This is a genomic window from Mycobacterium sp. 236(2023) (assembly GCF_029623955.1).
In the GTDB taxonomy this organism is placed as follows: Bacteria; Actinomycetota; Actinomycetes; order Mycobacteriales; family Mycobacteriaceae; genus Mycobacterium.
The window spans coordinates 1-56,984 of record NZ_JARSBP010000002.1 but is presented as its reverse complement, the minus strand read 5'-3'; the positions used below and the strand labels follow the sequence as shown (position 1 = coordinate 56,984).

Sequence of the window (56,984 nt, the reverse complement as noted above, 5' to 3'; positions counted from 1 at the left end):
GGTCGTCGGGGTGCGGGCCCAGCACACAGTCCTCGAAGTAGCCGGTGTCCAGTCCCGATACTTGGTGCCCGGCCGCCTGCAGGATCGGCACCATGACGGTCCCGAGATAACCCAGGTGGCCGGTGACCAGAATTCGTTGTGTCATGCGGCACCTCGCTGCGGGAAGGTCAACAGGGCTTTCTCGGCGATGAAGGCTTCAGCGTGCTGACTTCTGCACTGCACGCCCCGCAGCCGCGACAGCCCCAGGAACGAAGCTTCGTCGAACCAGTCCCGGCCCACCTGGGACGGGTAATGCTTGTGCAGCAACCTGACCTTCTCCTCGGCCGTCGCGGTATCGATCGGATGGAAGACGTTGGGCGACGGCGTGTCCGACTCCCACTTCAGGATCTCGTAGCCCAGCACCAGATGGTCGCGGAACTCCGTCGGCGTCAGTTCGGCGAGCAGCCGGTGATCCTGGTGCGCGTCGTGTCGCTGCGTGGTGAACACCAGCTGCGGGCTACAGCTGCGGCTGAACGCGTGTAGCCCGTCCTTGACCTCGTCCCAGTGCGCCGGCGTCCGCCCGTCCGGCACGCCCAGCAGCGTCACGTGCACCTGAGCATCGGGGCAGAACGCGGCCAGTGCCGCCCGCTCCTCGACCTCGCGCTCCGTGCCCGCCCCTGAGAGCACCAGCGCGTGTACCGACACTCCCGGGTTCGCCCGGCACAGCGTGAGAAGTGTTGCGCCCATGCCGATGGCGATGTCATCGCAATGGGCGCCGAGGACGGCGACTTCGGCGACGGGCGCCGTCAGAAGGCTCATCACGGGCGCGTGCCCTTCACGAGAGGGAAGCCTTCGTCCGCTCCCACAGCGCCCACGGTCGATCGCCGTTGCGGTAGGCGGCTTCGAGTTCGGCGCGCTCCTTGAACGTGTCGGCCGGCTTCCAGAACCCGAGGTGCTTGTACCCGTACAGCGTCCCGTCCTGGGCGAGGCGCCCGCATACGTCCTCGACGAGATCGCAGTTCTCGGTCAACAGGCTCAGCGCCTTCGACGACAGGACGAAGTAGCCGCCGTTCTCCCAGATCGGCAAACGCGACACCGGTGTGATGCCGGTGATCTTCGCCGCGCCTTCGCCGGGGTCGATGTCGACGCAATGGAACGACGACTGCGGCGGGACGATCAGCATCGAGGCCAGCGCCCCGGCGGCCCTGACCTCGTCGATGATGTCGTTCATCGGCGCGTCGGTGAGCACGTCGGCGTAATTGGCCAGGAAGTACTCGTCGTCCTCGACGAAGTGGCGGACGCGGCGAAGGCGTTCTCCGATAGGCGATTCGCTGCCGGTGTCGACGAAAGTGATGGTCCAGTCGCTGATGTCGGTCTGCAGCATCTCGACCTTGCCGCCACGGATGACGAAATCGTTGGATGTCGACTCGTGGTAGGTCAGGAAATAATTCTTGATGTGCTCGGCGCCGTAGCCGAGGCACAGGATGAACTCGGTGTGGCCGAAGTGCGCGTAGTAGCGCATGACGTGCCAGATCAGCGGCCGCGGTCCCAGCATCTGCATGGGCTTGGGGACGGTGTCGTCGGTCCCGTTGCGCATCCGCATTCCGTAGCCGCCGCAGAACAGCACGACCTTCATTTCGGGGTTCCTTCCGCCAGGTTGACCACGGTCAGAGTGGGAAGTGGAAACACCAGTCGCGCACCCCATTCGGCGGCGTAGGCGAGTTGCTCGGTGATCTCGGCAGCCAGATTCCACGGCAGCACCACGATCACGTCCGGCCGGTCCTTGTCGATCTGTGCGGGATCGAGGACCGGGATCCGGGTCCCCGGGGTATACCGTCCGTGCTTGTACGGGTTGCGGTCGACGGTGTACTCGATCAGGTCGGGCCGGATGCCGCAGTAGTTCAGCAGGGTGCTGCCTTTCCCGGGGGCGCCGTAGCCGACCACGCGTTCATTCCGGGCCCGGCACTCCAGCAGGAACCGCAGCAGCTCCTGCCGGATGGACTCGGTGCGCGGCCGCAACCCCAGGTATCCGGAGAGGTCGTGCAGGCCCGCGTCCGCCTCGGCCTGCAGCGCGTCGGCGACGGCCGCCGAAGGGGCGCCGGCACTTTCGGCGGGACGCGCCCACAACCGGATCGATCCGCCGTGCGTCGGAAGCATCTCGACGTCGACCACCGACAACCCGCCAGAAGCGAGTGCTCTGATCGCCGAGAGGACGGTGTAGTACTGGAAGTGTTCGTGATAGATCGTGTCGAACTGGCCCAGCGCAACGAGATTCATCGCGTGGTGCACCTCGATGCTCAGCCATCCATCGTCGGCGAGCAGGGTGCGCAGCGCGCGGGTGAAGCCCACCAGATCCGGGATGTGTGCGTAGACGTTGTTGGCGACCACGAGGTCGGCCGGCCCGTGCTGGGCGCGCACATCGGCGGCCACCTGCTCGTCCAGGAACGATGTCAGCGTCGGCACGCCTCGCTCGCGGGCTGCCTCGCCGACATTGACCGACGGCTCTATCCCGAGGCAGCGGATGCCTGCGCCGACGACGTGCTGCAGCAGGTAACCGTCGTTGCTCGCGACCTCGACGACGAACGAATCCTGGTGCAGGCCCGCACGTTCGGTCGCACCGTCGACGTAGCGCCGCGCATGTTCGACCCAGCTGCCCGAGTACGACGAGAAGTACGAATAGTCGGTGAAGTTGTCTTCCGGCGTGATCAGCGCCGGGATCTGCAGCAGCAGGCAGTCCTGGCACAGCCGCAGATGCAGGGGGTAGGTCTGCTCCGGTGTGTCGAGTTCGCCCGCGGTGAGGAACTTCGCGCACGGCGGGGTTGCGCCCAGGTCGAGGACACTGTGCAACTGACCGGACCCACACAATCGGCAGTTCATTGCGTGTACCCCTCCTGGATTCGGTCGATCGTGGGCGTGGCGTCGTCGACGTCGGGCGGCGGCACCGCCGCAGGGTCCCGTCCCACCCTGCGCAGCCACGCGACGGCCGGACCGATCAGAATCACCGCCGACAGTCCTTCGGCGGCCAGGTACGCCCAGCCGACGCCCGTCACGCCGAGTTCACGTGTCCCGAACCATGACCCGATCACGATCACCGCTGTCACCAGAGCCTGCACCGACAGGTAGAGCGCCAACTTGCGTTGCACGCGGGCGAAGCCTTCGAACGCAGCGGCGACAGCCGAGAGCGGCAGGAATGCCGCCGCCAGGAACAGCAGATCCACACCCTCGGCGCGGTACTCGTCACCGGCGAGGCTGAGCATGAACGGCCCCACCAGGAGCAGACCGGCCGACGCGGCGACCGCCACCGCACCGAGCATGCCGACCATGCGCCACGTCAGGTTGCGGACCTGTCCGGGATGGGCGGCCACCTCCGCCACGTAGGGGCTGACGACCAGATGCATCATCAGATACAGCGCGCTGACCATCGCCCAGGTGACCGCGAAGTGCGCGTTGGCCACGGGACCGATCTGAGTCACGACGATCAGCGGAACGACCAGCGGTCCGATGGACCACAGCGACGCGATGCCGAACGACGATCCGAAGTAGGACCACAACTGCCGGGTCGGTGGCAGATCCGCCTCCTGTTGCCAGCGGGGGTGGCTCCGGATGCGGCGGTGCAGCACGACGTAGGTGCACAACGCCGCGACGGCTGCGGTCAGCGTCCAGCACAGCACGATCGTGACGGCTTGTTCCCAGATCGCCAGCGCCGCAACCGCCCCGAGTTTCGCAGCGGCATGGGCCAGGTTCTTCACCGCGGCCCAGCGCGCCACGCCGAGGCCCGCTGCCGTCTTGTCGAGCAGCGCGAACACCGCCAACGTCAGCACCATCAGCGGGAAAGTGGCCATGGCCCAGCTGGATTGGAACATCGGGTCTCTGGGGCCGACGGCCACCAGGACCGTTCCGACGAGAATGCCTGCCCCGGCGACGAGCAGGAATCCCCGGCGCAGCAGAAACGGCGCGCGGGTTCCCGCGACCGGGAGGAAGCGTTCGTAGAGCACATCGATGCCGAGGGTCGACATCGTCGAGAGCAGCACCGCCGATGTGATGAGCGCCGAGGCGAGCCCCACTTCCTGAGCGGGGAACAGCCGCGCGACGACGGCCCAGAAGGCCAGTCCCAGAACACCTGTCGAAGCGGTGGACACGATGAGTGCCAGGGTGTTGACCCGCATGTTGCGTTCGGCGCGCTCGATCATGTCACCTGCGCGCTCGTCCGCCTGCGGGCGCTGCGCAACGTGCTCAGCGCGTACAGGCCGGTGCGCCGCGCCTGCATGTCGTAGGCGCACAGCCGACCCCACAACCGGTCGGCGGCGGTCACGTTCCAGGCTGGGTCGGCGGCGACCTTGTCGGCGAAGCCCAGTATCTGCCCGAGTTGGGACCGGGCCGAGGTGAGCGCCGTCGTGGATTCACTGGCGATCCGGAAGGCCGCCAACGTCTTCGGCACACCATGGAACTCCCCGAGGGCGAGCAGCCGCACCCACAGGTCGAGCTCGCTCAGGAATGAGGTGACGGGCTGGAATCCGCCGCAGCGGTCGAAGTCGGAGCGCCGGAACATCGCCGCAACGGGCGGCCCGATCGGGTTGGTGCCGCTGCGGATGATGCGGCGCACCACGTGGTTGGCGGGTTGCCTGCCCACGATCTTGCGAAGCCCGCGGGCGGGCCTCATCATCCTGCCGTCGTCGTCGATGAAGTCCGTGCGCGCGGACACGAGCGTCACCTCGGCTGCCGCGTCGAGCGCCGCCGCCTGGACCTGTGCGCAGTCCGGCATCAGGGTGTCGTCGGCGCACACGAGCTTGACGTAGTCACCCCGGCTTTCGCGGATCGCGATGTTGAAGTTGTCCACCATCGACACCGTGGTGGCGTTCCTGACCACCCGGAGGCGCGGATCGTCGAGCCGGCCGAGAATGTCGGCGGTGCCGTCCGTGCTGTTGTTGTCGACCACGAGGATCTCGAGATTCGGATGGGTTTGGGCCAACACGCTGTCCAGCGTGACCTTGAGATGTTTCTCGGCCTGGTATGCGGGGATGCAGACCGACACGAGGGTGGCCGACCGGGAGGCGCCCTGAGCCGTTGCTTCGGCCACGCTCAGCTCCCCTCTGACGGACATCTCGTCGAATCGCCGCGATCGCAAATTGCCATTCATTCGCTCAATGGCGATCCGCCGGTTTGCGCGCGCGGGACCGAGGTGTGACTTTATCACCGTCTCGAAATGACAGGCGTAGACAATATTTGCGATCAGCAAAGGCTACCGGCCATGCAGGAAGGGCAACAACACGAACAGCCAAATCAACACGTCTGTACTGCATAATTCGCAACAAGATCTGCCGTAAGGCAAGTCCAACCGCCTCTATGGCGAGAGCAGCGAAGCACCCCTCCGGCTAACACTATTCGAGCGCATTCCAACCTCGGCGGTGTGATCAAGATCACAGGCATCATCGTGCCATCGCGGATGCCATCCTGGATCGCTGTCTGCTTTACAGCAAAGAATCGTGACGGGTGGCCGTCGGTGGGAAACGCAGATGAGCGGCAGCCGTCATCGACGACTGCCGCTCACAGCGACATCTGAGCAGAAACTCAGCCTTCGAGCTTGTACCCCAGCCCGCGGACGGTGACCAGGTGGACCGGGTTTGCCGGGTCGGCCTCGATCTTGCTACGCAACCGCTTCACGTGCACGTCGAGCGTTTTGGTGTCCCCGACGTAGTCGGCGCCCCACACCCGGTCGATGAGCTGGCCGCGCGTCAGCACCCGGCCGCTGTTGCGCATCAGGTATTCGAGTAGGTCGAACTCTTTCAGAGGCAGGGTGACCGGCCTGCCGTTGACGCTGACCACGTGACGCTCGACGTCCATGCGCACCGGCCCGGCCTCCAGCACGCCGTCGGCGATCCCGGTGTCCTCGGCGTCGGAGCCGCGACGCAGCACGGCGCGGATCCGGGCGATGAGCTCGCGCGCCGAGTACGGCTTCGTGACGTAGTCATCAGCGCCGAGTTCCAGCCCGACGACCTTGTCGATCTCGCTGTCGCGCGCGGTCACCATGATCACCGGGACGCTGGAGCGGGACCGCAGCTGTTTGCAGACGTCGGTACCGCTCATCCCGGGCAGCATGAGATCGAGCAGCACGATGTCGGCGCCGGCACGTTCGAACTCGGCAAGGGCCGAAGGCCCGTCGGCCACCACCGTGGCTTCGAAACCTTCTTTACGGAGGAGGAAGGCCAGGGGATCCGCCAAGGACTCCTCGTCCTCCACGATCAGCACGCTGGTCATCGATGTATCAGTCCTCTCGGTCGGCAAGATCGTCGGCATCGTCGGCATCGTCGCCGCGCAGATGTTGCGGGATGGCAGCAGGAATCGACATGGTGAAGGTCGACCCCGTCCCCGGTTGGCTCCACAGCCTGATGGAGCCGTTGTGATTGGCCGCGACGTGTTTGACGATCGCCAGCCCCAACCCGGTGCCGCCAGTGGCCCGGGACCGCGCCTTGTCGACGCGGAAGAATCGTTCGAATACCCGCTCCTGGTCGGCGGGTGCGATGCCGATACCGCGGTCGGTGACCGCGATCTCGATGTTCTCGCCGCGACGGCGGCGGCTGATCGACACCGCAGATCCGTTGGGCGAGTAAGCAATTGCGTTGGAAACCAAATTGGCGATCGCGGTCACCAGCAGCGTCTGATCACCCATCACCCGGTAGCCGGTGGGTGCGTCGGTGGTGATGGCGATGTCGGCGTTGTCGGCGGCGACCTTGTGCCGGGACAGCGCTTCGGAGACGACGGTGTCGACGTCGACCTCGCCGAGGTCGGGCAGTCGCTCCCCGCCCTGCAGCCGGGACAGCTCGATCAATTCACCCACCATGTTGGCCAGACGGTTGGATTCGGTGACCATCTTCTCGGCGAAGTGCTTGACGGTCTCGGGGTCATCGGCAGACGCGAGCACCGCTTCGGCGAGCACCCCCACCGCGCCGACGGGCGTCTTGAGCTCGTGGCTGACGTTGGCCACGAAGTCGCGCCGGGTCGCCTCCATCCGGGCGTGCTCGGACTGGTCGTCGACGTAGACGACGGCGAACCTGCGGTCCTCTTCTGTCAGCAGGCTGACGCGTCCGCGCACCGAAAGCCCGGACCGCCCGGACCTGGTGGGTTTGCGGGGCGACAGGTCGAACCCGCCCGACTCACCGGTCGCGAGGGTGCGCTCTGCGGCCGCCCAGGCCCGGTCGTCGAGCAGGCGCTCACGCACCAGGCCCAGCTCCTGGGCACGTTCGTTGATGTAGACCACGTCACGGAAGGTGTCGACGACCACGATCCCGACCGGTGACTGCGAGACGATGTGCTCGAGCATCCGCGAGACCGTGATACCCGACTGTTCGGCGGAACGCCGCTGCTGGCGTTCCAGAAGTCGGGGCGCCACCCGGACTCCGATCGCCGCACCGATCGACAACGCGAGCAGTGCCACCACCGCTGCGAGAAGCAGCGCCGATACGACACTCACGCGCAAAGCGTACGCATTGGGTGAACGTCATCCCAGCAGCGTGCGGCCAAAACGGGACAAGTCACAAAGCCAAAGACGGATGTTCGGGAGCTCGCCCCCCGCTGTTCACCCGCCGTTTGCCGCACGCGAGGGCGACGCGTTACTTGGCGCCCTGCGCGGCCACCGCCGCCGCCCCGGCCGCCGCCGCATGCGGATCGAGGTAGCTGCCACCGGCCACCGTCGGCTTGAGATCCGCGTCGAGGTCGTAGCGCAGCGGGATACCGGTAGGAATGTTGAGGCCGACGACATCCTCGTCGGACATCCCGTCCAGATACTTGACCAGAGCCCTCAGCGAATTGCCGTGCGCCGCGATCAGCACGGTCTTACCGGCTTTCAGGTCAGGGACGATGACTTCAGTGAAATACGGCACGAACCGGTCGACGACGTCCTTGAGGCACTCGGTCAGCGGTGCGCCGCCCTCGATGTCGGCGTAGCGCGGGTCACCGTCCTGGCTGAACTCCGAACCGGGCTCGATCGGCGGCGGCGGGGTGTCGTAGCTGCGCCGCCACGCCATGAACTGTTCGTCGCCGTACTTCGCCTTCGTCTCGGCCTTGTTCAGGCCCTGCAGTGCGCCGTAGTGCCGTTCGTTGAGACGCCAGTCGCGATGCACCGGGATCCAGTGGCGGTCGGCCGTGTCGAGCGCGACGTTGGCCGTCGTGATCGCGCGCCTCAGCAGCGACGTGTAGAGGACGTCGGGCAGACGGTCCTGCGTCTTGATGAGCTCCCCCGCTCGCACGGCTTCGGCCCGACCCCTGTCGGTGAGGTCCACGTCGACCCATCCGGTGAACTGGTTCGACGCGTTCCACTGGCTTTCGCCGTGGCGGAGCAGGATCAGAGTCGCGGTATCTGCCATGGGAGAAATCCTCTCACGCGAGGTGTTCAGTCGTCGCCGTCGTCGATGAGATGTGTGAACGCCTGCAGGTTCTTCAGCGACTCGCCGCGGGAGACCCGCCACTCCCATTCCTTCTGGATGGACGTACGAAAACCCAACTCCAGCAACGTATTGAAGTCCGCGTCGACCGCTTCGAGCACCTGGCCGAGCACCCGGTCGATTTCGTCGGATGTCACCGATTCCAACGCCATCCGGCCCACCAGGTAGATGTCGCCGACGTTGTCGAGCGTGTAGGCGACGCCGTAGAGCCTGCGGTTGCGTTTGAGCAGGAACTTGTAGACGCCTTCGAAATTCTCGTCAGGCCTGCGGCAGACAAAGGCCTCCACCCGCACCGAGTGCTCGCCGATGGACATGATGGTGTTGGTCGTGAGCCTGCGCTCGCCGGGCAGCGCGACGACGACACCGGGCAGCCCGCCCGCCGCACCCTCGTGGCGGCTGAACTCGAGGTCGTTGTCCAACAGAGTCGCCTCGATGACGTCCTGGACGCTCAAGCCCGGACCCCCCTGCGCATCGAGAACCGGCGCCCGCTGCGCTGCGCGGAGAGCGCGGGCTGATGGTCGGCGCGGTAGTCGGTGATGGCGCGGCCGTAGCCGGCCAGCAGGGCGTCGACGGTGTGCGCCCACGAGAACGTCGCGGCATGCTCGACAGCGGCCGCGCCCAGCTTCTGCGGACCTGCGGCGAAGACCGTATCCAGCGTCTTGGCCCACGCGTCGGGCTCGTGACCGTCGACCAGCGCCCCCGTGACCCCGTCGCGTACGGCGACCGGGAGGCCGCCGACGGCGGCGGCGACGACCGGGGTGCCGCACGCCTGCGCTTCCACGGCGACCAGACCGAACGATTCGTTGTGGCTGGGCACCGCGACGATGTCGGCGGCCCGGTAGACACGGACCAGGTCGTCGCGGGACTGAGGCGGCAGGAACGTCACGCGGTCGGTGATACCCAGCTCGGTGGCCAGGCGAACGAGGTTGTCCGGCGTCGCCATTCCGGAGCCGGACGGCCCGCCCGCGACGACCACCTGCACGTCGGGCAGCAGCGCGGCGGCGCGCAACAGCACATCCGGAGCTTTCAGCGGCTGGATCCGCCCCACGAACGCGACGATCCGGGCGTCGGCGTCCAGCCCGAGCGCCGCGCGGGCGGCGTTGCGGTCACCGGGGGTGAACGTCGACAGATCCACACCCGGATGGACGACGTCGATCCGGGCTGGATCGGCCTGGTGAAGCGAAACCAGTTGCTGCGCTTCGTGTTCGGTGTTGACGATGAGCCGGTCGGCTTCGTCGACCACCTGCTGCTCACCGATCGCGCGCATCGGCGGCTCCGGGGTGTCCCCGACGGCCAGGGACGCATTCTTGACGGCGGCCAGAGTGTGCGCGGTGTGCACCAGCGGCACCGCCCAGCGGTCGGCGGCCAGCCAGCCGACCTGCCCCGACAGCCAGTAGTGGGAGTGCACGATGTCGTAGTAGCCCGGCTCGTGGGTGGCCTCGGCGCGCAACACGCCCGCCGTGAATGCGCACAGCTGGGTGGGCAGGTCGTTCTTGTCGAGCCCCTCGAACGGCCCTGCCACCACATTGCGCACCACGACGCCGGGGGCGACGGGCACCACCGGCTGATCGGCCGACGAGGTGGCCCGGGTGAAGATCTCGACCTCGACGCCGCGGCGGGCCAGTTCGAGGGAGGTTTGCAGGACGTAGACGTTCATGCCGCCCGCATCGCCCGTACCCGGCTGGGCGAGAGGGGACGTGTGCACGGACAACACCGCCACCCGACGAGGGTTGGGCAGCCCGGACTGATCGGTCGCTAGACGCACACTGACATGTCTACACCGCCGGAACCCGGCCCAAACTCAGGCGCTCACTTCGGGCCTGCGGGATGCCCGACGCATCGCGCCGATCGGGTCGGCGTACAGCCCGCCGAGGGACACGATGCCCGCGCCCGCCTCCTGGACCCGGTTACCGAAGGCCGTCACCCGGATGTCGCGGTGCCCCAGCACCGAGCGCTCGGCGAATGCCGACTCGACGATGCTCATGCCCTCGGGGTGCTCGGTGAAGGCCTGGCCACCCACCACGAGGTCGTCGGGGTTGAGCATGTCGCGCAGCAGGGCAACCGCCTCGCCGAGCACCCGTGCACGCTCGGCGAGCAGGGCGGCGGCGTGCTCGTTGCCCTGCCTGGCGGCCCGCAACACGGCCGTGACGGTCGAGGACGGACCGTCGGCCGGGACGATACGCGCCTTGCGCGCCGCGACCAGCACCGCCTCGTCGCTCACCGTGGACTCCAATTGCCCTGTGCCGCCGAGGAGTTCGGATCGCACCGGCAGTGTGGCGATTGTTCCGGGGCCGCTGGAGGGTGAATGCACCTGCCCCCCGATCGACAGCGCGTAGCCGACAGTCTCGCGGGCGTAGATGTACAGGCTCGTCGCCGATTTGGTGGGTTGGCGACGCATGCCGAGCAGCAGTTCGGCTCCCGCCATCGCGTCGACGTGCGAAGCCACCGACACGGGCAGGCCGAGGGATTCGGCGAGCACCGGCCCGACGGGTGCGTCAGACCAACCCAGCCGGGGATGGTCGAGGTATCCGGTGGAGCTGTCGACGACGCCGCCTGTCGCGACGCCGACCCACAGCGGGCGGCGCCGGTGCCAGCGGCTCAGGTAGCGGCGTGCGCTGCCCGCGACCGCGGCCAGCGCAGCGGCCTGAGGCCCGCGCGGCGTCGGCGTCTCGACGACGTCGAGCGTGCGGCCGAACAGGTCGGCGGCGACGATGCTCGTGGTGCGGGCGCCGATGTGGATGCCGAGGGTGAGGAACGGTTCGTGGTTGACCTCGACGGGCACCCGGGGCCTGCCGATGGCTCCCGACACCGCCAGATCGGCCCGCTCGCGGAGCAGGCCCGCATCCAACAGGGCCGTTACCTGCCGGTTCACGGTAGCGATGCTCAGCCCGGTGACCTGCGCGATCACGTCGCGGGCGATGGGGCCGCGCTGCCTGGCGGCAGCGAACACCGCGGCGGCGGCGGCCTCAGGGACGCGCAGCGCAGGCGCGACGATGTGGTGCAGCAGAGCTTGCGGGTAGCGACCACTGCCGGTGGTGGACTTCGCGCGCTTCGCCGACGAGGTGCGGGGGCGCTGAGGAAGGGTGGTGGTCACAGGATCGTCCTTTATTCGAGTCGGATGGTGGGTCGGGCCACACCTTGCGACTCAGCAGGACTGGAATCAGTCCGGGCGCAGTCAGGCGCGGCGGGGTGCGCAACAACAACACGCACGCCGCGCGGCAGCGAGAACTGCCTGACTATTCCGGTACACGCGGTCAACGTAGCACGCCGGTTAGGGTTACGTACATGACGACGCCAACAGACGCCCGCAGAGTCGCAGTGGTCACCGGAGCCAGTGCCGGCATCGGGGAAGCCACCGCGAGAACTCTTGCAGCGCTGGGCTTTCACGTGATCTGCGTGGCCCGGCGGGAGGAGCCGATCAAGGCCTTGGCGGCTGAGATCGACGGTACCGCGATTGTGGCGGACGTCACTGATACGGCGGCAGTGGCGGCGATGGCCGGCCGGCTGGACCGGGTGGATGTGCTCGTCAACAACGCCGGCGGTGCCCGTGGGCTGGAGTCGATCTCCGACGCGGACGTCGAGAACTGGCGCTGGATGTGGGAGGCAAACGTGCTCGGCACGCTGCACGTGACCCGTGCGCTGCTGCCCAAGCTGATCGACTCGGGCGACGGTCTGATCGTCACGATCACGTCGATCGCCGCCGTCGAAATCTACGACAACGGTGGCGGTTACACGTCCGCCAAGCACGCCCAGGGCGTGCTGCATCGCACCCTGCGCAGTGAGCTGCTCGGAAAACCGGTGCGGCTCACCGAAGTTGCGCCCGGAATGGTGAAGACCGACTTCTCGCTGAATCGGTTCGACGGCGACCGGGAGCGCGCCGACAAGGTCTACCAGGGCGTGACGCCATTGGTTGCCGAGGACATCGCCGAGGTCGTCGGGTTCGTGGCGAGCCGGCCGTCGCACGTCGATCTCGATCTGATCGTCGTACGACCGCGCGATCAGGTCACCGGCGCGACGGGTTCACGCTTCAACCGCACCTGAGACGGGCGTTCTCAGCAGATTGTCAGCGCTTTCACCGTCAATTTCTTGGGTAAATCCGCAGGAAGTTCTTCGGAACCGCGGTGAAGCTGGGTAGCGTCCACCGAAGGCGCACCCACAGGCGAGGACTGCGATGGCTACTCTGGCTCTGACCACTGAAGAGATCGACTTCACGCTGGAAGCGATGCTGGAGAGCAGCGCACTCGAAGCGATGATTCTCGAAGCGTTCTGGACGGGCGACGAGAACTAACCGCCGGGGCGACCGCCCACCGGCTGCGGCGCACCGGACGGAGTCGCCGGGGCGGTGCTCGGGATCTGATCCGGCGCCTTGGCGTCCGAGAGCGCAGACATCGCCTTCCACTCTTCCCACGGCACAACCCAATCCCAGATGTCGCCGTCGGCGTAGGACAAGTCGATGCGGGTGCCCGTCACCTCGACGGGGTCGCCGTACATCGCGCTGTTGAAGTACTGCTCGGAGTTCTCGAGGTTCAGGTTGATGCAGCCGTTGGTGACGTTGGTGTTGCCCTGCGACCCGATGCTGTTCGGGTTGCAGTGGATGAACTCGCCGTTGTTGGAGATGCGGACCGCGAAGCGTTCGTGGACATTGGCGTAACCCGCGGCGGGGTTGGTCATGTAGAAGTCCTCGTACTTCTCGGTGACCACGTGGATGCCGCTGCGGGTGACGTTGCGGTCCAGGTCGCCCTCCCCGTAGCTGCACGGGAAATCCATGATGACGCCTGCGTCGGTGATGACCTGGATGCGATGCGACGAGGCCTCGGCCTTGACCACCTGGAAGCGGCCGATCGTGAAATCCAGTGTCGAGTCGGCCGCGCCGTAGGCGCCTCCGCCGAACGGCACGCCGTACAGGTCGGCGTCGACGTGCACCGTGGTGCCCGGGGGGTAGTACTCCTTGGTCCGCCAGTGCGCCCGCGATCCGCCGACTTCGTCGGGAAGCCACGCCCAGCTGCCCTCGACCGGCGGCGTCGTTGTCACCTTGAGCGCCTTCTCGACCTCCGCGCGGTCGTCCTCGGCGATCGAGGCATCGAACTGCAGGATGATCGGCGCGGCGACCCCGACGGTCTGCCCGTCCGACAGCTGGAACTGGCCGTTGACCTCGGTCTCCGGGGTGACGGTGGTGAACGAACCTTCGAGCGACACCGCCTTGCCGTCCTGGCCGACGGCCGAACCCGCCCACTCGTAGGACGCGCCGTAGCCGAGTGACTCGGTGACCGTGAATGCGGTGCGGTCCTTGTTCAGCGCGCCCGCGACGACCTTGCCGCTGCTCACGTTGGTCAGCGCGACCTTCTGGAACCATCCGTCTTCGACCTTGACGCCGACGTCGCCGGTGGGCGCCACGTCGGCCGACGCATCGGCCGGTTCGTAGGTGATGGTCGGCGCCTTGGCGGCCTCTTCGGCCGCCTCCTCCGCTGCCGGCTTGGTACCGGGCACCGTGCAGGCTGCCAGAGCGCCGGGCGCCACGATGCCGACCGCAAAGGCGGTCAGCGCTCGCCGTCTCGTGATCGACGGCAGCGGTTCAGCGGGGCTCACGTGAACCAACGGTACCTAGAAAGAGCAGCCGATCAGAACTGGCTCGGGTGTGAGCTCGATCCCGAAAGCCGCGGCGACCCCGTCGCGAACCGTCCTGGCCAGCGCAATGAGGTCGGCGGTGGTGGCCGTACCGCGGTTGGTCAGCGCCAGCGCATGCTTGGTGGACAGCCGCGCGGGCGCTTCGTGGCCCGGATAACCCTTCGTGAACCCGGCGTGCTCGACGAGCCAGCCGGCAGCAAGCTTCACACCGTCACCTGCCGGGTAGTTCGGCACGGGTCCCTCGACCGACGCCGCGATCCGTTCGTACTCGGCGCGCGTCACGACGGGGTTGGTGAAGAAGGATCCGACGCTCCAGGTGTCGCGGTCGTCCTCGTCGAGCACCATGCCTTTGCGGGCGCGCAGCGCGAGCACCGCCGAACGCACATCCGCCGGGTCGGCGCGCTCCCCCGCGTCGGCGCCCAGCGTCGCGGCCAGCTCGCCGTAACGCAGCGGCGCGCTGCACCCCGACGCGTCGAGCCCGAACTCCACCTCGAGCACCAGCAAAGCGTTGGAGTGCTTCAGAATACTTGTGCGATAACCGAACTGGAGCACATCGGGGGTCACCCAGCGGTCCTCACCGCTGGCCCGGTCCAGCAGCCTGACGCGTCGGATCGTGTCGGCGACCTCGGCCCCGTACGCGCCGACGTTCTGCACCGGCGTCGCCCCCGCGGAACCCGGAATGCCCGACAGACATTCCAGCCCGCCGAGACCGTGCCCGAGCGATGCGACGACGACGTCGTCCCACAACGCACCCGCCTCGGCGCGCAACACATCGCCCTCGACGGTGATCTCGGTGTTGGCCAGGTGCACGACGGTCAGGCCGGCCAGGTCGTCTGCCAGCACCACGTTGGAGCCGCCCGCGAGGATCAGCGCATCGGGTCCCGCCGCCAAGACCGCGTCGATGACCTGGTCAGTGGTGACACAGGTGGCCAAGCGCTCGGCGACCGGTCCGACGCGCAGGGTGGTCAACGGCGCCAGCGGCACATTCTCCGCAAACGGCACGCCGCCCAACAACGAAGTGCCCACGGGCGGTAACGGTAGCGTGGCCAGCTATGCCGCGTTCATTCGACGTCGCCGCCGAATACGAGGGCACGGTCGAGCAGGTACACACGGCGTTCAGCGACGAGGAGTACTGGCTGGTCCGCCTCGAGGACTCCGGATCCGACCACGCCACGCTCGACGAGATGGTGATCGACGACGCGGGCGGCATCCGCGTCAAGACCACGCAGACGCTGCGCGCCGACCGGCTGCCCGCGGTGGTCACGCAGTTCCATCGCGGTGACCTCAGCTTCGTCCGCGAAGAGATCTGGACTCCCGTCGCGGGTAAGCGCGCGACGGCGGTGGTGCGCGGTTCCATCCCGGGGGCGCCCGCCACGCTCACCGGGGAGGCGGTGCTGTCCTCGGTGGTCGGCGCCACCGGCGCGATCGGCTCCCGGCTGACGTTCGCGGCCACCGTAGAGGTCCGCGTGCCGCTGGTCGGCGGCAAGATCGAGAACTTCATCGGCAGCCAGTTGCTCCACCTGCTGACCGCCGAACAACGGTTCACCACGGTGTGGATCACGCAGAACTGCTGATCGGGTCTCTACCATCGACCCATGGCGCAGGGCACCCCATGCTCCTCACGTGCGCAGCCCATCGGACAGGTGACACGCGGCACCACTGGCCATAACCGGCTGCGCCGAAGCGACCGCTGGCTGGTCCACTCGTCCCGGGTCCGCACCGCACTGCAGGCATCGCCCGACCCGCTGGTCGTCGACCTCGGCTACGGCGCCAAACCCGTGACGACACTGGAATTGGCGGTGCGCCTTCGCGAAGTCCGCCGCGACGTCCGCGTCGTCGGCCTGGAGATCGAACCCGAACGGGTGCGTGCCGGACAGGCCGCGGCGCGCGACGGAGCCACCCCCGGCGTCGAATTCGCCCTCGGCGGTTTCGAATTGGCGGGTCACCGCCCAGTCCTGGTGCGCGCCTTCAACGTTCTGCGCCAGTACCCGGAGGAGGCGGTGCACGACGCCTGGGCGTCGATGCGCCGGGGGGTGGCGGCGGGCGGGCTGATCGTCGACGGCACCTGCGACGAGCTGGGCCGGCTGTGCTGCTGGGTGCTGTTGGATTCGGCCGGCCCTGTGAGCCTGACGCTGGCCTGCGACCCGTTCGCCATCGAACGCCCCTCCGACCTCGCCGAACGCCTGCCGAAGGCGCTCATCCACCACAACGTGGAAGGCCAGCCGATTCACACCCTGCTGCGCGCCGCAGACCGGGCCTGGGCCAGCGTGGCCGGGCACGGCGTCTTCGGACCCCGGATCCGCTGGCGGGCAATGATGGATTTGCTTGTCGCCGAAGGGTTTCCCGTCACCATGCCGCGAAAGAGCCTGCGCGACGGCGTCCTCACCGTGCCGTGGTCCGCCGTCGCGCCGCTGTCGTGATTCACGTCGCCTCGGCAGGCACCTTCGCCAGAACGGGCTCACCCTCGAACCGGCCGGGATCGTCGAGTGCGTCGTCGACGTCCTGAGCCACCTGGATGTCGAGCCCGCGCAACTGCGCAGGCTTCGTCAGCAGCGACACCACGAGGTAGGTGGTCAGTCCCGCCGCGAACGCGATGAACGTCGGCCACCCGTCGAACGACGCCCCGACGATGTCGTTCGGGATGTAGAGGATCGTGTTCTCGACGCCGAACATCGTCGGCGTCATCACGAACAGCACGATCCGGACGACGAATCCGACCGCGATCGACGCCATCGCGGCCGTCGTCGTTCCTCGGCGCCACACCAAGCCGAGGATGAACGGAACCACCAGGCAGGCCAGCATCAGGTCGAACGCGAGGGTGAGCAGGATGCCGGTCTGCTGCACGTAGATCGCGAACAGGATCGAGAACAGCGTCATCGGGACCATCGCGATGCGGGTCGCCTTCAACAGCGGGTCCCGCTGGCCCGGCTCGTGCACGCGGCGCACCCCACCGAGGTTGCGGACGCACACATTGGAGATCGCGAGGATGGCGCCGTTGGCGGTCGACATCGACGCACCGACAAGGCCGCACAGCACCAGCACGGTCAATCCGACGGGCGCGAACTGGTCCAGCAGCACGAACAGCACCGGACCGTCGAGCTCTTCCGGCATGAACGAATGCGCGGCCAGCACAACGAGTCCGAACGGCACGCAGATCGCGACGGTGCCCGCCGACGCGGAGAAGCATGCCCTGCGGGCAGCCTCGGGCGACTTGGCCGAGAACACGCGGGCCATGAAGTCGATCGCGACGATGTCACCGATGCCGAGCGCGATCAACGTCGCCCAGTTGATGACGGCGCCCTGCGCCGGGTCGGACAGCTGCCCGAGCGCGAAAGGCCCTGTGCCTTCGGCGATGTTGATGCCGTGCGTGCTCGACATCCAGATGAACAGGCCGACCGCGCCGACCAGGATCAGCGTCATCTGGATGATCGCGGTGTACGCGTCGGCGATCAGACCGCCGGTTCCGGTGTAGGCCACCGCGATTGCCGCGATCAGCACGACACCGAGCCAGTACGGCATCCCGAGGAAGTAGTTGAACAGCAGGCCGCCCGCGACCAGGTTGCCCGCGACCAGCATGCAGAACGCGATCGCCAGCAGGATCGACGAGCTGACCTCGACCGAGCGGCCGAACCGCAGCCGGTAGTAGTCGGGGAACGACGTGAGCCCCATCCGGTTCATCGGCTTGGCGAAGAAGATGCCGGTGATGAGAAGGCACAGAGCAAGACCCAGCGGCAGGCACGCGCCGGCCCAGAAGCCGAATTCGAAGGCCAGGTCGGTGTTTCCGAGGGTGGCGTTGGTGTCGACCGCAGCGCCCATCAGCGCACCGCCGACGAGCCAGAACGGCAGCATGCGGCCGCCGACGAGGAAGTTGGAACTGTCGCCTTCGATGCGTTTCGACACGTAGAAGCCGACAGCGACGACAACGGCGATGCTGATCGCCACGCCGAGAAGGATCATGGGAGTCTCCGTATGGAACTGTGGAGTCTCCCGGGCTTTTGTCCCGCCGTGGAGCGACCGAGCTTCGGTGCCGGCCGCCTGCACCTCTCGGACCAGACCCGACCATCGCGATGAACTCAGCCGGCGGAACCCTAGGCGCGCCCCACACATGCGTGTGAGTCCCAGCCAGAAAAGACCTCGCGCATTACGTGACATCGCACCGTGTGTTAACGATGCGTTTCCTTCACCGCTGGACAGGCCTGCGCGGCCGTGTTGAGGTGATCGGAGGTGCCGTGCGACCCGGCGCCCCGGACGAGGTGCGTCGTACCCGGTCAGCGACAAGACGACGCGTGAGGAGAACTCCCGTGTCCGATTACCCGGAACGTCCGGACCCGTCCGTGATCAACGCGGAGGGGGCCTGGGCGCAGCAGGTCGAGGAGAAGCTGGGCGACCGGCGCCTCCGCGAGGAGATCGACCGCGGCCTCAGCTTCGGGCTGGAGGCTGCGCCGTCCATCAACGACCGCACCATCTCGACGTTCGTGCGCGGCGAGAAGCCGCACTTCGCCGGCGAGCGCGGCACGTTCCTCAAGTGCCCGTTCATCGAGGACGTCAACGAGGTCGACGATGCCGAGGTCGCCATCTTCGGCGTCCCACTCGACGCCGGAGCCACCTACCGCCCGGGCACCCGTTTCGGGCCGCAGGGCATCCGCCGCTCCACGAACCTGTTCGGCACCTACAACTACGAGTCCGGTGTCGATCTGCGCGAGCAACTCAACATGGTCGACATCGGCGACGTGTTCACGATCCCGGGCAACCTGGAGAAGTCGTTCGACCAGATCAGCCAGGCCATGGCGCATGTGGTGCAGAAGGGCGTCATGCCGATCGTGCTCGGCGGCGATCACTCGATCGGCTTCCCGACGATCCGCGGCATGGCGCCGTACATGGACGGCAACATCGGCATCATCCACTTCGACCGCCACGTCGACACCCAGGAAACCGATCTCGACGAGCGGATGCACACCACGCCGTGGTTCCACGCCACCAACATCAAGAACGCCCCCGCGACCAACCTCGTCCAGATCGGTATCGGCGGCTGGCAGAGCCCACGTGAGGGTGTCCAGGTCGGCCGTCAGCGCAAATCGACGGTGATGACCGTCGGTGACGTCGAGCGCGTCGGCATCGAGAAGATCGCCGAAATGGCCCTGGAGATCGCGTGGAAGGGCGCCAAGGCCGTCTACCTGTCGTTCGACATCGACGTCATCGATGCGGGCTTCGTGCCGGGCACCGGTTGGCCCGAGCCGGGCGGCCTGCTGCCGCGCGAGGCGCTGAACCTGGTCAAGATGATCTCCGAGCCCGGCCTGGCGGGCATCGAGGTCGTCGAATGCTCACCGCCGTATGACTGGGCCGAGCAGACCGCGCTGATGAGCTCGCGGGTGATCCTCGACAGCCTGGCCGCGCAGGTCAGATCCGGCAAGCTCGGCAAGAAGTCGGCCAAGGCCAACCGTCCGGCCTGGGGCCCGTAACTACTCTGGGCGCATGCGCTCCGAAATGCGTGTGGCGTTAGCCCAGATCCGCAGCAGCACCGACCCGGCGGTCAACCTCGCCCTCGTCGAGGAGTACACGAACAAGGCCGCCGAGGCCGGGGCGTCGCTCGTGCTGTTCCCCGAAGCGACGATGGTGCGCTTCGGGGTTCCGCTCGGCGATGTCGCCGAGCCGTTCGACGGGCCGTGGGCCAACGCGGTCCGCGATATCGCGACACGGGCTGGCATCGTCGTTGTCGCGGGCATGTTCGTGCCCTCCCAGGAAGAACCTGCCGGCCGGGTCACTAACTCATTGCTCGCCACGGGTCCAGGGGTGGAGGCGCGCTACGACAAGATCCACCTCTACGACGCGTTCGGCTTCAAGGAGTCCAAGACCGTCGCTCCCGGCCACGATCCCGTCGTCATCGAGGTCGACGGGATCAAAGTCGGCTTGACGCTCTGCTACGACATCCGCTTCCCGGAGCTCTACGTCGCGCTCGCCGAGCAGGGCGCCGAGCTGATCACCGCGCACGCGTCCTGGGGCACCGGCCCGGGCAAGCTCGACCAGTGGACGCTGCTCGCGCGGGCCCGCGCGATCGACACGAACAGTGTCGTCGCCGCCGTCGGCCAGGCGTATCCCGGCGACGAGATCGCGGCGCTGGGACCGACCGGTGTCGGAGGCAGCGTGGTGGCCTCGGCGCTCGGGGAAGTGCTGGTCGCCGCGGGTGACGATCCCGAGCTCCTGGTGTGCGATGTGGACCTCGATGCGGTCCGCAAGGCGCGCACGACGGTGGCGGTCATGGACAACCGCTCAGGTCTGGCTCATCGGCGTAGGGCAGAATCGCGGGGGTGACTGACCCCTGGTCCCAACCGCCACAGCAGCCCGGACCGCCGTCGTTCCCCCAGGAGCCCGGCTATCCGCCTGCTCAGCCGCCATCAGCGCCCTCGGGCGAGGACGTCTCGACGGGCGCGAAGGTCAAGCGGATCTTCAGCGACCCGGTCTCGATCGTTCTGGTCGTCGTCATCGCGCTGGCCCTCGTGTTCGCCGGCCTCCTCGGCGGCGAACTCTATGCGCGCAACCGTGCCGACACCGTCGTCGCCGGAACGATCGAGTGCGTCGTCCAGGACGACGCCACCGTCTCGTTCGGGGTCATGCCCCCGTTCCTGCTGCAGCACATGTCGGGGCACTACACCAACATCCAAATTGAGACCGCGGGCAATCAGATCCGCGACGCCAAGGGCATGAAGGTCAACATCGACATCAACGATGTCCGCATCGAGGACACCCAGACCTCCAGCGGTTCCATCGGTTCACTGGTGGCCAACATCAGCTGGACCGCCGAAGGCATCAAGCAGACCATCCAGGGAGCGATCCCACTGGTGGGTAGCTTCGTCACCGGCGTGACCACCAACGAAAACGACGGCACCATCGAACTCGAGGGCGCGCTGGGCAGCATCACCGCCAAGCCCGAGGTCGTCAACGGAGGACTCTCGCTGCAGGTGCAGCAGGTCACCGGGCTGGGCTTCACGCTGCCCCGGGAGGCAGTGCAGCCGGCGCTGGACGCGTTCACCGACCAGCTGACCCAGGACTACCCGATGAACATCAAGGCCGATTCGGTCGAGGTCACCGAATCCGGTGTGGTGAGCCAGTTCTCGACACGCAACGCGACGATCCCCAAGGGCGAGCAGGACCCCTGCTTCGCAGGGCTCTAACCGTCGAAGCCGTCCAGCACCGCCCGGCTGCCGGACAACCCGAGCCGGGTGGCCCCGGCGTCGAGCATCGCGATTGCTGCTGCCGCAGTACGGATTCCGCCGCTGGCCTTGACCCCGAGGCGGCCGTCGACGGCGCCGGCCATCAGCTCGACCGCCCGCGGTGACGCTCCTCCGCTGGGGTGAAAACCCGTGGAGGTCTTGACGAAATCCGCGCCCGCATCCTCGGCGACTCGGCACACGTCGACGAGAATAGGGTCGCCGCTGAATTCCAGCAGCGCGGCCGACTCGACGATCACCTTGAGCAGCGCCTGGGGAACCCCTGCGCGCACCGCGGCGATGTCGGCGTGGACAGCGTCGAGTTCACCCGCCAGAGTGGCGCCGACGTCGATGACCATGTCGATCTCGGCAGCACCCGCCTGCACCGCCGCTCGCGCTTCTTGGGCCTTGACCACCGAAAGGTGCTTGCCCGAAGGGAATCCGACGACCGACGCGATCGCGCGCCCGCTCGTGTCAAAAGCGGCGGCGGCGGCCACCAAGGTCGGCGACACGCAGACCGCGAACACGTCGAGGTCGGCGGCTTCCCTGACCAGCACCGCGATGTCCGCTTCGGACGCTTCGGGTTTGAGCAACGTGTGATCGACGAGCGCCGCGACGTGGGCGCGGGTGTAGGAACCCATCAGAAGGGCTCTTCGGTACCGCCAGGGTTGCACCGGTTGGCGATCATCTCGTCATAGCTGACCTCAGGCCGCCACGGTTCGAGATTCCAGCTCACCTTGCCGGGCTCCACGAACTCGGCGAAGTTCCAGTGGCACATGAACTGTTCCTCCATGCCGGGGATCGCGGCATCCGGAGACAGTGCCAGCACCTCCGACCACGCCTGTGCGGCCATGGGCTGCGTGCCCGCATGGCCCGAGGACGCGCGTGCCGACGGGGTCGGGTACACCCGCAGACTCGAAAGGTCGCCCCATTTCGCCCATTCGACGTGGTCGACGTACGGCGGTCCCGTCGGCGAGGCCGCGGCGGAGGGAGCCAGAGCAAGGCCACCGGCGACCAGCGCGCCGGCCAGAGCGAAGACTGTGCGCACTAGCGCGACTTCCCTTGGATCTCCAGGATCTTGGGCCGGACGTCGACGAGGTAGACGCCGGATGCGACGGCGGCGATGGCGACTCCGGTGATGCCGAAAACAAAACTGAGGATGGACGCGCAAGCGACAGCGCCACCGAGGATCAACAGCCACACCGGCTTGGTCAGCTTCTCAGCGGCGGTGTACGCGTCGGGCCGCTGCATCGCCGCGTGCACGAAGGCGTAGACCGACGCCACCAATACAGCGACCTGCAACGCCGAGAGGACGTAATCCGTCAGGTTGAGGAGCTCCACGCTCCACAGCCTAGGCGGATTACGTCCCCTTTTCGACTTCCACCGCCGAAGCGGTGCGGTGCTTTACTTCTGGGTGACCTTCTTGGCCGGCGCCTTCTTGGCGGGAGCCTTCTTCGCCGGGGTCGCGCTGGCCGTCTTCGCCGGAGCAGCCTTCTTGGCCGGAGCCTTCTTGGCGGCCTTCTTCACCGGCGCGGCAGCCGACTCGGTCTTCTTCGGCAGCTCGACGCCCACCAGCTTGGCGGCACGCTCGCCGACCGCGCGGGTCTGCGACGCCACGTTGCCCAGCGCCTCCTGGGTCAGCTCGACGGCCTGGTCGGTGTACTCCTCGACCCGGCTGGCGGCCTCTTCCAGAGCCGGCTGGCTGCGCAACCGCTCGAGGGCGGCCTCGCCACGCTCGATCAGCTTGGTGTAGGCGGTCTGGGCCGACTCGGCGTAGCCCTCGGCGAACTTGCGCAGCTCGTCGGAGGTCAGCTTGCCCTTGATGTCGTCGAACTGGGAAGGCAGATCTTCCTGCAGCTTGGCAACACGGGCGCGGCTCTCCTCGACGCGGGTCTCCGCGTCGGTGCGGGCCTCACCGGCACGCTCACGAAGGGTGGCGACGATCTCGTTGACGCGCTCCAGCGCGAGGTCGGCAGCACCCACAGCGGCGAGCAGCGGAGCCTTCAGATCATCGATGTCGAGCTGGTTCTTGGCCTCAGCCATGGTTGTTTCCTTCCTTCTCAGGATTGAATTCTGTGATTGATTGCGGAGTCTGGGGGAGCTCTAGAGGGCTCTTGTCTTGTTCAGTCGTGGGCTCCTCGTCGGGGTCGCTGACACTGTCGCCGGAGGCGTTCGCCGCGTCTTCTGCGGAGGCCGCCTCGGCGAGGGCGGCTTCGTTCTGCGCGCAGAACGACGTGTAGATGTCGAGCAGCACCTGCTTCTGCCGCTCGGTGATCGCCATGTCGGTGACGATGGCGTCGCGCACCTCATTGGTGTCGCTCGGTTCGAGGATCCCCGCCTGGATGTAGAGAACCTCGGCGGAAACCCGGAGCGCCTTGGCGATCTGGTTGAGCACGTCCGCGGACGGCTTCCGCAGACCCCGCTCGATCTGGCTGAGGTAGGGGTTGGAAACGCCCGCCTTCTCCGCCAGCTGCCTCACCGATACCTGCGCCGCTTCGCGCTGGGACCGGATGAACGAGCCGATGTCCTGCGCAGCGCTGGACACGACAGCGGCAAGATTCTCATCCTGCGGCATGGGGGTTGCCCCTTCGCTCGGTTGGGTATCCGATTACCGACACCATCAACCGTACGACGGGGTGCTAACTTTTGCAAGCACCCGTTAGCGCAGGTCAGAAGAGCAGCTGCGCCACGGTGTAGATGATCAGTCCAGCCAAAGAACCCACCACGGTCCCGTTGATGCGGATGAACTGCAGGTCACGGCCCACATGAAGTTCGATCCGGCGACTCGCCTCGTCGGCATCCCAGCGTTCGATCGTGTCGGTGATGATCGTTGTGATCTCCGCCCCATATTCACCGACGAGATGATTGGCGCCGCGCACGATCCAGTTGTCCACCTTTTCCCGTAGTTCGACGTCGTCGCGCAACGATTCGCCGATCCGCACCACGGAATCCGCAATCCTGCCCCGCAGGGTCGATGACGGGTCGTCGACGCTCTCCAGAATCATCCGCTTGGCCGCGCTCCACGCCGTCTCCGCAGCCCTGGCGACCTCGTCACGGGCCATGACCTGCTCTTTGACGTTCTCGGCCTTCTGGATCGTCGCGTCGTCGTTCTGCAGGTCGTCGGCGAACTCGAACAGGAACCGGGTGGCCGAGCGGCGCAGTTCGTGGTCGGGGTTGCGGCGCACCTTGTCGGTGAAGTCCATCAGCTCGCGATGGATGCGGTCGCCGACGAGATGGTCGACCCAGCGCGGCGACCACGTCGGCGAATCTCGCTCGATGACACGCTCGATGACCTCGTCGGCGTTGAGCGTCCACTGGAAAGCCCGGTCGGCGAGCAACTGCAGCAGCGCCTCCTGCCGCCCCTCTGCAAGCAGGCTGGCGAGCACACGGCCTATGGGCGGGCCCCATTGGGGTTCGGCGACCCGCTTGATGATCGTTCGGTCGAGCACCTGCTGAACGTCCTCGTCGCGCAGCATCTCGACGAGCACACGCAGCACGGTCGAGACCTCGGCCGCCACCCGCTCCGCGTTGACCGGCTCCGCCAGCCACTTACCCGTGCGGCTGGCGACGTCGGCATCGCGCAGCTTCGTCTCGACGTTCTCCGGTGACAGGAAGTTCTCCCGGACGAAACTGCCCAGACCCTCGCCGAGCTGGTCCTTCTTGCGCTTGATGATCGCGGTGTGCGGGATCGGGATGCCCAGCGGATGCTTGAACAGCGCCGTCACGGCGAACCAGTCCGCGAGCGCGCCGACCATTCCGGCTTCGGCCGCCGCGCGCACGTAACCGACCCAGGGGGGCGCCCCTTGCGACTGCCACCACGTGCAGAACAGGAAGATGACGGTCGCTCCGAGCAGGAAGCTCAGCGCCACCACCTTCATGCGGCGGAGCCCGCGCCGCCGCTCGGCATCGGCGGCGGAGTCGACCCCGGCGAGCTTCTCGGCGAAACTCCGGCGCTCCCTGGTGCCGGTCAGCGGGGCCTCCGCGCCGTCAGATCGATGTGCCACTTCTCCATCATCCTGCATGCCGTCCGAACCGCCCCGCTGCGGAGGTCGCCGTATTATTGACCGGGACTTAGGGAACGGATCTCCGGGAACGTGGCACAACACTCCCCGCCGGCGGCGGTCAAGACGGATGGACGCAAACGGCGCTGGCACCAGCACAAGGTCGAGCGCCGCAATGAGCTGGTGGACGGCACGCTCGATGCCATCCGCCGCCTCGGCAGCGGCGTCAGCATGGATGAGATCGCCGCGGAGATCGGCGTTTCCAAGACCGTGCTCTACCGCTACTTCGTCGACAAGAACGACCTCACCACCGCGGTGATGATGCGTTTCGCCCAGACCACCCTGATCCCGAACATGGCCGCCGCGCTGTCGTCGAACCTGGACGGTTACGACCTGACCCGCGAAGTCATCCGCGTGTACGTGGAGACCGTTGCCAATGAACCGGAGCCCTACCAGTTCGTCATGGCCAACAACTCGGCCAGCAAGAGCAAGGCCGTGGCGGACTCCGAGGCGATCATCGCCCGCATGCTCGCGGTGATGCTGCGCAGGAGGATGCTGTCGAACGGCATGGATGCCAGCGGCGCGGAACCGTGGGCATTCCACACCGTCGGTGGCGTGCAGCTCGCCACGCACTCGTGGATGTCGAATCCGCGGATGACCGCCGACGAACTGATCGACTACCTGACGATGCTGTCGTGGAGCGCGCTGTGCGGGATCGTCGAGGTGAACGGATCCCTGGACAGGTTCCGGCGAAGCCCGCATCCTTCCCCGGTCCTGCCGTCGCAGCTGCTTGACTAGGGCGTATGACCGAGCCAGACGACCTGCCGTCGCTGTGGACCCATGAGCCGCACACCGAACTGATGTTCCGCCCCGGCGACAAGGTGGCCGACATCGACGCCGAGGCGACGCCGGGCTTTCGCGGCAAGAAGGCCGACGCGCCCACCCTGCAGGCCGAACGCAACATCCGGTTCGCCGAACTGCAGGAGATGCTCTACGCCAACAGCCGCTCCGGCGACACCCGCTCGGTGCTCCTGGTACTGCAGGGTATGGATACCGCCGGCAAGGGCGGGATCGTCAAACATGTTGTGGGAGCGTGCAATCCGCAGGGTGTTCAGTATCGAAGCTTCGGTAAGCCGACTGCCGAGGAGCTGTCGCACCACTACCTGTGGCGGATCCGCAACGCACTGCCGTCGCCCGGCCACATCGGGGTGTTCGACCGGTCACACTACGAGGACGTGCTGATCGTCCGGGTGCACAACCTGGTACCGCCCGATGTGTGGGAACCGCGCTACGACGAGATCAACGCCTTCGAACGCGAACTCGTCGACGGCGGAACGACATTGGTGAAGGTCGCGATGTTCGTCTCACTTGATGAGCAGAAGAAGCGACTCTCCGAACGTCTGGAGCGGCCCGACAAGTTCTGGAAATACAACCCCGCCGACATCGACGAACGCCTGAAGTGGCCCGCCTATCAGCAGGCCTACCAGGCGATGCTGGACCGGACGTCGACGGAATACGCGCCGTGGCACATCGTGCCGTGCAATCGGAAGTGGTACAGCCGCCTGGCGATCACCGAGCTGCTGATCGAAGCCCTCAAGGGCCTCAACATGTCGTGGCCGCCCGCAGATTTCGACGTCGAGGCCGAGAAGAAGCGGCTCGCGTCAGCCTGAGGCCTCCGCGCGCGCCGGTCAGTAGGTGTAGAAACCCTTACCGGACTTCTTGCCGAGCTGCCCCGCCTCGACCATGCGCTGCAGCAGTGGCGGCGGTGCGAAGTTCGGATCCTTGTACTCGTCGTACATCGAGTCGGCGATCAGCTTCATCGTGTCCAGACCGATGAGGTCGGACAGCCGCAGCGGGCCCATCGGGTGCGACAGCCCGGCGACGACGGCCGTGTCGATGTCCTCGACGGTGGCCACGCCGGCTTCGGCCATCCGGATCGCCGACAGCAGATACGGCACCAGCAGCGCATTGACGATGAAGCCGGAGCGGTCGCCGCAGCGCACGACCTTCTTGCCGAGCACCTCACCGGCGAACTGCTCCACCCGTGCGATCGCCTCGTCGGAGGTGACCAGCGTGTTGATCAGCTCGACCAACGGCAGCACCGGCACCGGGTTGAAGAAGTGCAGCCCGAGAACGCGACTCGGATTCTTCGTCGCCGCAGCGATCTTCATGATGGGGATGCTGGAGGTGTTCGACGCCAGCACGGCGTCCGGGTCGGTGACGATCTCGTCGAGTTGGGCGAAGACCTTGGCCTTGACGGCCTCGTTCTCGACGATCGCCTCGATCACGAGCTGACGGTCGGCCAGGTCGGCGAGGTTCGTCGTGAACGTCAGCCGCGCCAGCGTCGTCTCGAAGTCGTCGGCGGACAGCTTGCCCTTGGCTTTCGCCCGTTCCAGGGATGCGGTGACGCGATCCCGGCCGGCGTTGGCCAGCTCCTCGGTCGGCTCGAAGGCGATGACGTTCGCGCCCGCCTTCGCACACACCTCGGCGATGCCGCCGCCCATCTGCCCGGCGCCCACGACGCCGACTCGTTCAATACCCATCAATGACTCCCTCGACATGCATCAGGCCCCGGCCGCATGACACGGACGGGGCCTGACGCTATCAACCCTTAGTGGAACTGACCTTCCTCGGTCGAGCCCGCGAGCGCGGTGGTCGACGAGGTCGGATCCACGGTGGTGGCGATCCGGTCGAAGTAGCCGGCGCCGACTTCGCGCTGGTGCTTCGTCGCGGTGTAACCACGCTCCTCGGCGGCGAACTCGCGCTCCTGCAGCTCGACGTAGGCGCTCATCTGGTTGCGGGCGTAGCCGTGCGCCAGATCGAACATCGAGTAGTTGAGGGCGTGGAAGCCGGCGAGGGTGATGAACTGGAACTTGAAGCCCATCGCGCCTAGCTCGTTCTGGAACTTGGCGATGGTCGCATCGTCGAGGTGCTGCTTCCAGTTGAACGACGGCGAGCAGTTGTAGGCCAGCATCTGGTCGGGGAAGTCGGCCTTGACCGCTTCGGCGAACTTCTTGGCGAGCTCCAGGTCCGGGGTGCCGGTCTCCATCCAGATCAGGTCGGAGTACGGCGCGTAGGCCTTGGCGCGGGCGATGCACGGCTCGACGCCGTTCTTGACGTGGTAGAAGCCCTCGTTGGTCCGCTCGCCGGTGATGAACGGCTGATCGCGCTCGTCGACGTCGGAGGTGATCAGCGTGGCCGCCTCGGCATCGGTGCGGGCAATGACCAGGGTGGGCACGTCGGCGACGTCGGCCGCCAGACGGGCCGAGGTCAGGGTGCGGATGTGCTGCTGGGTCGGGATCAGCACCTTGCCACCGAGGTGGCCGCACTTCTTCTCCGAGGCGAGCTGGTCCTCCCAGTGCGAACCGGCGACGCCGGCGGCGATCATGGCCTTCTGCAGCTCGTAGACGTTCAGCGCGCCACCGAAGCCGGCTTCACCGTCGGCGACGATCGGGGCGAGCCAGTTCTCGACGGAGCGGTCGCCTTCGACCTTGGCGATCTGGTCGGCGCGCAGCAGTGCGTTGTTGATGCGGCGGATGACCTGGGGCACCGAGTTGGCCGGGTACAGGCTCTGGTCGGGGTAGGTGTGGCCGGAGAGGTTGGCGTCACCGGCAACCTGCCAGCCGGACAGGTAGATGGCCTTGAGGCCCGCGCGCACCTGCTGGACGGCCTGGTTGCCGGTCAGCGCGCCGAGCGAGTTGACGTAGTCCATGGTGTGGAGCTGCTCCCACAGCACCTCGGCGCCGCGGCGGGCCAGCGTCGACTCCTCGACGACGGTGCCCTGCAGGGCGACGACGTCTTTGGGGGTGTAGGTACGGGTGATGCCCTTCCAGCGGGGATTGTGGTCCCAATCGTGCTGGATCTGCTCCGGGCTCTTCGGCGTGCCAACGGTCGACATGGCTGCTCCTTCATTCTTTGCAAAGCACTCGCGGCTGCGGGAGTCGATGCGGTGTTAATGCTCCAGCTCATTCACTGGCTTGCTAAGTCGAGGATGCATCACGCCATAACTGCAGGTCCACCTGTTTCGATTGCCAATTTTCGCCAACACCCCAACCAAGTTTGCGAATATTGCGAAGGCCGCAAAACCTGAACCGGTTCAGAAGCTACTCGCGAGTAGCGAATCTTCGCAGGTCAGTACGCTCGTACTGTTTGGGTGAAGCGATTCAGAGGGCGAAGATCGAGGCGACCGCTTTGACCTCGTCGCCGACCACATATGTGAGCGTTGTAACAGTGCGATCGGAGAGCTCCGCACCGAATCTGTCGGTCGAACCCGCCGGATGGACGCGCCGGATGATCTCCAACTTGTCCCCGAGCGCCACCGGTGCGTCGTGTTCGATGGTCACGCGCAACGGAGCCGCCATCAATTCGGGCTGCGAGTAGAGATAGTCCTCGACGACGCTCCAGTACACCGAGTTGTTCATGTGGTCGAAGATGTCGATGTCACTGACCCGGACCGGATAGTTCTGCACGGCTTCCGCGTCTTCGCGGGACCCGCCTTTGAGGTAGGCCTTCCATCGCAGCCGGTTCTCACTGGTGGTGCGGCGCAGGCCTTCGATGAAGTCGTCGGCGATGCGGGCGGGCCCCTGTGTCTCCCGGTTGATGTTGATCCAGAACGCCTCGGATTCGATCAGCCCGCCCTTGCGCCCCTCGATGCGGACGCGCATCTCACACCACCGGTTCGACGTGCCCGAACACCACCGCCGCAGGCGCAGCATGTCCTTGAACACGATGGGCTCGATCATGTCGATCATCGTGCGGCGCACGATCCACAGCGGATGGATCTCCTCGTAGCCCATCTCGCGCAATTGATCCGTGCCGATGTCCTGGATGTGACGGGTCGCGGCGTCGAACTTGAGCCTGCCCTCGCGGTCGACGTCGGCGACGCGGAGCGGCCATTTGACGTCGAAGACATCGGGGTGCTGCTCGGGGACGGGCATCATCACCTTCGACAGCCCCGTGCCGGGCACGCGCTCACTGCTCACGGATTCCGATCCTGCCACAGCGCAGCTGGTGCGAATGCTGCGAAGTAGTCGCTTCGCAAGCCTTAACAACGCTGTCTAGGCTGGTGCCCGTGGCCAAAACCTTCGTCGGCGCCCGGGTCCGGCAACTCCGCAACGAGCGGGGGTTCAGCCAGGCCGCACTCGCGCAGATGCTGGAGATCTCCCCCAGCTACCTCAACCAGATCGAGCATGACGTCCGCCCGTTGACGGTCGCCGTCCTGCTGCGCATCACCGAGGTGTTCGGCGTCGACGCGACGTTCTTTGCCTCGCAGGACGACACCCGCCTGATCGCCGAGCTGCGCGAGGTGATCATGGACCGCGACCTCGACGTCGACATCGACCCCGCCGAGGTCGCCGATATGGTGGGTTCGCACCCGGCGCTGGCCCGCGCGATGGTCAACCTGCACCGCCGTTACCAACTCACCACCACGCAGCTGGCCGCGGCCACCGAGGATCGGTTCAATGCGGGAAGCGGAAGTGGCACGGGCTCGATCTCGATGCCTCACGAAGAGGTGCGCGACTACTTCTACCAGCGGCAGAACTACCTGCATGACCTCGACGCAGCTGCTGAGGAGCTGACCGCGGACATGCGCGTACACCGCGGTGAGCTCGCGAGTGACCTGACCGACCGGTTGCGATTCGTGCACGGCGTCACCGTCATTCGCCGTTCCGATCTCGGTGGCGGTGTCCTGCACCGTTTCGACCCGGCGACGAAGCGTCTGGAACTGGGCGCTCACCTGTCGTCGGGCCAGCGGGTGTTCCGGATGGCCACCGAGCTGGCCTACCTGGAGTGCGGCGCCCTCATCGACAAGCTCGTCGAGGAGGGCCACTTCACCAGCGACGAGTCCAGGAAGCTGGCGCGGATGGGACTGGCCAACTATTTCGCCGCCGCCACGGTGCTTCCGTACGGCCAATTCCACGCCGTGGCCGAGAAGTTCCGCTACGACGTCGAGCGTCTTTCCGCCTATTACGCCGTCAGTTACGAGACCATCTGTCACCGGCTCTCGACGTTGCAGCGGCCGTCGATGCGGGGCGTCCCGTTCTCGTTCGTGCGCGTCGATCGCGCGGGCAACATGTCGAAACGCCAGTCCGCCACCGGTTTTCACTTCTCCTCCAGTGGGGGAACCTGCCCACTGTGGAATGTCTACGAGACGTTCGCCAACCCCGGCAAGATCCTCGTGCAGATCGCCGAGATGCCCGACGGGCGCCACTACATGTGGGTGGCGCGGACCGTGGAGCGCCGCGCCGCGCGCTATGGTCAGCCGGGTAAGACGTTCGCGATCGGCCTGGGCTGCGAACTGCGTCACGCGCAGCGGCTGGTCTATTCGGAAGGGCTGGTGACCGGTGATCCCAATGTCCCGGCGACGCCGATCGGCGCCGGCTGCCGTGTGTGCGAGCGGGACAACTGCCCGCAGCGCGCCTTCCCGGCGCTGGGCCGCGCGCTCGACATCGACGAACACCGTTCGACCGTCTCGCCGTATCTGGTGAGGCAGTCATGAATAGTCCCGCGCGCATCCCGCCCGGCGGTTTCAAGGATCTCGGGCCGCTCAACTGGGCGATCGCGAAGATCGGCGCCCGGGGCATCCGCAGACCGCGGTTCAGCCTGATGAACGTGCTGGGCAGGCACAGGTCGCTGTTCCTGGTGTGGCTGCCGTTGTCGGCGTATCTGCTGTACGCCGGCAAGCTGTCCCGTCGCGACGCCGAGTTCGTGATCCTGCGTGTCGGGCATCTCCGCGGCTGTGAGTACGAGCTGCAACAGCACCGCAGGCTGGCCCGCAGCCGCGGCCTCGACAAGGAGACGCAGGCCAGGATCTTCGCCGGGCCCGACGCGACGGGGCTGTCGGACCGGGAGCGGATCCTGATCACCGCGACCGACGAGTTCGTCGTCACCCGCGGTGTCTCCCCCGAGACGTGGCAGATGCTGGCCGGGCACTTCACGAAGCCGCAGCTGATCGAATTCTGTTTGCTCGCAGCGCAATACGATGGCCTCGCCGCGACGATCACGACACTTCAGGTTCCGCTCGACTTTCCCGACTAGGAAGTCACGCCGGCCAGCAGGAAGTCGATGCCCGCGAGGAACTGTTGGCGGTCGTCGTGGTCCCGAAGCTGTGTGGCCATCCGGTGCACGACGGGGTATCGGTCGGCGTCGTGCTGCAGCCAGCGGTCGCTGATGTCGGCCAGCACGTCGGTGCGGTTGGTGCCTCGCGGTGACAGACGGGCGTTGGCGGCGTTCTGGCCGGCGACGCCGAGGATGTAGTGCACCAGGGCCGACCCGGCGTCGAAGAGCGCCTTTTCGGGAACGCCGAGCGCGCTCAGTTGGCCGCCGATTCCTTCGAAAATCTGGACCATCGCGAATTGCCACGGCTGGCGGGCGAGGTGCGCTCCCACCCACGGATGCGTATCGATCGCGTCGAACATGCCGAGAGCCAGCTCGCGGATCGCCTGCCGCGGATCTGAACTGGCCGGACCGTCGGTCAGCACACCGGAGATGACGTGATCGGTCGCCGCGGTGAGCAGCTCGTCCTTGTCGGCGACGTGCCAGTAGATGGCGCCGGCGCCGGTCGCCAGCCGTGTGGTCAGCGCGCGGAACGTCAGCGCGGCCTCGCCGTCGGTGTCGAGAATGTCGATCGCGGTCGCGACGATCCGCTCCTTGGAGAGCGCGTCGGCGCGACGGTCCCTGGTGGGCATAGGCACATCTTGACATGACTGGAACGGTGTTCCAAACTTCAGACATTGATGGAACGCTGTTCCAATCAGACGAAAGGAGCGCCACCATGACGATGCCCCCGGTCACGATCGTCGGTGCGGGACTCGGCGGGCTCACGCTTGCCCGCGTCCTGCATCTGCACGGCATCCCCGTCACGGTCTACGAAGCCGACGAATCGGCGATGCACCGCACGCAGGGCGGGCAGCTCGACATCCACCCCGCCACCGGCCAGTCCGCGCTCGCCGCCGCCGGGCTCACCGCCGAGTTCCGCGCGATCATCCACGAGGGCGCCGAGGCGACGCGGGTCCTCGACCGCGACGGCACCGTGCTGCTCGATCAGCCCGACGACGGACAGCTGAGCCGGCCCGAAGTGCTCCGCGGCGATCTGCGCAGGATCCTGCTCGACTCACTTCCCTCAGACACGGTTCGGTGGGGGCACAAGGTCAGCGGGGTCGACGCGCTCGGCGACGGCCGCCACGAAGTGCGCTTTGTCAACGAATCATCGATCACCACAACGCTTCTCGTCGGGGCCGATGGCGCCTGGTCGAAGGTCCGCCCTCTGGTCTCGGACGCGACGCCCACCTATACCGGGACGACGTTTGTCGAGATCTACCTCCACGATGCCGACGCACGACACCCGGCGGCCGCCAAAGCGGTGGGCCGCGGCGCGATGTACGCGCTGAGCCCCGGCCAGGGGATCGTCGCGCACCGCGAGTCCGGCGACGTCATTCACACCTACGTGATCCTCAATCGTCCCGCCGGATGGGCCGAGGGCATCACCGCCACCGTCCTGGCCGACGAATTCGACGGTTGGGCACCAGAACTCACCGAACTGATCACCGGCCACGACACCCCGCCCGTCCCGCGGACGATCGTCGCGCTACCCGACGACCACCGCTGGGCGCCCACCGCTGGGGTCACGTTGATCGGCGACGCGGCGCACGTCACCGCACCTGGCGGTGAAGGCGCGAACCTGGCGATGTTCGACGCCGCCGAACTCGGTACCGCGCTCGGCGCGCAGCCCGACGATTCGGCGGCCGCGCTGGCCGCCTGCGAAGCCGCGATGTTCTCCCGCAGCCGGCAGTCCGCAGTCGAGTCGAAGGCGGTCCTCGAGGTCATGCTTAACGCGCGAGCACCTCGGGGTTTGGTCGACTTCTTGAGGGGCGGCTAGACATACCCCGCCGCATCTGTAAAGCCTGCCGATACCATTCGTCCATGTTTTCCAACCCGTGGCGGCATCCGCCGGGCGTCCCGCGCTGCGAACCGCCCCGTGCCGAGGGCACCTTCTTCCTTCCCGACGGCCGTCGTCTTGGTTACGCCGAGTTCGGGGATCCGACCGGCCCCGTCGTGCTGTGGTTCCATGGCACGCCCGGCGGCCGGAGGCAGCTTCCGATCGTCGGGCGGCGGGCGGCCGAGAAGCTCGGGCTGCGCGTCGTCCTCGTCGAGCGGGCCGGCGCAGGCCTGAGCGACGCGCACCGCTATGAGCAGATCGGCGACTGGGCGGACGACATGGCGCACGTCGCCGACCTGCTCGGGGCCGACAAGATCGGCGTCGTCGGGCTGTCCGGCGGCGGACCGTACGCGCTGGCGTGCGCCGGGATGCCGGCGCTGCGGGACCGGGTGGTTGCGGTCGCTGTCCTCGGCGGCGTCATCCCGTCGGTCGGTCCGGACGCCACCGCGAGCGGCGCCATCGCACTGGCACGGCAGATGTCGTCGGTGACGTCCGCACTGCGCAAGCCGTTCGCGGCGGTGACCGCGGCGATGCTGACGCCCGTCATCCCGCTGGCCCACCTCGCCTACTCCGGCCTGGCCGCGGCGATGCCCGACGGCGACAAGCGGGTGTTCGCCAACCCCGAGATCGAGGCGATGTTCATCGACGACATCGTCAATGTCGCCAACGGCCGATTCCAAGCGCTCCTCGACGACGCCCGATTGTTCGGCGTCGATTGGGGGTTCCGGTTGGGCGACGTCAAGGTTCCAGTGCGATGGTGGCACGGCGACACCGATTCGATCATCTCGCTGGAAGATGCGCGGGCCGCTGCGGCGCACCTGCCTCACGCCGACCTTCTGGTGATGCCCGACGAGAGTCATCTCGGCGGCTTCGCCAAGGCCGACGACGTTCTCGCATTCCTCTCACCGCACCTCATCGGCTCGAAAGAGCGCCTGAGCCAAAAGCTTTGATGAACTAGGCCGCCGCGCGGGTGGCGACCACACGGTCACCGCCGCTGGCCTTGGCCTTGTACATGGCGACGTCGGCGGCCTGGATCACGTCGATCAGATCGGTGTCGGACCGTGCACACGTCGCCACCCCGATGCTGACCGTGACCGTCGGTTGCGCCGGCGCCGAGACGGCGGTCCGGATCTGCTCGGCCAGCGCCGGGGCCTGACTGGCCGGCATCCTGTCGATGACGAGGAATTCCTCACCACCCCAACGGACTACGACCGCGTCATGGCGCACGCTGGCACGGATACGGCGCGCCGTGCGGATCAGCACGTCGTCGCCGACCGCGTGCCCGAGCGTGTCGTTGACGCCTTTGAACCCGTCGACGTCTATCAGCAGCGCGCAGAGGTCGGCGTCCTCAGGGGCGCGCGCGTTGAGGCGCTTCACCGACACATCCAGTCCGCGGCGGTTGGTCAGCTCGGTCAGCGGATCGGTGAGCGATTGCATCGAACTGCCTTGCAGCAGCCAGAATCCGAATTGCAGGGCGGGCAGGATGCACACGGTGACCAGCAGGGCGATCACCGCCCGCGACACTGCGAGCTGCACTCCGTCCTCAGGGGTGGTCATCGCCAGCCACACCGCGATGCCTGCGACACAGACGATGCACCAGGCGATGTGGGCGAGATGTAGTCGCGGCCCGTGGAAGAACACCACGTAACCGCCCGCGCACAGCAGGATCGGGATACCAGACATCGCCAGGTTCGGATCTCCGAACAGCAGCGCCGACAACGTCATGATGACGTCGACGTACCCGACCAGCAGCGCCGACTCCCTGGCCGTCGGCCATGGCCGGAACGCCCAGCGCGCCGACCATACGAACGAGCCGATCGCGGTGACCGCCCACCCGATCCGGATCAGCGGGCCATCGGCGACGGGAGGGATGAACACGTTAAGCAGACTCAGCAGCCCCATGACGACGCCGATGCCCGCAATGATGTAGCGAAGAATCCGCAGCAGCCCGCGGGTGCGCAGAAAGTCGATTCGCCACTGGTATTCGTCGCGCTGGCGCCACCATTCGACGAGCGGATTGCCAGCGCGCCCGTCACCCACAGCAACAGTCAAACATTGCGGCGACGATGCCGTGGGCAAATCGTTGCGGCCGGTACTACAAGTAGGTTACGCCGAGCACGACGACGGAAAGCAGCACCGGCAGGATCGGCAGTCCCCACAGGAATGCGGCCCACGTCTCGGCTTTCGCGGTCTTCTGCCGCCACTTTCGACGGCCCAGGAACGCCGCCGCCACGCCGACGGCGAAGGACACCGCGGCGGTGACGAGCACCCAGGTGGACACGCTCGTCGACGCGACCGCAAACGAGATGGCGGCCAGCCACAGGATGTGGCCGACCACCAATCCGCCGACGCCGGCGACCCAGATCGACCTCAACTAGAAATTGATCATGTGGCCGACGAGCCCGTGGAAGCACTCCTGCAGTGCCTCCGACAACGTCGGGTGGGTGTGCACGTTGCGGGCGAGCTCGTTGGCGGTGAGATCCCACTTCTGAGCGAGCGTGAGTTCAGGCAGCAGCTCCGAGACGTCCGGGCCGATCAGGTGGCCGCCGAGCAGCTCCAGGTGCTTCTTGTCGGCGATGAGCTTCACGAACCCGGTTGGGTCGCCGAGTCCGTGTGCTTTGCCGTTGGCGGTGAACGGGAACTTGGCTACGACGACGTCGTAGCCTTCCTCCTTGGCCTGCTCTTCGGTCAGCCCGAAGCTCGCGACCTGCGGCTGGCAGAACGTCGCGCGCGGCATCATCCGGTAATCGCCCAGCGCCAGGGTCTCGGCGCCGGCGATGGTCTCGGACGCGACGACACCCATCGCCTCGGCGACGTGCGCGAGCATGAGTTTCCCGGTGACGTCACCGATCGCGTAGATGTGCGTCACGTTGGTGCGCATGTAGTCGTCGATGCCGATGAGGTTGCGCTTGTCGACCTCGACCCCGGCGGCATCGAGGCCCAGGTCTTCGACGTTGGTCATGAAGCCGATGGCCTGCATGACCTTGTCGGCTTTGAGTTCCTCGGTCTTGTCGTTCTTGGACACCGTCACGGTGACCGACGACCCGCCGTCTTCGATCTTCTCGACCTTGGTGCCGGTCAAGATCTTCACGCCGAGCTTCTTGTACTGCTTTTCGATCTCCTTGGAGACCTCGGCGTCCTCGTTGGGTAGGGCCCGCGGGAGGAACTCGACGATCGTGACGTCGACGCCGTAGTTCTTCAGGACGTAGGCGAACTCCATGCCGATCGCGCCCGCGCCGGCGATGATGATCGACTTCGGCAGGTCGCGCGTCATGATCTGTGTCTCGTAGGTGACCACATTGTCGGAGAGCTGGGTGCCGGGGATCAGCCGGGTGCGCGCGCCGGTGGCGATGATCGCCGAGTCGAACTCGACGGTCTCGGTGCCGCCGTCGTTGAGGTCGACCTCGATGCTGTTGGCGCCGGTGAACTTGCCCTTGCCGTGGATCTCGGTGATCTTGTTCTTCTTCATCAGGAAGTGCACGCCGGCGACACGGCCGTCGGCGACCTTGCGGCTGCGATCGAAGGCGGCGCCGAAGTCGAATGTCGCCTCCCCGCTGATGCCGAAGGTCTTGGCTTCCTTGTTGAAGAGGTGAGCGAGTTCGGCGTTGCGCAGCAATGCTTTCGACGGGATGCACCCGACGTTGAGGCAGACGCCGCCCCAGTACTTGGGTTCGACGATGGCGGTGTTCAGCCCGAGTTGGGCTGCGCGAATAGCCGCGACGTATCCGCCGGGACCGGCTCCGAGAACGACGACGTCATAGTGGGTCACGTCTACCTACCCTAGTCGTCACGGCAAGGCGAGGACTTGCCCCGGGTTGGAAGAGGTCAGGGCCTCGATCAGCGCGGGGTCGTGGCTGACGAGGACGACGGCCGCGCCGTCGGCCGCGATGTCGCGCAACATCGTCGTGACGGCGCCGGTGGCGATCGGATCGAGCATCGCGGTGGGCTCGTCGCACAGCACGACAGCGGCCCGTTGCGTCAGCACCCGGCCGAGGCAGGCGCGCTGCAGCTGCCCGTCGCTGACCTGTCCCGGGTAGCGGTCGAGCAGTTCGAGATCGAGGCCGACCCTGACCGCGGTGTCGTCGACGTCCGTGTCGCTGCCGCGGATGACGGCGGGCTCGGCGATGATCTGGCCCAGCGTCCACCGCGGGTTGCACACCAATCGCGGGTGTTGGGCCAGCAGCGCAATCGACCCTTTGGGCGGCACGGCTGCGCCGCCGTAAATGACGACACCTGAGTCCGGCCGCTGGAGCCCGGCCAGTACGCGCAGCAGCGTCGTCTTACCGCTGCCCGACGCCCCGGTCACCCCGGTCACGTCGCCTGCGGGGGCGACGAGGTCCAGGCCGTCGAGCACCGTCCGGCCACCGAACGCCACCGAGACGCCGGTGGCTACTACCGCCGTCACACCGGCACCGTCCCGAGCAGGGCCCGCAGGTAAGGGTCGGCGGTTTCGAGCGCCTCGGCGAGCGGCAGATGCGCCGCGATCGAGCCGCGCGTCATCACCGCGACGTCGTCGCACACGCCCGCGCGCAGCAGCGACGGCATGTCGTGGGTGATGACGAGCACGGCGGCACCGTCGGTCGCGGCGTCGCCCAGCAGCCGCCAGACCATGGCGGCGTTGTCGGGGTCCAGCGCGGAGGTCGGTTCGTCGGCGATCAGGAGTCCGGGCCGCCCGGTCAGAGCCGCGGCGATCGCGACGCGCTGTGCCATGCCCCCCGAAAGTTCGTGCGGGTAGCGCTTTGCGACGTCCGCGGCCAGCGCGACGGCGGTGAGCAGCTGTTCCGGGGTGCGGTCGGCGCCGAGACGGGCGCAGATCTCGGCCAGCTGCGACCCGACGGTGCGCACCGGGGTGAACGACGTGGCCGCCGACTGCGGGACGACTCCGATGCGGCGTCCGCGTAGGCGGCGCCACGCGCGTTCATCGCGAGCCGGAACTTCTGTGTCCCCGATGAACACCGTGCCGCTGACGTGGGAGCCAGGCGGGATGAGGCCCGACAATGCCGCCGCGACAAGCGATTTGCCGCAGCCGGATTCCCCGATCAGGGCGGTCACGATGCCGGGCCGCACCTCAAGATTGACGTCGTCGAGAACACGGACGGCCGACGAGTTGCGGCCGCGGCGCAGGTCGATGTCGACGGTCAGCCCGGCCAAGCGCGCGGTGCTCACCACACCTGCCCCGCAGGAGCTTTGCGCCGGTTGCGGACCGCAGTGCCTGCGGCGGCGAACGCAAGGGCCGTCGCGATCAGCGCGGCGGCGGGCACCGCGAGCGTCCACCAGGCCCCGGTCAGGATGTCGCCGCGGGCCTCACTCAACAGCGTGCCGAGGCTGGCGCGGTCCGGCGAGAGCCCGACGCCGAGGAACGACAGTGTCGATTCGTGCCACACGGCGTGCGGCAGCAGCACGACCATCGCGACCAGAGCCTGCCCCGTCACGGCGGGCAACAGATGGCTGCGTGCGACGAACCATCGCGAGGCACCCGCCAGGCGTGCGGACTCCACCCACCCTGCGTCGGCGACCGCGAGGAGTTCGGCGCGCACGACGCGGGCGACGGCGGGCCAGTGGGTGAGCGCGATCGACGCGACGATCGCCAACGGCGCTCCTCGCCACATCGCGGCGATGACGATGCCCACCACAAGGTGCGGCAGCGCGTTGAACCCGTCGACGAGTCGCATCACGACGGCGTCGAGCCACCCGCCGACCAGCGCCGCGGCCACTCCGATCGCCACGCCGAGCAGCGTCGCCACCACCGCGCACACGAGGGCGATCAACAGCGAGACACGCAGCCCTTCGGCGGTGCGGACCAGCAGGTCATACCCCGAATGGTCCGTTCCGGCAACGTGTTCAAGGCTCGGAGAGCGTAGTGCGGCGGAGAAGTCGGCGACCTGCTCGCCGGCCACTATCGGAATACCGACGGCGGCGAGCGCGATGATGGCCAGCACGAGCCACGGCGTATTGCGCTTCACGCGGCCATCCTGATCCGGGGGTCGATCGCGACAGCCGCGGCGTCGGACAGCGCTGAGCCCGCCAGCACTGCGGCAGCCGCGGCGACGGTCAGCGCTGCCAGTAGCGGAAAGTCAAGGGCTGCAGCGGAGTCCACCAGAACGGCAGCCATACCCGGCCAGCCGAAGACGGTTTCGACGATGGCGGCGCCGGCGATCAGCTCGGGCAACCGGGTTCCCAGCAGCGCGAGGGTGGGCAGGACGGACACGGGCGCGATGTGCCCGCGCAGCAGCGCCCAGCCGTGGACACCGCGCGATCGGGCGCCGCGCACCGCGTCCGAGTCGATGCTCGCCACGACGGCGGCCCGTGTGGTCAGAAGCAGCCACGGGATCATCGATACCGTGAGAGCGATCCACGGCAGAATGCCATGGCGCAGAATACCTTCCATTGTGTAACCCGCCCCGGGTGCGGCCGCCCCGGAGGGTGGCAGCCAGCGCAGGCCGACCGCGACGACGACCACCAGCGCCAGCGACACCACGAACGGCGGAACGGCGGCGAACGTCACCGAGAACGCGGTGCAGATCCGGTCGAGCACGCCGCCGCGGCGCATCCCCGCCAGGCAGCCCACCAGCACTGCCACGACCGTCGCGGTGACCAGGGCGGCGCCCGAGAGCATCAGCGTGAACGGTAACCGCTCCGCGAGCACCGTTGTCACGGGCTGCGACTGGGTCGACGACCAGCCGAGGTCGCCGCGGACGAGTCCGCCCACCCACTGCCACCACGCCTCATACCAGGGTTGGTCGGTGTCGTAGGCGGCGCGCATCGCGTCGCGCTGTGACTGCGTGGCGAACTGGTAGTTGCTGCCGAGGTAGGCCGCCAGCGGGTCGAACGGGGACAGGGACGCGACAGCGAAGATCGCGGCCGAGATCGCGACGGTCAGCGGAACGGCGACCGCGGTGCGGATGGCCAGCAGGCGGGTCAACGCTTCCACTGAGCCAAGTTCCACCACGGACCCCACGACACCCCGTGCGAGTGCGGTTCCATGATCGGAGCGCTCTGCTGCCAGCCGAGATCGCGGTAGCCATAGGTGTGGTCGAGGAACACGAGGAAGACGTGGGACGGTTCGGCGACGTAGGCGCCCTGGATGTCGCGGTACAGGGCGTCTTTCTCCGGCCCGGCCGCGGATTGGCTTGCCTTTTCCAGCATTTCATCGAGGCCGGGCGCGGTGAAGTTACCGGGGTTCGAGTACGGCGACGAGTTCGGCACCCGCGTGTGCAGCGTGTCGTAGACCTGCGAATCGATGCTGTAGGGCGTGGAGCCGCCGCCGAGGACCACCGCCGAATCGCCGAAGCGGGTGTCGATCTCGTCCCAGCTGGTGCCCCGCGGGCGGACGTCGATGCCAAGGGGTTTCATCGCCGCCGCGTACGCCACTGCGAGGTCGCGCCGCAGCGTGTCCTGCGCGTTGTAGAGCACTTCGAACGAGGCTCGCGCCCCGCCCTTTTCGCGAATGCCGTCGCCGCCCGGACGCCAGCCCGCCTCGTCGAGCAGGGCCGCGGCGCGGTCCGCCTCGAATCCATACTGCGCGTCGGCGTTGTAGGCGTCACCGTACGCCTGTGCCACCGGGGTGCTGGCCGGACGTCCGTGGCCGACGAGGACGTCGCGCACCATCGCGTCACGGTCGACGCCGAGGTTCATCGCGAGACGCGCCTTCGCGTCGGCGGTGAACGGATTACCGGCCGGAAGCGCGATGCCGCGCCAGTCGGCCGACTCGGCTGCGACCGTCTGCACCTCTTCGCTCTTGATCGAATCGATCAGTCGCGGAGGCAGATTCGTGCCGTCGACGGTCGCCGACACGATGCTTTGCGCTCGCGCGTTGTCGTCGGGGGCATACGTGTAGACGAGACGCTTGACCTGGGCGACGTCCCCCCAGTAGTCGTCCCGTGCGACGAGGACCGCCTGATCGGGGCGCAGGCTCTCCAGCCGGTACGGACCGGTGCCGACAGGTTCGGTGTTGACCGCCCAGTCGGCGGCGGGCTTCGCCTCGATCTTCTCCGAAGGCAGGATGCCAAGCAGCAGATACGGTTTCGGGTCGGCGGCGGTGTTCAACTCGACGATGACGGCGTCGGGTCCGTCGGCGGTGATCGCCGTGATGGGGGCGACGGACGTCGAGATCTCGGAGGCCACCTCGGGGTCGCGGACCGCGGTGTAGGTGGCGACGACGTCGGCGGAGTCGAAGGTGCTGCCGTCGGAGAACAGGACGCCGGTGCGCAACGGAACGCGCCAGCGGTTCGGCCCCGCCGCTTGGGGCTCCTCGGCGGCGAGCGCCGGGGCCAGGTCGGGCACCACGGTGTCGGTGTGGGCGCTGGGGCGGAAAAGCCCGTCGTAGAACGGTGATACGCCCGACTCGCTGTAACCGTTGACCGGGTTGTAGCCGCCCAGTTCGTAACCCTCAGCAAGGACGATCTGGTCGGACGATGCGTCAGGACCGTTTTCAGCGCCGCATCCGACGAGAAGCGCGGCCGTCGCTCCGAGCACGATTCCCCGTCGCCAACAGGCACCCGATTTCATGTGTGTATCTGAACACATGAACGAATCGGACGTCCAGTCAGCTCACAGAAAGGCTAGACAGCGATCCAACCGAGCCCAAATGACGCGTACAGAACCCCGGCGCCGATGGCCGCCGCCAGTGGGGCCGACATCAGTGCCAGCGCCATCGCCGCGATGCCCGGCCGCTCCTGCACCATCGCAGTCAGCAGGCTGCCGACGATGCACGCTACGACGAACACCAGCACGGCGAACACCGGCATCGCCTTGTCCGGCGAGTGGAACCACCAGTAGTACAGGCCCGCCCCTGCCGCCGCACCCGCCAGCCACATGCCTGCCAGGACGAGAAGGAAACGCCAGCGGCTGACGAACTGGTCGGCGCTCGGGACGACGACGGGCGGCGCGTGCGGTGGCGGCAGCTGCCCGGCGTACGCCGGATCGTCGACGACGGTCTGCGTGGCGAAGCCACCGGTGAAATCCGGTGCGAACGACCGGGTTTGCTCAGACACCGGAGGCCACCTGGATCGCGGTGAGCGCACCGAACCAGCCCGGACCGATGGCAAGGATCATGGCGCCGACGGCCGTCACCCACCGCTTGCCGGAGAACAGGATCATCAGCACACCGATCACACTGGGGACACCGATCACGGCGCCGACGACGACGTCCGGTCGGACCGTCGCAGAGACTTCGACGGCGGCGATGAGCGCGGCCATCATGCCCAGAGCGACTCCGATGATCATCACTCCGGCGAGGACCGATGCTCGTGGCAACGGGATCACGACATTGACGATAACGCTGCCGGCAGTCGAATTGCGTACGGCGCGCCGCGTTTTCGCGCCGATGCCATAACAGCTTGATTACGGCGCGCCGAGAGTGCGGTGAGGGCGGACAAACAGCCGAAATCCCGCCCTGAGCGCACTCTCGGTGCGCGCGAGAGTCAGCGCTGCGGGATCGCGCAGGCGTCAACCGCTTCCGCGACGACGTGCGTGCCGTTCTCCGTGGGCCGCTCGCCGCGTTCATAGGCCGCCCCCGTCACCGGTGGAGCGTCGTCCAAAGCGCGGTTCTCGTCCTCGGTGAACGCGCGCCCGCGGGACAGGAAGCGCTTGCCCTCCGGCGACTCCAGGCTGAAGCCGCCACCGCGGCCGGGCACCACGTCGATGACGAGCTGGGTGTGCTTCCACGTCTCGAACTGCGACCCTGAGATCCACACCGGAACGCCGTCGTCACCGACGTCGAGCACCGCCAACAGGACGTCTCGGTCGCCGACGAGGAAGTCGCCGAGCGGGTAGCACATCGGCGACGAGCCGTCGCAGCAGCCGCCGGACTGGTGGAACATCAACGCCCCGTGCCGATCCTGCAACGTCCGCAGCAGTTCAGCGGCGGCCTCGGTCACCAGTGCGCGATTCGGTCCGTCCATGTCAGCCATTCTCCCTTGCAGTTCGGATCGCGGGGGCACTCGACGGTGGCAGCAGCAGACGCCGGTCGTCGGGGTAGCAGACGGACAGCGAGATCGCACCCGCGAATCGGTACGGCTGCGCCGCCAGCAGACCCGTGAACTGTTTGCGCAGCCGCGACATCTCCGCGCGCACCGTCACCACCCTCGTCCGGTCGCCGTAGAGATCTTCGGCCAGCTGCGGAGCCGACCGCCCGTCCGGCGAAAGAGCAAGGGCGCAAAGGATTTCCGCATGCCGCAGCGACAGGTCATGACGCCAGCTGCCGAACGCGCCCGCCATCACCAACGACGGGGTGTCGGGGTCGCGGAAGTCCAGCGTCACCGACGATGCCGTGTCCGTGCCACCGCCGTCCTCGGGTGCCAGCCGCACCAGCCAGCCACCGGGTAGCGGTTCGACGGCGCACATCCCCAGCGTCGCCAGCCACACCCGTCCCGGCCCCATCTGCTCGGGCAGCAGGATCCGGTTGTGCAGCGGCATCGCGTCGACGGCGGCGACCCAGCCCTCGGTGTCGACGGCCAGCGCCGGGCGGCCCATCCGCGCGAGGATCGGCGCGGCGAGCGTGCGCAGCCGGTTCAGCGTGCGGTCGTGTTCCTGCCGCAAGTGGGATTCGGCGAGCCTGGCGACGGCGTCGACGAGCGCGATGGTGGTCGGGTGCACGGTGGGAGCGGGCCCCGAGACGTCGACGACGCCGATGACGTGGCCGGTCCTGGGGTCCTTGATCGGCGCGCCGGCGCAGGTCCACGAGTGGTGGCTGCGCAGGAAGTGCTCTGCCGAGAACACCTGCACGGCCCGCTGCGAGACGAGCGCGGTACCGATGGCGTTGGTGCCGACGGAGCCCTCGCCCCAGTTCGCCCCCTCGACGAAGCCGAGGCGGTCGGCGTTCATCAGCACCGACGGGGACCCCGAGCGCCACAGCACGCGACCCTTGGCGTCGGCGACGACGAGGATGTTCTCCCCCTCGGCGACCAACGATTCCAGGCCGTGCGAGATCTCGTCGAGAACGTCCATCAGCCCCGACGACCTGCGCAACATCTCCAGCGCGCCCACGTCGACCATCGCCGCACTGTCGTCGGCCGTGATTCCGGCGGCCATCATTCGCCGCCAGGAATCGCCGATGACCTCGCGCGGCCGCGCCGGCGCCCGGTGCCCGGCCATCGTCGCGTCGTAGACGGCCGACATCAGCCGCGCGTAGCTGCGCGGATCTTCTCCGACGGCGACGGCGGGTTCAGGCACGGGCGAGCTGCCTACGTTGCTGGGCATCAACCCCCAGTGTGCTCTCCATCTCAGCGGTAGACCAGGCCACCGTCGATCAGGCCGGATTGGCCGGTCATGTAATCGGCGTCGGGCCCGGCGAGATACGACACGAAGCCGGCGACGTCATCGGGCGTCTCGGCGCGGCCCAGCGCGATGCCGCCGACGAACTTGTCGTAGGTCTCCCCTTCCGCGGCCCCGGTCAGTTCGGCGAAGCGCTTGTCGATCTCCACCCACATGTCGGTGCCGACGACGCCGGGGCAGTACGCGTTGACGGTGATGCCGTCGGCGGCGTGTTCCTTGGCGGCGGCCTGCGTCAGCGCGCGGACGGCGAACTTGGACGCGCTGTAGGGGCCGAGCATCGCGAAGCCGTCGTGACCCGCGATGGACGAGGCATTAATAACCCGGCTGATCTTTCCTTGCTCTTTGTTCTTCAACTTCTTGAAGGTCGCGACGGCGGCCTGGGTGCCCCACAGGACGCCGTTGATGTTGATGGCCCAGAGCTTTTCGATCTGCGCCGGGGTGACATCGGCGATCGGCCCGACGAGGGCGATCCCGGCGTTGTTCACCATGATGTCGAACCCGCCCAGCGCGGACGCGGCATGCTCGACTGCGGCGAACACTTGGTGGCGATCGCTGATATCGGCGACAAATGTGGTTGTCTTGCTGCCGATCTCGGCGATCTCGGCGGCGACGTCGTCGAGCCCGTCGTTGCGAACGTCGACGAGGGCGACGTCGGCGCCGTCGCGCGCCAGGCGCAGCGCTATACCGCGCCCGATGCCACGTGCCGCGCCGGTGACGAGGGCGACTTTGCCTTGCAGGGTCATGCGGTTGCTCCGTTCGGGTCGACGAGAACTTTCATCTTCTTGCCGGCGTGCAGCGCCTCGAATCCCTCGTCGATGACGTGGTCGATCGGGATGCGGGTCACCCAGCCTGCGGTGTCGTATTTGCCTTCTGACATCAGCGCGATGACGGCCTCGAAGTCGGCGCCGGTGTAACAGAGCGACCCCTGGATCCGGGACTCGTTCATGACGAGGTTGAGAAGTGGCGTCTCCAATGGCTTTTCGTAGATGGCGACGCTGATCATCGGTTTACGGGAGCCGACGCAGGCCAGCGCGGTGCTGACTGCGGGCGTCACCCCGGCGGCGTCGAACACCGCGTCGGCGCCGTTGCCTTTGGTGTGGTGATCGATGAATGCGGGCACGTCGACAGCGCCGGGGTCGAGCGTGTCGGCGCCGAGCGCTTCGATCGCGGCACGCCGAACCGGTGAGGGTTCGACGACGAAGACGTCCTCGAGTCCCTTGCACCGCAACGCGAACCACAGCCCGATGCCGATGGGCCCGGCGCCGAACACCATCGCGGTGTCACCGGGGCGTACATCGCCGAGGGTGGCGGCGTGGTAGGCGACCGACATCGGTTCGACGAGTGCGCCGAGTTCGAGCGACACGTTGTCGGGCAGCTTGTGCAGCATGCTGGTCGGCACGACGGTGTACTCGGCCATGCCGCCGTCGGACATCAGCCCGTGGAAACCGATCTGCTGGCAGACGTTGTAGTTGCCGGCTCGGCATGGTCCGCATCGGTGGCATTGGTAGATGGGTTCGACGGCCACCCGGTCGCCTTCACTCCATCCGGTCACCCCGTCGCCCACGGCGGTGATCGTCCCCGAGAATTCGTGGCCCATCGTCAGCGGCAACTGCGCGCCGGTCAGCGGGTGCGGTGCTGTCGGCACGAAGATCGGCCCGGCGTAGTACTCGTGCAGGTCGGTGCCGCAGATGCCGTTGAATCCGACCTTGAGTTTCACGGTGCCCGGCCTGACGTCCGGTTCGTCGACGTCGTCGATCATGACTTTGTTCGGCCCGTAGTACACAGCTGCTCTCATGGCGGCATGTCTATGTGACGGCCGACACACCGCGAAAGAGTTGCAGGGGGTTGCAGGACTCGGAGCAGACTGAATCATGCAGGTCTTCGATGTAGTCATCGTCGGCGCCCGCTGCGCGGGTTCTCCGCTGGCCACCCTGCTGGCGCGGCGGGGCCTGAGCGTGTGTGTACTCGACAAGGTGCAGTTTCCGTCGGAGACGCCGTCGACGCACATCATCCAGCCGCGCGGGGCCGCATCGCTGGAGCGGATCGGCGCCCTGGACGCGGTGCGGGCCGCGGGTGCGGCCACCATCGACAGTTTCACGATGGTCAACGACGACGTGCGCATCGAGGACGAGTTCGACCGCTCGATCTTCCCGCAGCCCGGCCTCTGCGTGCGCCGCGTGACGCTGGATTCGGTGCTGGTCGACACAGCCACGGCGGCGGGTGCGGACGTCCGGACAGGGGTGAAGGTGACTGGCCTGATGCGCACCGGCGGCCGGGTCACCGGCGTCGAGACCGCGCACGGACCGATCGGCGCCCAGCTGGTGGTCGGCGCCGACGGACGACATTCCACCGTCGCCAAAGATACTGGTGCGCAGGAGTATTCGAAAACTCCCATGGGACGGGTTCCGGTCTGGGGCTACTTCGAGGGCGTCGACAACCTCGAGGGGCGCATCAGGATCGCCCGCATCGGCGAGAACGCGTATCTGGCCAGCCCCACCGACGGCGGGCTGTACATGGTGTGCGTCGCCATGGGTGCCGATTGCGACACGCGGCGCAACGAAGCATTCGACGCAGGGATTGCCGGGTGGCCCGAATTGGCCGATCTGCTTGCCGGCGCTCGGCGAACGGGTCCGTTGCGCGTGATGGCGAAGTGGCACGGCTACTTTCGGCAGGCCGCCGGCCCCGGCTGGGTGCTCGTCGGGGATGCGGGTCACTTCAAGGACTTCACGCCGGGTCAGGGCATCTCCGACGCGCTGTGCCAGGCGGAGCGTCTGACCGACCTGCTGCCTGCCGAACTCGCGGATGCGGCCGCCGTCGACGCGGCAACCGAACGCTGGTGGCGCTGGCGCGACCGCGACGCCTACGCGATGCACTGGTTCGCCACCGACCTGGGTGCGCCCGGGGCGCCGACCCCGGTGATCACCGAAGTGTTGCGCGACATTGCGGGCGACCCGGCCGCGCGCCGCACGTTGATGCGGGTTCTCAACCACGAGGCCGCGCCGAAACGCCTGCTCACGCCGCGGCGCCTCGCCGTCGCCACGGGTCGTGCGCTACGCAGGCCCCGTCAACGCTTCGCGACCGGTGCCGAGATCGCCGGTGCCGTCCGCAATGAGATCCGCAGGACGCGGTCCGTGCAACGGTTCGCAACTCTTGCCACCCCCGGGCTCCGGGGTGTGCCCTAGCTCACATGACTTCCACTCTCGACCCTCAGACCACACACGACCTGACGCCGCAGCAGCGCGTCGACACCTGGCTCGCCGACTTCGAGACGGCCCTGGCTGTCCGCGACGTCGAGCGTGTCGTCGGCATGTTCGCCGTCGACAGTTTCTGGCGCGACCTCGTGTCGTTCACCTGGAACATCAAGACCCTCGAAGGCCGTGACCAGATCAGCGACATGCTCACCGCGCGCCTGATCGAGACGGATCCGTCGGGCTTCCGGACCAGGGAGGCCCCTACGCAGGACGGGTCCGGAGACGACGCAGTGACGTCGGCGTTCATCGAGTTCGAGACCGGCGCTGGACGCGGAGTGGGCCACCTGCGCCTCAAAGGCGACAAGGCGTGGACGCTGCTGACCGCGCTTCAGGAGCTGAAGGGCCACGAGGAACGCAAGGGTCCGAGCCGCGTGATGGGCGCGGTGCACGGCGACGACCCGGATCCGCGCTCGTGGGCCGAGAAGAAGGCTGCCGAGGACGTCGAACTGGGCCGCGAGGTCCAGCCGTACACGCTGGTCATCGGCGGCGGTCAGGGCGGTATCGCGCTCGGCGCGCGGCTGCGCCAGCTCGGCGTGCCGGCCATCGTCGTCGACCGGCACGAACGGCCCGGCGACCAGTGGCGCAAGCGGTACAAGTCGCTGTGCCTGCACGACCCGGTCTGGTACGACCACCTCCCGTACCTGCCGTTCCCGCAGAACTGGCCGGTGTTCGCACCGAAGGACAAGATCGGCGACTGGCTGGAGTTCTACACCCGGGTCATGGAGGTGCCGTACTGGTCGAAGACGACGTGCCTGTCGGCGTCGTTCGACGAAGGGAGTCAGAAGTGGACCGTCGAGGTGGACCGCGACGGTGAGCGCCTGACGCTGCATCCGACGCAACTGGTGCTGGCAACGGGCATGTCCGGTAAGCCGAACGTGCCCACGCTGCCCGGCCAGGACGTCTTCCGCGGCGACCAGCACCACTCCAGCGCCCACCCGGGCCCCGACGCCTACGTCGGCAAGAAGGCTGTTGTCATCGGGTCGAACAACTCCGCGCACGACATCTGCAAGGCGCTCTACGAGAACGGCGTCGACGTGACGATGGTGCAGCGATCGTCTACTCACATCGTCAAGTCGGACTCGCTGATGGAGATCGGATTGGGCGCGCTGTACTCGGAGCAGGCGGTCGCCGACGGCATGACGACGGAGAAGGCGGACCTGACGTTCGCATCGCTGCCGTACCGGATCATGCACGAGTTCCAGATCCCGCTGTACGACCAGATGCGCGAGCGGGACAAGGACTTCTACGACCGGCTGGCGGCTGCGGGTTTCGAACTCGATTGGGGCGCAGACGGTTCCGGGTTGTTCATGAAGTACCTGCGTCGCGGGTCGGGATACTACATCGACGTCGGCGCCTGCGACATGGTGGCCGACGGCCGGATCAAGCTGGCGCACGGACAGGTCGACCATCTGACCGAGAACTCGGTGGTGCTGTCCGACGGCACGGAACTACCCGCCGACGTCGTGGTGTACGCGACGGGCTACGGCTCGATGAACGGCTGGGCCGCGGACCTGATCGGCCAGGACGTCGCCGACAAGGTCGGCAAGGTGTGGGGCCTGGGCAGTGAGACGCCGAAGGATCCGGGCCCGTGGGAGGGCGAACAGCGCAACATGTGGAAGCCCACCCAGCAGCCCAACCTGTGGTTCCACGGCGGCAACCTGCACCAGTCGCGGCACTACTCTCTGTACCTGGCGCTCCAGCTCAAGGCCCGTCACGAGGGAATCCCGACGCCCGTGTACGGGCAGCAGGAGGTCCACCACCTCAGCTGACGGGGATCTCGCCGAGAGTGCAGCCAGGGTCGTGGTTCGGTTCGCCGTCACAGCCCTGGCTTCACTTTGGGCGTTCAGGGGGCCAGGCCGTCGACGATGCCGGCAACGCTCACGCAGCGGCGGTGGACTTTCGAGTCTGGTTCCCGCCGGCCCTCTTCGCCTCGTACATGGCCATGTCTGCCGCGGCGAAGACCCTCTCGATGAGCATGCCGGTGTCGGCGTCCGGGTCCGTCACCGTCACACCGGCGATCCCGAGACTCGCGGTGACGCCCCACTGGTTCGCAGCAATGGCCGAGCATAAACGACGCGCCAGCATTTCCATTTCGTGCGGCGGCGAGGCTTGGGCGACTACGAACTCCTCGCCGCCGACGCGGGCCGTCACCACGCCGGGCCCGGTTGCGGCACGGAGTCTTTCGGCGACATCGACGAGAACCCGGTCCCCCGTCGGATGCCCGAGTGTGTCGTTGAGACGCTTGAACCTGTCCAGGTCGATCACCACGATGCTGAAACTCCCCGAACCCTTGCGGGCAGCATCGGCGACGAGGGCTCGCGCCGACCGGCGGAATCCGCGGCGGTTCGTCAGACCTGTCAGCGGGTCGGTCGATACGGCGTCATTCCACAGCAGTCGTACCAGAATCTGACCGCCGAAAGGGACCGTCAGCAGACCGCCGGTGGACAGAAGCAGCGTGGCCGCCGCCAGCGGTACGTCACCTTCTGCACCCAGCCGCACCGCACAACCCACGGCAGTTCCCAGAGCCACACTCACGGTGAAGACCAACAATCGCGGACTGTGCAACGTTGCCGCGTAGGCCGCGAGTCCCACGAACGCCCAGCAGGTCAGCAGCCCGGCACGTGGATCAGTCGGGGTGAGGGCGACGCAAGCGATGGCTGCGGTGCCGGCCTCCGACATAGCCGTCGACTGCCGTCGAGTCGGCCAGCGCACCGCGTACACGACGGCCATCCCGACGAAAGAGGCGGCGATCACCAGAACCGCGCCCCGGGCAAGCCCGTGCTGACCGGCCGGACTCACCGACATCAGTGCCACCGACGCCGCGAGCGCAGCCATGATCGCGGCCATCGCCACCGACGAGACACGGAGGAGCCGGCGCGCGGCGAGATACTCCGTCAGCCACTCGTAGCGATCCGGCTGTCTCCACCACTGGCGGACGTGATTCACCCGTCTCCCCCGATACTCACCTGGGGCGATAGTACTCAGTCCGCCTGCCCCAGCAGCCGAATCGAACAGCTCAGGTCAAGACGGTCAGAATGGGGGGCGTGACCGACACCCACAGCGCGCCGACCGACACCGATCCGTACCTCTGGCTGGAAGAAGTCACCGGTGACGACGCGCTGGCCTGGGTGCGTGAGCACAACGCGCCGACGGTGGCCGCGCTGAGCGGTGAGCGTTTCGAGCAGATGCGGGCCGAGGCCCTGGAGGTGCTCGACACCGACGCACGCATCCCGTACGTGCGCAGGCGTGGCGAGTACCTGTACAACTTCTGGCGAGACGCCGACAACCCGAAGGGGCTGTGGCGGCGCACGACGCTGGAGAGTTACCGCTCGGAGAAGATCCAGTGGGACATCATCATCGACCTGGACGAACTTGCGCGCGTCGACGATCAGAACTGGGTGTGGGCCGGCGCCGACGTCATCGAACCGGACCACTCGCTCGCCTTGATCAGCCTGTCCCGGGGCGGCTCGGACGCCGCCGTGGTTCGTGAATTCGACATGCGGACAAGGAAGTTCGTCGACGGCGGGTTCGAGTTGGCCGAGGCGAAGTCGCAGGTGTCGTGGGAGGACGCCGACACCCTGCTCGTCGGCACCGATTTCGGCGCGGGATCGCTGACCGAGTCCGGCTATCCGCGCATCGTGAAACGGTGGCGTCGCGGCCAGCCGCTCGCCGACGCCGAAACGGTGTTCAGCGGCGCCGAGTCGGACGTCGTCGTCGGCGGCTCGCGGGATCACACCCCGGGATTCGAACGCACCTTCCTCAGCCGCGCGATCGACTTTTTCAACGAGCAGGTCTACGAGTTGCGCGACGGTGAACTGATCCGCATCGACACCCCCACCGACGCCAGTATCTCGATTCATCGCGAATGGCTGCTCATCGAGTTGCGCACCGAGTGGAAGTACGGCACCCAGACCTACCCCGCCGGTGCGCTGATCGCCGCCGACTACGAGGAATTCCTCGGCGGCACAGCAGAGTTGACGGTCGTGTTCACTCCGGACGCGCACACCAGCCTGCACCACTACGCGTGGACCCGCGACCGTCTGGTCGTCGTCACGCTGGCCGACGTGGCCAGCCGCGTCGCGGTGTACACGCCGGGCCCGTGGACCGCCGAGCCGGTGGCCGGCCTGCCCGAGAACGCCAACACGTCGGTCGTCGCGTCCGACCCACTGGGTGACGAAATCTTCTTGGACTGTTCAGGTTTCGACACCCCGTCGCGTCTGCTCTACGGAACAGCGGGCGGCGAGCTCATCGAGATCAAGCGGGCGCCGTCGTTCTTCGACGCCGCCGACCTGGAGGTGACGCAGCACTTCGCCACGTCCGACGACGGCACCGCGATCCCCTACTTCGTGGTCGGCCACCGGCATCGCCAGGCGCCCGGCCCGACGCTGCTCGGCGGCTACGGCGGGTTCGAGGTGGCACGCACCCCGGGTTACGACGGGGTCATGGGTCGGCTGTGGCTTTCCCGCGGCGGCACCTACGTGCTGGCCAACATCCGCGGTGGCGGCGAGTACGGACCGACGTGGCACACGCAGGCCATGCGCGAGGGCAGGCATCTCGTCGGCGAGGACTTCGCCGCGGTGGCAAGGGATCTGGTGGAGCGCGGTATCACCACCGTCGAGCAGCTCGGCGCTCAGGGCGGCAGCAACGGCGGTCTGCTGATGGGCGTCATGTTGACCAAGTACCCGGAGCTTTTCGGCGCCCTGGTGTGCAGCGTTCCGCTGCTCGACATGAAGCGCTTCCACCTGCTGCTGGCCGGTGCGTCGTGGGTCGCCGAGTACGGCGATCCCGACGACCCCGACGACTGGAAGTTCATCGCCGAATATTCGCCCTACCAGAACATTTCGGCCGACAGGCGCTATCCGCCAGTGCTCATCACCACATCGACGCGCGACGACCGGGTGCATCCCGGCCATGCACGGAAGATGACGGCTGCGCTCGAAGACGCCGGGCAACCTGTCAGCTATTACGAGAACATCGAGGGTGGTCACGCCGGAGCGTCGGACAACCCGCAGATCGCGTTCCGCTCCGCGCTCGTCTACGAGTACCTGCTCCGCACGTTGAACGGAAACTGACATGACCAACTGGAGAGCCCTTTTCGCCGTCACCGCTGCATCGGCGCTGCTGTTGACCGGCTGTACGCAAGACATCACCGGTACCGCCGTCACCGCAGCCGGGGGTGCCCCCGATCCGTCCGGCGGCAGCGAGGACCAATGTGCGACCGTCGCAGCACCTTTGGACGACATCCCCAACGAGGACGACAGCGAGCCGCTGCTGCGCATACCCGTCCCCGACGGGTGGGAACGCAACTCGATGATGGACAGCCCGGTCATTCGCTACACCATCGTGTCGACGGATCTCATCAGCAACGACTTCGCCCCCAACGCCGTGGTCACCCTCGAGTCGGTGCGCGGCAGCCAGGCGTCCGACGAGGTGTTCGAGCAGAACCGCGCGAACCTGGAGTCCGGTCTCGGCGCCTTCGACCTGCAGACCGAGAGCAACACCACCTGCGGGTTGCCCTCCGAGACAACGGTGTACATGGCGCCACCGATGGGTCCGGCTCCCGAGCGGCCCATCATCATGCACGCGGTCGTGGCGGAGGACGGCGGATCCACCTTCCTCGCGACGCTGACGATCCAGACGACTGACCCCGACGACCCGCGCTACGTCGCCGATTCGCAGGAGATCGTCGACGGTTTCCAGATGCTGCTGCCGGGATCATGAGCACGCTGTCCTACGTGCTGCTCGGCGCGGGTGCACTCGCGCTGATCCTCGGCGCCGCCATTCCCGGATGGGATACGCCGACGCTGCCGAAGCGGGCGGTCAAGCGGCGCATCTACTGGGCGGGAACAGCCGTCGGCGCGGTGCTGGTGTTCCTCGGTGGGTTGCCCGACGTGCAGAGCTCGGTCGCGTTCGTCGTCGCCGTGCTGATCCTGATGGTGGGTTCGGCGTACTTCCGCACGCCCCACATCAAGATCGGCGGGACGATCTACTCGGCGTACGAACCGCACCGCAAACCCGATCCCCCGCCGGGCTGACGCTCCTCGTTGCGGGGACAAATAGGGCAGATACCCGATATGGCCCGAGCGCCGCACTCGCTACGGTTCCAGCTCAGAAGAGGGTCGCTCGGATCCTCCTGACGTGGGCCCTACCGGCCCTTAAGGCTGGCTGCGGTGAAAGCTTCGCAAGGTCGGGATCGGGTCAATTCACGTGGCGTTCGGGCCAGCTCCTATATCGGCCGCATCGGAGCGCTGGCAGCGGCCCTGGGCATCGGCGCCGTCGTCGTGACCGGACAAGGGCTGGGGATCGCCACTGCCGACGATGCACCATCGCAGACCTCCTCCAGCTCTGCGGCTGGAGACACCTCCGTCAAGTCGACCGCAGTCGATTCCGACGAGTCGGCTCCGACCACCTCGGGATCGGCGAAATCAGAACACGCATCGGATACCGCCACCACACCGGAAAGCACAGACGCCGGCGACGGTGACGACTCACCGCCAGGCTCACCGGGCACCGACACGGCGGATGAGAACGCGACGGACGGCGACGAGCCGTCGACGACCGCTCCGCCGACGGTCGACCCCACGGCCGTAGAAGCACCGGTCACCAGCGCCGAACCCGACCCGGCGCCGAGCGTCGAACCAGAGGCGTCCTCCGGCAACGGAAACCAGGCGGCAGAACCGGCCGATCGAGATGAGACGGTCGACAGCAGTAACTCCTCGGCTACGCCGCCTCTGGCAGTCTCGACCCGGGTGGAGCAGGCGTTGTCCGCACGAACAGTCGCGAACACGCCTTTAGCCACGACCCCGACTTCGCCCGACTTCTCGACGAAGAACTCGCCTGCACCCGAAGCGCGGACGGCGCTGGCGCCTTCGACGCCACCGGCCGGCGCTCCCGTTCTTCAGGAAGGCCCGTTCGGCGCGATCCTGGCAGTCCCGGCATTCGCCATCCGTATCGCCACCACGATCACAGCCACCCTGCTCGCGCCGTTGCTCGGCACACCATCGCCGATCCCGATTCCCTCCGGCACACCGGTGCTGCTGGCCGTGCTGGGCTGGGTGGACCGCGAGATCAAGAGAACTTTCTTCAACCACACCCCGGTCGCCGATGTCGTCGCCGCGTCCACCGACGAGGACACCCCGATCGTCATCGACGTCACGCGCGGCGGGGCGATCGACGGCGACCCGGGCGATGTGCTCACCGTGACGTCGTATACCCAACCCGCTCACGGCACGGTCTCCCTGACCGACGGAAAGCTGGTCTACACCCCGACTGCCAATTACAAAGGGGCAGATTCGTTCTCCTACACCGTGTCTGACGCGAACAGCGCCTGGCACGTGCATGGACTACTCGGTCTGCTGTTCAGCGGACGTCACACCGACACCGCGACCATCGCCCTCACCGTGACGCCGGTCAACGACCTTCCCGTCGCGGTCGACGACACCGCGTTGGTCAGACAGGGTGCGAGCCAGCAGATCATCAACGTGCTGGCCAACGACTCCGACATCGACGCCGGACAAACGCTGACCGTCGTGGGCGTGGGCGCCGCCAACCACGGCACAGTGTCCATCGTCGGCGCGACGGTGAGCTACACCCCGGATGCCGATTTTGCAGGCTCCGACGCATTCACCTACACCGTCGGAGACGGCGCCGGTGGGACCGCGACCGCAACCGTCGCGGTCACCGTTGTGCTGCAGAACCGCACGGTCGAATTCGATGGCGCCGCGGTCGGCCCCCTGATCGTGACCCCCGACGGCACCCGCGCCATCCAACGCGTCTACCTGCCCGACTCCGGCGCCTTCGGCGACACCCAAATCGTCGTCATCGACACCACCACCGGCGCCATCATCGGCTCACCCACCGTCAGCTACCCATCCAGCCAACCCGTACTCCTAAGCGCCGACGGCCACACCGCCTACATCCTGCGCGACATCAGCAACACCATCTCCCCACAAATGACCATCCTCGACACCACCACCGGAACCATCCTGGCCAACACCGGCATCCCCCGCGGCGGAAACATCACCGGGTTCACCCTCACCCCCGACGGCACCCGCATCCTCATCAACAAATCCGCCGGAGACGACGGCACCGACCCCGTCAAAGCCAAACTCACCATCATCAACGCCACCACCGGAACCGTCCTGGCCACACCGGAATTCGATGGCGCCGCGGTCGGCCCCCTGATCGTGACCCCCGACGGCACCCGCGCCATCCAACGCGTCTACCTGCCCGACTCCGGCGCCTTCGGCGACACCCAAATCGTCGTCATCGAC

General features: G+C 67.3%; 58 protein-coding genes and 2 riboswitches (1 of these 60 running past the window's edge). Of the genes, 18 read left to right on the top strand and 40 right to left on the bottom strand.

The annotated features are described in order from the left end of the window. The 12 genes from P9A17_RS02700 to P9A17_RS02645 form a co-directional block, all read right to left on the bottom strand. Window positions 1–145: the start of an SDR family oxidoreductase gene (locus tag P9A17_RS02700; RefSeq protein WP_278037074.1), read on the bottom strand. The gene continues 890 nt to the left of window position 1, outside the view; 145 of the gene's 1,035 nt are visible here — the first part of the coding sequence; its start codon is at window positions 143–145; the stop codon falls past the left edge of the window. Then, on the bottom strand, window positions 142–798 hold the full coding sequence (locus P9A17_RS02695; RefSeq protein ID WP_278037073.1) for a PIG-L family deacetylase: 657 nt from the start codon (window positions 796–798) through the stop codon (window positions 142–144). Before P9A17_RS02695 ends, P9A17_RS02700 begins: the two co-directional genes overlap by 4 nt. Before the next feature lie 16 nt (window positions 799–814). Then, window positions 815–1,615, bottom strand: coding sequence for a glucose-1-phosphate cytidylyltransferase (locus P9A17_RS02690; protein WP_278037072.1), 801 nt, complete (start codon window positions 1,613–1,615; stop codon window positions 815–817). After that, complete coding sequence (locus P9A17_RS02685) at window positions 1,612–2,856, bottom strand: class I SAM-dependent methyltransferase (protein WP_278037071.1); 1,245 nt, start codon at window positions 2,854–2,856, stop codon at window positions 1,612–1,614. Before P9A17_RS02685 ends, P9A17_RS02690 begins: the two co-directional genes overlap by 4 nt. After that, window positions 2,853–4,169 (bottom strand): lipopolysaccharide biosynthesis protein, encoded by a 1,317-nt coding sequence (locus P9A17_RS02680; RefSeq protein WP_278037070.1) that lies wholly within the window; start codon window positions 4,167–4,169, stop codon window positions 2,853–2,855. The genes P9A17_RS02685 and P9A17_RS02680 overlap by 4 nt, the downstream gene beginning before the upstream one ends. After that, on the bottom strand, window positions 4,166–5,056 hold the full coding sequence (locus P9A17_RS02675) for a glycosyltransferase (protein ID WP_278037069.1): 891 nt from the start codon (window positions 5,054–5,056) through the stop codon (window positions 4,166–4,168). Before P9A17_RS02675 ends, P9A17_RS02680 begins: the two co-directional genes overlap by 4 nt. A 491-nt stretch (window positions 5,057–5,547) precedes the next feature. Further along, a complete protein-coding gene (gene regX, locus P9A17_RS02670; protein WP_278037068.1) occupies window positions 5,548–6,234 on the bottom strand; it encodes a two-component sensory transduction protein RegX in 687 nt (228 codons plus the stop codon). Window positions 6,235–6,241: 7 nt separating this feature from the next. After that, window positions 6,242–7,447, bottom strand: coding sequence for an ATP-binding protein (locus P9A17_RS02665; protein WP_278037067.1), 1,206 nt, complete (start codon window positions 7,445–7,447; stop codon window positions 6,242–6,244). 139 nt (window positions 7,448–7,586) lie between these two features. After that, complete coding sequence (locus tag P9A17_RS02660) at window positions 7,587–8,339, bottom strand: phosphoglyceromutase (RefSeq protein ID WP_278037066.1); 753 nt, start codon at window positions 8,337–8,339, stop codon at window positions 7,587–7,589. A 26-nt stretch (window positions 8,340–8,365) separates the two neighbouring features. After that, on the bottom strand, window positions 8,366–8,869 hold the full coding sequence (locus P9A17_RS02655) for a YbjN domain-containing protein (RefSeq protein WP_278037065.1): 504 nt from the start codon (window positions 8,867–8,869) through the stop codon (window positions 8,366–8,368). Then, complete coding sequence (gene mshA / locus P9A17_RS02650) at window positions 8,866–10,182, bottom strand: D-inositol-3-phosphate glycosyltransferase (RefSeq protein WP_278037064.1); 1,317 nt, start codon at window positions 10,180–10,182, stop codon at window positions 8,866–8,868. The genes P9A17_RS02655 and mshA overlap by 4 nt, the downstream gene beginning before the upstream one ends. Before the next feature lie 36 nt (window positions 10,183–10,218). Continuing rightward, a complete protein-coding gene (locus P9A17_RS02645; protein WP_278037063.1) occupies window positions 10,219–11,511 on the bottom strand; it encodes an ROK family protein in 1,293 nt (430 codons plus the stop codon). Window positions 11,512–11,702: 191 nt separating this feature from the next. Between P9A17_RS02645 and P9A17_RS02640 the strand changes: the two genes are divergently transcribed. Further along, on the top strand, window positions 11,703–12,458 hold the full coding sequence (locus tag P9A17_RS02640; protein WP_278037062.1) for an SDR family oxidoreductase: 756 nt from the start codon (window positions 11,703–11,705) through the stop codon (window positions 12,456–12,458). 243 nt (window positions 12,459–12,701) lie between these two features. Here the strand turns inward: P9A17_RS02640 and P9A17_RS02635 are convergent, their stop codons facing one another. Beyond that, complete coding sequence (locus P9A17_RS02635; RefSeq protein WP_278037061.1) at window positions 12,702–14,003, bottom strand: Ig-like domain-containing protein; 1,302 nt, start codon at window positions 14,001–14,003, stop codon at window positions 12,702–12,704. A gap of 15 nt (window positions 14,004–14,018) precedes the next feature. Then, on the bottom strand, window positions 14,019–15,068 hold the full coding sequence (locus P9A17_RS02630; RefSeq protein WP_278037060.1) for a UDP-N-acetylmuramate dehydrogenase: 1,050 nt from the start codon (window positions 15,066–15,068) through the stop codon (window positions 14,019–14,021). Window positions 15,069–15,094: 26 nt separating this feature from the next. On the opposite strand from P9A17_RS02630, the gene P9A17_RS02625 reads away from it, so the two are divergent. Both P9A17_RS02625 and P9A17_RS02620 read left to right on the top strand, forming a co-directional pair. Then, a complete protein-coding gene (locus P9A17_RS02625; protein ID WP_278037059.1) occupies window positions 15,095–15,616 on the top strand; it encodes a DUF2505 domain-containing protein in 522 nt (173 codons plus the stop codon). 21 nt (window positions 15,617–15,637) lie between these two features. Continuing rightward, entirely contained in the window at window positions 15,638–16,462 is an 825-nt protein-coding gene (locus tag P9A17_RS02620) for a class I SAM-dependent methyltransferase (RefSeq protein ID WP_278037058.1), read from the top strand. Window position 16,463: 1 nt separating this feature from the next. On the opposite strand, the gene P9A17_RS02615 is transcribed toward P9A17_RS02620, so the two are convergent. Continuing rightward, window positions 16,464–17,999: a sodium:solute symporter family protein gene (locus tag P9A17_RS02615; protein ID WP_278037057.1), complete on the bottom strand. Its 1,536-nt coding sequence runs from the start codon at window positions 17,997–17,999 to the stop codon at window positions 16,464–16,466. 25 nt (window positions 18,000–18,024) lie between these two features. Further along, a riboswitch (guanidine-I (ykkC/yxkD leader) is annotated at window positions 18,025–18,145 on the bottom strand. A 117-nt stretch (window positions 18,146–18,262) separates the two neighbouring features. Next, window positions 18,263–18,331, top strand: a riboswitch (guanidine-III (ykkC-III) riboswitch). 12 nt (window positions 18,332–18,343) lie between these two features. Here P9A17_RS02615 and P9A17_RS02610 point away from each other — a divergent pair. Genes P9A17_RS02610 through P9A17_RS02600 form a run of 3 tightly spaced genes read left to right on the top strand, consistent with a single transcriptional unit; the run spans window position 18,344 to window position 21,211 of the window. Beyond that, window positions 18,344–19,501: an agmatinase family protein gene (locus P9A17_RS02610; protein WP_278037056.1), complete on the top strand. Its 1,158-nt coding sequence runs from the start codon at window positions 18,344–18,346 to the stop codon at window positions 19,499–19,501. A 25-nt stretch (window positions 19,502–19,526) separates the two neighbouring features. After that, window positions 19,527–20,351 (top strand): carbon-nitrogen hydrolase family protein, encoded by an 825-nt coding sequence (locus P9A17_RS02605; RefSeq protein ID WP_278038576.1) that lies wholly within the window; start codon window positions 19,527–19,529, stop codon window positions 20,349–20,351. After that, a complete protein-coding gene (locus P9A17_RS02600; protein ID WP_278037055.1) occupies window positions 20,348–21,211 on the top strand; it encodes a DUF2993 domain-containing protein in 864 nt (287 codons plus the stop codon). The genes P9A17_RS02605 and P9A17_RS02600 overlap by 4 nt, the downstream gene beginning before the upstream one ends. Here P9A17_RS02600 and deoC read toward each other — a convergent pair. The 6 genes from deoC to P9A17_RS02570 form a co-directional block, all read right to left on the bottom strand. Then, window positions 21,208–21,888, bottom strand: coding sequence for a deoxyribose-phosphate aldolase (gene deoC / locus P9A17_RS02595; protein ID WP_278037054.1), 681 nt, complete (start codon window positions 21,886–21,888; stop codon window positions 21,208–21,210). The two genes, P9A17_RS02600 and deoC, sit on opposite strands and share 4 nt — an antisense overlap. Next, the gene (locus P9A17_RS02590; RefSeq protein WP_278037053.1) at window positions 21,888–22,295 is read right to left on the bottom strand and encodes a DUF2599 domain-containing protein; all 408 of its coding nucleotides are present in this window, start codon (window positions 22,293–22,295) and stop codon (window positions 21,888–21,890) included. Before P9A17_RS02590 ends, deoC begins: the two co-directional genes overlap by 1 nt. Further along, entirely contained in the window at window positions 22,295–22,588 is a 294-nt protein-coding gene (locus P9A17_RS02585; protein ID WP_278037052.1) for a DUF2516 family protein, read from the bottom strand. Before P9A17_RS02585 ends, P9A17_RS02590 begins: the two co-directional genes overlap by 1 nt. A 63-nt stretch (window positions 22,589–22,651) precedes the next feature. Further along, window positions 22,652–23,290 carry a heparin-binding hemagglutinin gene (locus tag P9A17_RS02580; protein ID WP_278037051.1) on the bottom strand — a complete coding sequence of 213 codons (639 nt, stop codon included), beginning with the start codon at window positions 23,288–23,290 and terminating at the stop codon, window positions 22,652–22,654. Next, complete coding sequence (locus P9A17_RS02575; protein ID WP_278037050.1) at window positions 23,283–23,822, bottom strand: helix-turn-helix domain-containing protein; 540 nt, start codon at window positions 23,820–23,822, stop codon at window positions 23,283–23,285. Before P9A17_RS02575 ends, P9A17_RS02580 begins: the two co-directional genes overlap by 8 nt. 94 nt (window positions 23,823–23,916) lie before the next feature. After that, window positions 23,917–25,269, bottom strand: a complete 1,353-nt coding sequence (locus P9A17_RS02570) for a DUF445 domain-containing protein (protein WP_278037049.1) — start codon at window positions 25,267–25,269, stop codon at window positions 23,917–23,919. Window positions 25,270–25,341: 72 nt separating this feature from the next. Here P9A17_RS02570 and P9A17_RS02565 point away from each other — a divergent pair, with 72 nt between their 5' ends. After that, window positions 25,342–26,046 (top strand): TetR/AcrR family transcriptional regulator, encoded by a 705-nt coding sequence (locus P9A17_RS02565; RefSeq protein ID WP_278037048.1) that lies wholly within the window; start codon window positions 25,342–25,344, stop codon window positions 26,044–26,046. Window positions 26,047–26,051: 5 nt separating this feature from the next. Next, complete coding sequence (locus tag P9A17_RS02560; protein ID WP_278037047.1) at window positions 26,052–26,918, top strand: polyphosphate kinase 2 family protein; 867 nt, start codon at window positions 26,052–26,054, stop codon at window positions 26,916–26,918. Between the two features lie 18 nt (window positions 26,919–26,936). On the opposite strand, the gene P9A17_RS02555 is transcribed toward P9A17_RS02560, so the two are convergent. The 3 genes from P9A17_RS02555 to P9A17_RS02545 form a co-directional block, all read right to left on the bottom strand. Further along, window positions 26,937–27,791: a 3-hydroxybutyryl-CoA dehydrogenase gene (locus P9A17_RS02555; protein ID WP_278037046.1), complete on the bottom strand. Its 855-nt coding sequence runs from the start codon at window positions 27,789–27,791 to the stop codon at window positions 26,937–26,939. 68 nt (window positions 27,792–27,859) lie between these two features. Next, complete coding sequence (gene aceA / locus P9A17_RS02550; protein ID WP_278037045.1) at window positions 27,860–29,146, bottom strand: isocitrate lyase; 1,287 nt, start codon at window positions 29,144–29,146, stop codon at window positions 27,860–27,862. 265 nt (window positions 29,147–29,411) lie between these two features. Further along, window positions 29,412–30,188 (bottom strand): acyl-[acyl-carrier-protein] thioesterase, encoded by a 777-nt coding sequence (locus tag P9A17_RS02545; RefSeq protein WP_278038575.1) that lies wholly within the window; start codon window positions 30,186–30,188, stop codon window positions 29,412–29,414. Window positions 30,189–30,319: 131 nt separating this feature from the next. Here P9A17_RS02545 and ramB point away from each other — a divergent pair, with 131 nt between their 5' ends. Then, window positions 30,320–31,747, top strand: coding sequence for an acetate metabolism transcriptional regulator RamB (gene ramB / locus P9A17_RS02540; RefSeq protein WP_278037044.1), 1,428 nt, complete (start codon window positions 30,320–30,322; stop codon window positions 31,745–31,747). Next, window positions 31,744–32,286, top strand: coding sequence for a carboxymuconolactone decarboxylase family protein (locus P9A17_RS02535; RefSeq protein WP_278037043.1), 543 nt, complete (start codon window positions 31,744–31,746; stop codon window positions 32,284–32,286). Before ramB ends, P9A17_RS02535 begins: the two co-directional genes overlap by 4 nt. Here the strand turns inward: P9A17_RS02535 and P9A17_RS02530 are convergent. Further along, on the bottom strand, window positions 32,283–32,936 hold the full coding sequence (locus tag P9A17_RS02530; RefSeq protein ID WP_278037042.1) for a TetR family transcriptional regulator: 654 nt from the start codon (window positions 32,934–32,936) through the stop codon (window positions 32,283–32,285). The genes P9A17_RS02535 and P9A17_RS02530 overlap by 4 nt on opposite strands. An 86-nt stretch (window positions 32,937–33,022) precedes the next feature. On the opposite strand from P9A17_RS02530, the gene P9A17_RS02525 reads away from it, so the two are divergent. Together P9A17_RS02525 and P9A17_RS02520 are read left to right on the top strand one after the other, a co-directional pair. Further along, the gene (locus P9A17_RS02525) at window positions 33,023–34,126 is read left to right on the top strand and encodes an NAD(P)/FAD-dependent oxidoreductase (protein WP_278037041.1); all 1,104 of its coding nucleotides are present in this window, start codon (window positions 33,023–33,025) and stop codon (window positions 34,124–34,126) included. Window positions 34,127–34,170: 44 nt separating this feature from the next. Beyond that, entirely contained in the window at window positions 34,171–35,136 is a 966-nt protein-coding gene (locus P9A17_RS02520; protein WP_278037040.1) for an alpha/beta hydrolase, read from the top strand. A 4-nt stretch (window positions 35,137–35,140) separates the two neighbouring features. On the opposite strand, the gene P9A17_RS02515 is transcribed toward P9A17_RS02520, so the two are convergent. The 14 genes from P9A17_RS02515 to P9A17_RS02450 all read right to left on the bottom strand — a co-directional run bounded on the left by P9A17_RS02515 (window position 35,141) and on the right by P9A17_RS02450 (window position 47,255). Further along, window positions 35,141–36,226, bottom strand: coding sequence for a GGDEF domain-containing protein (locus P9A17_RS02515; RefSeq protein ID WP_278037039.1), 1,086 nt, complete (start codon window positions 36,224–36,226; stop codon window positions 35,141–35,143). Window positions 36,227–36,281: 55 nt separating this feature from the next. Then, window positions 36,282–36,560, bottom strand: coding sequence for a hypothetical protein (locus P9A17_RS02510; protein ID WP_278037038.1), 279 nt, complete (start codon window positions 36,558–36,560; stop codon window positions 36,282–36,284). Further along, window positions 36,561–37,955, bottom strand: coding sequence for a dihydrolipoyl dehydrogenase (lpdA, locus tag P9A17_RS02505; RefSeq protein WP_278037037.1), 1,395 nt, complete (start codon window positions 37,953–37,955; stop codon window positions 36,561–36,563). Between the two features lie 18 nt (window positions 37,956–37,973). Further along, window positions 37,974–38,591, bottom strand: a complete 618-nt coding sequence (locus P9A17_RS02500) for an ATP-binding cassette domain-containing protein (protein WP_278037036.1) — start codon at window positions 38,589–38,591, stop codon at window positions 37,974–37,976. Further along, the gene (locus P9A17_RS02495) at window positions 38,588–39,355 is read right to left on the bottom strand and encodes an ATP-binding cassette domain-containing protein (protein WP_278037035.1); all 768 of its coding nucleotides are present in this window, start codon (window positions 39,353–39,355) and stop codon (window positions 38,588–38,590) included. Before P9A17_RS02495 ends, P9A17_RS02500 begins: the two co-directional genes overlap by 4 nt. Then, entirely contained in the window at window positions 39,349–40,149 is an 801-nt protein-coding gene (locus tag P9A17_RS02490) for an ABC transporter permease (protein WP_278037034.1), read from the bottom strand. Before P9A17_RS02490 ends, P9A17_RS02495 begins: the two co-directional genes overlap by 7 nt. Beyond that, the gene (locus P9A17_RS02485) at window positions 40,146–41,117 is read right to left on the bottom strand and encodes an ABC transporter permease (protein ID WP_278037033.1); all 972 of its coding nucleotides are present in this window, start codon (window positions 41,115–41,117) and stop codon (window positions 40,146–40,148) included. Before P9A17_RS02485 ends, P9A17_RS02490 begins: the two co-directional genes overlap by 4 nt. Next, window positions 41,105–42,694, bottom strand: a complete 1,590-nt coding sequence (locus P9A17_RS02480) for an ABC transporter substrate-binding protein (protein ID WP_278037032.1) — start codon at window positions 42,692–42,694, stop codon at window positions 41,105–41,107. Before P9A17_RS02480 ends, P9A17_RS02485 begins: the two co-directional genes overlap by 13 nt. Window positions 42,695–42,747: 53 nt before the next feature. Further along, window positions 42,748–43,179: a hypothetical protein gene (locus P9A17_RS02475; protein WP_278037031.1), complete on the bottom strand. Its 432-nt coding sequence runs from the start codon at window positions 43,177–43,179 to the stop codon at window positions 42,748–42,750. After that, complete coding sequence (locus P9A17_RS02470; RefSeq protein WP_278037030.1) at window positions 43,172–43,450, bottom strand: putative holin; 279 nt, start codon at window positions 43,448–43,450, stop codon at window positions 43,172–43,174. Before P9A17_RS02470 ends, P9A17_RS02475 begins: the two co-directional genes overlap by 8 nt. 158 nt (window positions 43,451–43,608) lie before the next feature. Next, on the bottom strand, window positions 43,609–44,088 hold the full coding sequence (locus tag P9A17_RS02465; protein ID WP_278037029.1) for a DUF779 domain-containing protein: 480 nt from the start codon (window positions 44,086–44,088) through the stop codon (window positions 43,609–43,611). A gap of 1 nt (window position 44,089) precedes the next feature. Further along, the gene (locus tag P9A17_RS02460) at window positions 44,090–45,385 is read right to left on the bottom strand and encodes a helix-turn-helix domain-containing protein (RefSeq protein WP_278037028.1); all 1,296 of its coding nucleotides are present in this window, start codon (window positions 45,383–45,385) and stop codon (window positions 44,090–44,092) included. 23 nt (window positions 45,386–45,408) lie between these two features. Further along, window positions 45,409–46,203, bottom strand: coding sequence for an acetoin reductase (locus tag P9A17_RS02455; RefSeq protein ID WP_278037027.1), 795 nt, complete (start codon window positions 46,201–46,203; stop codon window positions 45,409–45,411). Then, window positions 46,200–47,255 (bottom strand): 2,3-butanediol dehydrogenase, encoded by a 1,056-nt coding sequence (locus P9A17_RS02450; RefSeq protein ID WP_278037026.1) that lies wholly within the window; start codon window positions 47,253–47,255, stop codon window positions 46,200–46,202. The genes P9A17_RS02455 and P9A17_RS02450 overlap by 4 nt, the downstream gene beginning before the upstream one ends. Before the next feature lie 76 nt (window positions 47,256–47,331). Here P9A17_RS02450 and P9A17_RS02445 point away from each other — a divergent pair, with 76 nt between their 5' ends. After that, window positions 47,332–48,642 (top strand): NAD(P)/FAD-dependent oxidoreductase, encoded by a 1,311-nt coding sequence (locus P9A17_RS02445; protein ID WP_278037025.1) that lies wholly within the window; start codon window positions 47,332–47,334, stop codon window positions 48,640–48,642. Window positions 48,643–48,647: 5 nt separating this feature from the next. Beyond that, a complete protein-coding gene (locus tag P9A17_RS02440; RefSeq protein ID WP_278037024.1) occupies window positions 48,648–50,480 on the top strand; it encodes an NAD(P)/FAD-dependent oxidoreductase in 1,833 nt (610 codons plus the stop codon). Between the two features lie 109 nt (window positions 50,481–50,589). Here the strand turns inward: P9A17_RS02440 and P9A17_RS02435 are convergent, their stop codons facing one another. Next, entirely contained in the window at window positions 50,590–51,657 is a 1,068-nt protein-coding gene (locus P9A17_RS02435) for a GGDEF domain-containing protein (protein ID WP_278037023.1), read from the bottom strand. 89 nt (window positions 51,658–51,746) lie between these two features. Between P9A17_RS02435 and P9A17_RS02430 the strand changes: the two genes are divergently transcribed. The 4 genes from P9A17_RS02430 to P9A17_RS02415 form a co-directional block, all read left to right on the top strand. Continuing rightward, complete coding sequence (locus tag P9A17_RS02430; RefSeq protein WP_278037022.1) at window positions 51,747–53,783, top strand: prolyl oligopeptidase family serine peptidase; 2,037 nt, start codon at window positions 51,747–51,749, stop codon at window positions 53,781–53,783. A 1-nt stretch (window position 53,784) separates the two neighbouring features. Further along, window positions 53,785–54,432, top strand: a complete 648-nt coding sequence (locus tag P9A17_RS02425) for an LpqN/LpqT family lipoprotein (RefSeq protein ID WP_278037021.1) — start codon at window positions 53,785–53,787, stop codon at window positions 54,430–54,432. Continuing rightward, complete coding sequence (locus tag P9A17_RS02420) at window positions 54,429–54,746, top strand: hypothetical protein (protein ID WP_278037020.1); 318 nt, start codon at window positions 54,429–54,431, stop codon at window positions 54,744–54,746. Before P9A17_RS02425 ends, P9A17_RS02420 begins: the two co-directional genes overlap by 4 nt. 135 nt (window positions 54,747–54,881) lie before the next feature. Next, window positions 54,882–56,984 (top strand): Ig-like domain-containing protein (locus P9A17_RS02415; protein ID WP_278037019.1); only part of this gene is annotated, 2,103 nt, incomplete at its 3' end.

Excerpts from the sequence above, each read along its gene's own strand:
- P9A17_RS02695 (WP_278037073.1), bottom strand. The coding sequence starts at position 798 with ATGAGCCTTCTGACGGCGCCCGTCGCCGAAGTCGCCGTCCTCGGCGCC.
- P9A17_RS02690 (WP_278037072.1), bottom strand. The coding sequence starts at position 1,615 with ATGAAGGTCGTGCTGTTCTGCGGCGGCTACGGAATGCGGATGCGCAAC.
- P9A17_RS02685 (WP_278037071.1), bottom strand. The coding sequence starts at position 2,856 with ATGAACTGCCGATTGTGTGGGTCCGGTCAGTTGCACAGTGTCCTCGAC.
- P9A17_RS02680 (WP_278037070.1), bottom strand. The coding sequence starts at position 4,169 with ATGATCGAGCGCGCCGAACGCAACATGCGGGTCAACACCCTGGCACTC.
- regX (WP_278037068.1), bottom strand. The coding sequence starts at position 6,234 with ATGACCAGCGTGCTGATCGTGGAGGACGAGGAGTCCTTGGCGGATCCC.
- P9A17_RS02660 (WP_278037066.1), bottom strand. The coding sequence starts at position 8,339 with ATGGCAGATACCGCGACTCTGATCCTGCTCCGCCACGGCGAAAGCCAG.
- P9A17_RS02640 (WP_278037062.1), top strand. The coding sequence starts at position 11,703 with ATGACGACGCCAACAGACGCCCGCAGAGTCGCAGTGGTCACCGGAGCC.
- P9A17_RS02625 (WP_278037059.1), top strand. The coding sequence starts at position 15,095 with ATGCCGCGTTCATTCGACGTCGCCGCCGAATACGAGGGCACGGTCGAG.
- P9A17_RS02620 (WP_278037058.1), top strand. The coding sequence starts at position 15,638 with ATGGCGCAGGGCACCCCATGCTCCTCACGTGCGCAGCCCATCGGACAG.
- P9A17_RS02615 (WP_278037057.1), bottom strand. The coding sequence starts at position 17,999 with ATGATCCTTCTCGGCGTGGCGATCAGCATCGCCGTTGTCGTCGCTGTC.
- P9A17_RS02605 (WP_278038576.1), top strand. The coding sequence starts at position 19,527 with ATGCGTGTGGCGTTAGCCCAGATCCGCAGCAGCACCGACCCGGCGGTC.
- deoC (WP_278037054.1), bottom strand. The coding sequence starts at position 21,888 with ATGGGTTCCTACACCCGCGCCCACGTCGCGGCGCTCGTCGATCACACG.
- P9A17_RS02580 (WP_278037051.1), bottom strand. The coding sequence starts at position 23,290 with ATGGCTGAGGCCAAGAACCAGCTCGACATCGATGATCTGAAGGCTCCG.
- P9A17_RS02575 (WP_278037050.1), bottom strand. The coding sequence starts at position 23,822 with ATGCCGCAGGATGAGAATCTTGCCGCTGTCGTGTCCAGCGCTGCGCAG.
- P9A17_RS02570 (WP_278037049.1), bottom strand. The coding sequence starts at position 25,269 with ATGCAGGATGATGGAGAAGTGGCACATCGATCTGACGGCGCGGAGGCC.
- P9A17_RS02560 (WP_278037047.1), top strand. The coding sequence starts at position 26,052 with ATGACCGAGCCAGACGACCTGCCGTCGCTGTGGACCCATGAGCCGCAC.
- P9A17_RS02555 (WP_278037046.1), bottom strand. The coding sequence starts at position 27,791 with ATGGGTATTGAACGAGTCGGCGTCGTGGGCGCCGGGCAGATGGGCGGC.
- aceA (WP_278037045.1), bottom strand. The coding sequence starts at position 29,146 with ATGTCGACCGTTGGCACGCCGAAGAGCCCGGAGCAGATCCAGCACGAT.
- P9A17_RS02545 (WP_278038575.1), bottom strand. The coding sequence starts at position 30,188 with ATGATGCCCGTCCCCGAGCAGCACCCCGATGTCTTCGACGTCAAATGG.
- P9A17_RS02535 (WP_278037043.1), top strand. The coding sequence starts at position 31,744 with ATGAATAGTCCCGCGCGCATCCCGCCCGGCGGTTTCAAGGATCTCGGG.
- P9A17_RS02530 (WP_278037042.1), bottom strand. The coding sequence starts at position 32,936 with ATGCCCACCAGGGACCGTCGCGCCGACGCGCTCTCCAAGGAGCGGATC.
- P9A17_RS02525 (WP_278037041.1), top strand. The coding sequence starts at position 33,023 with ATGACGATGCCCCCGGTCACGATCGTCGGTGCGGGACTCGGCGGGCTC.
- P9A17_RS02520 (WP_278037040.1), top strand. The coding sequence starts at position 34,171 with ATGTTTTCCAACCCGTGGCGGCATCCGCCGGGCGTCCCGCGCTGCGAA.
- P9A17_RS02480 (WP_278037032.1), bottom strand. The coding sequence starts at position 42,694 with ATGAAATCGGGTGCCTGTTGGCGACGGGGAATCGTGCTCGGAGCGACG.
- P9A17_RS02465 (WP_278037029.1), bottom strand. The coding sequence starts at position 44,088 with ATGGACGGACCGAATCGCGCACTGGTGACCGAGGCCGCCGCTGAACTG.
- P9A17_RS02460 (WP_278037028.1), bottom strand. The coding sequence starts at position 45,385 with ATGCCCAGCAACGTAGGCAGCTCGCCCGTGCCTGAACCCGCCGTCGCC.
- P9A17_RS02455 (WP_278037027.1), bottom strand. The coding sequence starts at position 46,203 with ATGACCCTGCAAGGCAAAGTCGCCCTCGTCACCGGCGCGGCACGTGGC.
- P9A17_RS02450 (WP_278037026.1), bottom strand. The coding sequence starts at position 47,255 with ATGAGAGCAGCTGTGTACTACGGGCCGAACAAAGTCATGATCGACGAC.
- P9A17_RS02445 (WP_278037025.1), top strand. The coding sequence starts at position 47,332 with ATGCAGGTCTTCGATGTAGTCATCGTCGGCGCCCGCTGCGCGGGTTCT.
- P9A17_RS02440 (WP_278037024.1), top strand. The coding sequence starts at position 48,648 with ATGACTTCCACTCTCGACCCTCAGACCACACACGACCTGACGCCGCAG.
- P9A17_RS02430 (WP_278037022.1), top strand. The coding sequence starts at position 51,747 with ATGGGGGGCGTGACCGACACCCACAGCGCGCCGACCGACACCGATCCG.
- P9A17_RS02425 (WP_278037021.1), top strand. The coding sequence starts at position 53,785 with ATGACCAACTGGAGAGCCCTTTTCGCCGTCACCGCTGCATCGGCGCTG.
- P9A17_RS02420 (WP_278037020.1), top strand. The coding sequence starts at position 54,429 with ATGAGCACGCTGTCCTACGTGCTGCTCGGCGCGGGTGCACTCGCGCTG.